A 57,671-nucleotide genomic window follows, 5' to 3' on the forward strand; every position below is an offset into this window, starting at 1 on the left:
CAAAACACCAGTTTATGCTCTGTTCGCCCCAGGATCCGCCACAGTCCGGTTGCGGCATGATAAGGATAGAGCAGTAGCGTCAGTGACCCGCGATGGTTCGCTAACCAGTTTAAAACGGTCAGGTCATCCTTAGCGTCTTTGACCATTACACTTTGTCCGGTCAGTTTAGGGTACAGCAGGTATTCAAGAACAAAAATGGCCGCACCGTAACCCGTTAGTAAATAAAGCAAGTAGGTTTGCCCATAGGCCACACAGTAGTTAACGAGCTCTACACAGATAAGTAAGGCAATACAATTTAAATAACGCTCTGCCTCACCTAAGAAAAGAAACAGCCGGGTTGAGGTCAGTAAAAAAATGAACGCTGCAGAGAGCACCACAAAAAAAGCACCGGTCGATAATAAGGCAGCTTCAGGAGTCATCAGTGTAGCAATGTAGAAACCTATCAGCACCATCAGTACCGGCAGTTTCAGCAGTACAATGGTGTAGGAATTGGAGACAAAAAGACTGTTCATTGCGCCGGCAATAAATCGTTTTGATTGATTCGCTTCATATACCGGAAAAGCACGCATGGCATTTCGCTGGCTGATCGCCCCTTCCCCCCTTCTTACCATATTGAAATACCAAATAAGGTGTTCAACCTGGTTACGAAACGCGTCGAAGAAATAGCCCCCGGATACCCAGTTTGCCAGGACTGCGGCAATCATAATAACCACCACCGGCGTGACATCGAAGGTCATCAATGCATACAACCCAGAAATAAAAACGATCGCCTGGAGACCAAATTTAAAAGACAAAATGGTCACAAAAGCAATCAGAGTAAGCAGTGATAAGGACACATAGAGCGGTATTGTATTTCCCAGCGTAACCAGAAGAAAAAACGTACTGAGTAAGATTTCACAGCTCAAGCGGGGTGTGAACCCGACAATTCGAGGCCCGATGGCTAAGGTGGAAAACCACAGCGGGGTCGTTAAATAGAGCATGACAACCCAGAATGCATAGTTGTCTGTCATCAAAGTAGACAGCAACAGATAGCCTGCCAGGCAAAATACAAGCTCAATCAGGGCATTGATATATTTACAGAAAGCGTACGTCAGCTCAAACGGAACAAGCGTCAGTAACCAGTGCCAGAGTAACGGCAACTTGGCCTCATTGGAGTGAACAACATTAGTTGGTACACCCGCAAACGGGCTTTGTCCGGTTGTTTTTAACTGGCGATAAAAATAAAAATGCGCATCACTGTCAAAACCGGGAGGCTTTAAACAGGCTGGTAACAACCGGAATACAGCCCAAACGACACAGAGTATTGCCAGTTCAACCCACATGCTGAGTTACTCTTGCAAAAATAGTCCAGTACAGCAGCAGGTAAACAAACAGAACGGATGCAAAAAACACCCACCATCCTGCCCTGAAACCCGCTTTTGGATCGATGAATTTTTCCTTCACCTGAATAAATTGCGTTTGGGAACCGGCAAACGCGTTTTCTAATTGTGTTTTAATCGCAGTATAACTTGAAGACGCAATGTAAATTTCCTCAGCGTCAAAGGCTTTGGCTGCATCAACTGAAATCACATCCACACCAAACAACCTGGTATTTTGTTTACCGGGATCATTGTCGATAAACGCAAGAATATTGCATTTATTTTTGTAATGTTGATAGACCCTGGCACCGGCAGCACCCGCACCAAATATGATCACGTTTTTCATTATCGATTACTTAACTCAACAGGCTTACTTACTGGCTGCGACACTTTAATCCTGCAACAGCGCACCAGAATCACTGCTTTGACACTGGTATTTATAAGTAAATATCGGCCTCGTCCCTGATAACTTAACCATTGGGGTTACAAATTTACTATTCGCTCACAAACCCTGGCAGGCTGCATCTCATCGCGGATGCGGCGTAATTGGCTCGCATTTGCCGTGGCGAGCAACGCGGATTGATTTAGTAATGATACCGCGATTTTCACTGCCTGTTCTGCATTTTGTGATTTAAACACATGATCTTTAAAGCCAAACTTTGACATGACCCGTTGGGTATCGCCCACATCCGTAGCCACGGCCTGACAGCCATACAATATCGCCTCGACCAGCGCATTAGGGTAACCTTCCACTACTGAGGTTTGAATAAATACATCAGCATGATGAAAATACTCATGCACATTGGTCACATTCCCCATCAGCATCACCTGGTCAGTCAGCCCTAACCGACGGATCTGTTGCTCAACCTCCGCCCGCATTTCACCATCGCCAAGCAGGATGGCTTTTGTCTCTGGAAGGACTTGTGTAATGCCTTTGATAATATCGACAAACAATAAAGGGTTTTTCACCTCGGTAAGGCGCATGGCTGCACAGATTAATGGCCCTTGTTTATAGTCGGCAATTAAACGGTTTACCCTTTCATCCTGACCTACCGGGTGAAGCTCGCAGGCATTATCGACCACCGGTAAAGGCGCGTTCAGCGATAGCCATTGCTGGTAATACTCGGCGGCCGCACTGGCATTGGCATACAGGGCAACATTCGGGTTTGTCAGTATTCTCTGGTACAACTGAGCAACATCAGAAAGCGTCAGGTAATCCGGCAGGGTATGATAAATATCCGGCTTAGCACTGCGAACAGACAACACAATTTTTGGCACATTCACAAAGCTGGCAGCCAATCCGGCAAAAATATTGGTCTGGTCCATAAAGGCGAGTAATTTGGCTGGCCGAATCTGGCCAAGCAAAAGGTAAAGTCGTTCCAGTAAGAAAAATTCTTTGGCCATAAACAGCCGGGCGACTTCGCCAGCCACCGGCTGTGGCGAAAACTCCGGCGTTGCATCCACCGTAGCGCGAATGGTATCAATGGCGTGATGGATTACGCCAAGGGCAGTCAACTCATTAAGCCAGTCAGCCGGTTGCGAGGACGTCCAGGTGATCAGATGGACCTCATAGCCCTGCGCCAAAAAGCCCTTGGCGACCAGATACATTTGCCGTTCAGCGCCTCCGAAAGACAAACTCGGGATACACAAACACACCCGTTCCGCTGCAAACTCCAGACCTTCGTGGGAACCGGCTGTAAAAGTAAAGTCGGGGATAGTAGCTGATAACGTTAACTGCTGAACAGGCTTATTCAGGTAACAGACCGTATAGTCTCCCAGGCCCTCAATTTGCCTGGTAATCGCCTCACCAAACTGATGGATATCGGCAACAACAATAATAATGACGTCATTATTGCTGTACTGTTTTAACACCCCAGGGGAATAGATATCCAGCCCAAAACGCTGGCCCTGACTTTGCGGGCTGCCTGTTTGTAGCTGGCCGTCGATAATACCGGCAAACCGAAATCCGTACTGATGGATAACATAGGGCAAGGTTGCGGCCACTCCCCAGGCAAAAACCTTTTTCTGTGCGCTGAGCGTGTGCTGGAATAGTTCGGGTGTCAGTGCTTTCATAGTCTGCCGGTGTTATGAATATCACCAGGGAAGTTATTTCCCTGATTAACGGGCTTTTCTGGCCAATGAGAAATACAGTTTTTCATAATCATCCACCATCCGCTGCAGAGAAAAAAACGAATCCACAGCCGTTTTAACCGGTTGCGCAGCATGTTGTTCTATTTGTGCCACCAGCGCTTCTGATTGTGAAGGTTTCACAAACCGGTGTCTGTCACTCTCTGGCACACATTCCCTGACCCCACCGACATCAAAACCAAACACAGGTAAACCGGTACTGGTTGCTTCTATCACACCTAAGGGCTGGTTTTCCGCTTCGGCACAGTACAACAATATGTCGGCGGCATTGAGGTATTCGTTCATACGACTGGCATCATCAACAAACCCGGTGCTGAGGTAAGTAAAGGCCTCAAGATGCTGCTGTGCGGTATCATCGATGCGACCAATAACCAACAAAGTGAACCGGACATTGCGTTTTCTAAGAGCTTTTAATACTGATAAATTATTATAGAACCCTTTGAAAACATTACGAGAACTATTCGCCGTGATGGCGATTACAAACGCCTGTTCCGGAATACCCAGGGAAGCTCTGACAACACTTTGCGAGATAGGATGAAACACGCTTTGATCAATACCATTGGAAATGACGCGCACTTCTATTGCCACTTTTTGGTTGATCATCTTCTTTAACCATTCAGAGGGGGAAACCAGTGTGAGGTGACTGGCATGGCGCAATACATACAACTTCACATGGTATAAAAACCGCGTGAAATCAAATTTACTCTGCAATGGCCAGGTACCAATTTGTGGGCACGGGCCGCACTGGCTGTTAAACCGTTCACAGCCCAGCGGATGAATGCATCCCGCCGTAATTACCGAGCAATCATGAGCAGTCCAGATAACCGGTTTAAAATAGCTGAGTATCAATAGCGTGAACGGTGAAATTGATCCGGAGATATCATGAAAATGAAATACATCGGTATCACGAAACTCTTTTTTGAGTAGCAACCGGGGCAACTCCATTGGCAGGAGCTCCGGAAAACCAAGGGTGCGTACATGCCAGTGGATCTTCTTGATCAGCTTTTCAAACCGGCCATACAACGGCCGGTTAATCTGGTTAAAGCCCTGGCGTGAGCTGCGGGATAAATGCACGACACAATGGCCTGCCGTCGTCAATTTGTGAGACAACTGTTCGGCAATCTTACTGGCACCACCACCATAGCGGTCGGCTTTGCTGAGCAGACAAATTCGCAGTTTGCCAGGACGATGGTCAGTCATCCGTTTGCTCGTTATAAGTTAAAAACATTTGTTGCCAGGCTTGCCATTTCGCTTCAGTCAGAAACCCTTTAACCAAAAACTCGGGATATTTATAATGTCGGGTCAATCGCGCGCGAACGCCTAAATTCAGGATACGTTCTGACGAATCCAATAGGCGGTTAGCCAGGCCTACGGTTCTCACGTTATCAAAAACAAAGCTGTCTGAGTTTATAAAACGCTTCACGAATGCCTCTTCTACCGGCAACGCCGTATTCTCTTTCAATTCGTATTTATGAAATACGTAGTCAAAGGCTTGCAGCTGGTGCAGGTAATCAAGAAATACCCATACCCTGGCATGATGCTGGCTTTGGATAAAGTTTGCACCGCCGAAAATATTGCCGGGAGAAAACAACACACAAGCTTTCCCTGCTGCTGCAGCGAGTAAGGCATCGTTATCCATATGTGGCGTTATCACTAATACGCCCTTTTCAAACTGATACTCCTGGAAAAATGCCTGCCAGTCAAAATCCGTTGAACGGATATAAACCAACACCGGGGCATCGAAAATGACACGCTTTACTGGCTCTTGTTCCGGATCCAAACACACATCCACATTCAGTGCCTCAAACTCTGATTCACAAATCCGCTGCATCACGCCGGCAAAGTCATTGCTGTCAGTGAGCAAATGGACCTTGGTGTGTTTGATCTGATGGCGCGCATAATCCTTGAATCCCCGATCGGCCAGTGAGTGGGTACAGTCAAAAGCACCTTTATCGGTAGTAATGGCAAAGAGCATATCGTCAAAGGTCGATAGCCAGTGCTGTCTGGCTTCTTCGCACACTTCAAGTACTTTTTCTTCACCGCCGGCAATATTCAGCAAACGGGTAAAGAGCGCGTTAATAAAGTTAACCGTGCCATAAAGGTAGTAGAACAACAGGCTCTTGCCATGCTTGTAAGAGGCAAACAACAACACCTTCTGCTGTTCAATGAGAAACTCAACCTCAGCCGGCGTGGTAAATGGCTTTTGAATATAAGAGCGAAACACCTCAAGTTCGTGCCTGAGGGTATCGTCACTGTATTTGCTATCCAGTTTGTGCTTGAAATCAGCATAGTCAATTGGCGAAAACGCTTGATTTTTGACCTCACCAAGGGCTTGCTGCTTTTCTTTAGCGGTAGTGGTAATCAGTATATTTTCTGCTTGTAAGCTGTTAGTTCCGCTTATTTTTGCGCCGTCAGCCGTGTTGTAGCAATCCACTTTGTGCTGCGCCAGTGACTGCTCGAGCATGACCTTGGCCACTTTAAACTCATACTTGGTAAACACCCGTGGCGAGAAGTTACCTTCCACCATAATCGAGGTGTTGTTTTTATCCGCGTAATCATAAAACTCTTCGCCGTCGCCATCGTAATAACCCGAGGATGAGGAATGATGCTTTTTCTGCTCTTTAAAGCCCAAATCAACCCCAAACAAATACACCTGACTAAATCCAAGGCTTAGGATCAGATTGAGCGAAAAGTTCGACACCGTGGGAAAGGCGAACTTCAACGACTCAAACTCGCTGCGATTCAACACTTCCAGGGTTGACGTGGTTGAAGACTCGCCGTCTTTGAACGCCAAATAACTGTTACGGTAAAGTGCTACCGTATCCGGGTGGATCCCGTTACAGGAGAGCAAATCAATTTGTTTAAGGTAGTCATAGTCGGCCACGGAGGCCGCCCAGTCAAAACTCGAACGGTTTTGCTCGATTTCAGAATGAAAATCCGGGGTAATGCCATAACGGTTCAGCGACTGCAATGACGTGCCGCAGGAGATCAGTATCGCTTTATCCTGCCACTCTTTTATAAACTCAATCGCATCGTCCAGCGACGGGCCATTGCCAATCAGAAATACCGGCACATCCCTGGATTGCTGAGACAAATAGTTGGCGGGCTTACCTTTAAGAAACGACTGCTGACTTTTAATAACACTGTGGGTTTGATTGATCCCGTAATAGGCGTGATCAAAGTACTCACCCATGGCAATAACGGTTTGTAACTGTTCACGCAGTTGGGCTACCGCCGAGTTCAGCACTGAATTGTAATAAGTCTGATAGAAAAAGGTGTTGGCCAGGATGTAAGGACCAATGGAATAAAATCGGTTCAACAGATCGCGGAACAGGTTGCTGCCATCATCACCAATATTCAGATACAGACGACCACCATCTTTATCAATCTTGGTTAAGATCGCGTGCCAGTCAATTGCAAACAACGAGCTGTAGAAAAAGTCACGGTTTGGCTCACAAATAAATAAATTGCCGATCGTGTGATTTTCACACAGGGTCTCAAGCTGATAACCGGCCCCCAGGCCAAACATGATCAGTGATTTAACTTCCTCTGGCAGACGCAGTTTCGACTCTTCAGCCTTGAGCAGCTCTTCGGTTTCCTGCACCAATTGGTAATGGTGATAGTGTTTTAACTTTGTCCCGTGATAACCCAGCACCACACCATCTTTAGCCGGCGCTTCACAAAACCCCTGAAAACTTGCGCGACATTCTTCTCTTGCGTGCTGACCATACCAGGTGGTCAGGTCGTCCCGTTTAGCAATATTAACGGCCTGCTCATTATTGGTCTCAGCCACCGGTAGCCAGGTGCCCGGTTGGTAAGCGTTAAATTCTTCATAAATATCAGGAAAGTATGCTTTAAAGGCCGCCATATTAGACTGGTACAGGGCGTTTTCCGGCGTCACCGACTGATAGCTGAATATATCGGCGGGTAAACTCCAGGCTGGCAAATACTCATTCGCTTTTTCTTCGGTATTGATGTGCAGACCGTTTTGCTTTAGCTGAGACCAGCAGCGATCGCGTATACTGGCTTCCACGGAACGAAAAACCGGATGATTGTAGTGCCGGTACAAGTAGAATCCGTCTACCGCTACCGCCTGCCGGAGCTCTTCCATATCCTCCACCAGATTGCGGCTGTCCATACCAAACTGAATGTAAATGCCGGTGCCTTTTTGACTGGCCAGGTTGAATATGTGTGACCAGTCGCAAAGGGTTACTGAGTTTTTAAAGTACGCTTCTTCAGGTTCGTAAATAACCAGGTGTTTTATGTCGTAATCATTCAGCAAGGATTCAATATGCCAGCCAATTCCGACGCCGAGCACCACCATCACATCGACGCTGGCAGGTAACGGCGTTGCCGAGGCTTTTTGTTGATAAACAGGCAGCGCTGATAAGGTTTGTGGCTGAGCGGTGGTTGCGGCGTCAGACGACCCCGTCTCCGGCTCTGCCGCAGAGAAATCCACGAACAATGGATGCTGACAAAACTGTTCAAGGTGCTGCGCCACTTCCTTCTTAGGCTCCAGCCCATACAGCGTGCGACCCGTACCCAAATCGACCAGGTTGATATCACCGTGTTTATTACTAAAGACCGACACATATCCTTTGTCTTCGGTCGTCACGATGTCCATCATCGACGGCATGCTTTGGGCGAAAGCATAAACATTTTTTCTATGTGTTTTGGAGATATGCCTCGCTAACTCACCGTCTAATAAAAGCTGCTTGTCTTCATCCGAATCCAAATGTAGCTTAATATTCTTTAACATGTTTATTTATTCCGGCAAACAAAGTAATTCAAAAATCAGACACTTATAATCTGAACTTGGTGCTCTATCCCTAACTCTTTGGCTACGGAAGTAATATTTCTCACAATCTCTTGCTTGAATGCATAAGAGGTAACAACAATGTTGCGGCTCCCCTTCTCAAGTGCCTGAGCCAGACTTTCAACCCCGACCCCTTTAAGTTGATAGGGGCCATTCACATCCGCTTTGCGATCAATCAGGCGCTCGATAACAAATCCGTTTGAGGCCGTCAGTTCATTGAACTGCTCAAAGAAAATCCCGGCTCCGTACAACGTGAACTGCTGCCAGCCCCGCTCTTCAATTAGCTCAATTAAATTGAGGATATTGAGATAATTATCATTTAACAGCAGGCCTTCCCGGCGATACAGAAAATGCTTATCAATAAGACTGCAAATGGCCTGCGGCCAGTGTAAGCGGCCAATCTGCCATTGCTCATGCTCATGCAAGCTGTCTATCACCTGCGCGGTGCCCAATCGTTCCACTTCGGCAATTTGCGAGTCAGAGATCACCGGATAGGTTTTATCTGCCCCAAAATTGTCCTGATGATAAAGCTGAGTATAGACAATACTCTCATTATAAGTGGGCAGGCGTACATAGCGAGCCAGTATGGCTACCGCCTCATCAGCACTGACAGATGCAAATTCATAGCGGTTGAAACAATCAAAAAAGGCCTCGATACCGGAGTAAAAACTGGCAACGACATGGGTATTTTCAGGCGTAGATTGACCCAGAACTGGCTGGCCTTGCTGGTCGTAACCAAGCGTGGTGCCTACGTCGCCAAGCAGAAAACTCTCGATGCATTCGGGCGACCGCCAGAGCATGCGTCTGAGGTTAAACTTATCGTTGTGGGCGCCAATAAAGCTCTCATAAAGAGTACCCAGTCGCTGATAAATACGGTTAGTGGAATAAAACAGCAAATTCCCTTTAGCGCGCTCACCAAGGGCCAGTTCCAGATGACTCTGGATAGTCCCGCCATTGCCCAAATCCACGGTTATGCACTGCGATAAAGGACCGTCAACCTGGCTTTCAAAGTAACCGGCAAAGCGCTGTTTTTCAGCTTCTATACGCTGCTTAACGGCCTGTTTGGATTTCTCAGCCTGCTGGTAAAGCAAGCTGAGAATATTACTGCCGTGATGATAAACGCTATCGGAATTCTTAAATTCCAGGGCCGAAAATTGCTGCAAAATATCATCCGGTTCCAACATGAAATCGGCATAAAAATTAGCAATGGTGTATCCCCGGCGTTTGATAAAGATTTCAATCAAACCACTAAACCAGTTTTGTTCCTCAATATCCACCGACGGCCAGAAAGTTGACTTGCGTGATACAAACAACTTTACCACCTGCAAATCCGACAGGCCGCGTTGACGCATGCGCTTTTCTATTAAGGGCGCAAAGACTTCACCTTCTCGCATCAAACACAAAACGTGCTGGGCCTCACTGGCAATGGCTTTGTTGATCACCCAATCGCAAAAACTCAGCAATGCCGGACCCCAGGTGAACGCCGATAGCTCAAAAGCATCCGGCATCAGGTTTGCCGGTTTGTGAGTGGTGGCGAGATGGCGAATGGCATTAAACGGGCAATGGGCTGAATAGAGCTTACTTTCCGCATTGAAGATACGTTTATCATCAAGCGCTGGCCCCACACGAACAGTCTGGATCCCGAACAGCCCGGCATTTTTTATATCAGCTACCGGATTATCCCCTACATGTAGCCAGGATTCGAAGGGCTGCTGTTCCAGCTCGGCGACCCGCTTGAATAACCCGCCTGAGGCTTTGTTTACGCCATGCTCTGAAGATACATAAAGCGGGATCTCAGCTAAAGCCGGCGCATTATGAAAGAAGCATTCACGGATTTGCCCGGCCGATAAATACATATCAGAGATAAATATCACTTTTATCCCGGGCGTATTTTGCAGTTTTAAAATCAGCGCTTTAAGTGTTTCGTCGAGAAAACCATAGCGCGCTTCAGTGGCGAGCTCCGCCTCCCGAAGCAAACTTGCGCTGTGCGTATCCACCGGCAGATGGCCAATGATTTGCTCCAGACTCACTTCCCGGTTTGCGGTTTTATTTTTTAGCTCACGTTCGGCATAGTGCCGCAATTCTTCATACTCAACCGGTGCCATTTTTGCGTTAAGCCGATTGGCCACCGAAGCATAAGCTTCAGCGAAAATTCTCGTTGGTCTGGCGACCTTGCGGAACACCAGCGTGTCGAACAGATCAAAAGACACCAGTTGCATGTCGTGGTTGCGTATAGCCTGTTCGATAGCTTGGATCAACTGACTCATTGGCAAATATCATCCCGGTGCTCAAAATAGGCCAGCAGCCGTGTCATGGTCTCGGCATTAGGCACTAACGTGGGATTATCCACCGCGCCATTCCAGCTTTTAACCGGTGTTCGCCAGTCACCATAATGTTCCTGCAGAAAAATTTCCGGCTGTACGGGAAAACGCAGAGGCCCGGCACTTGTGGGTCTGATTTCAGTTGGCAAAAAACCGGCAGTGCTGATGACGTTAGCGTTTGGCTCAAACCAGTAGGTTTTATCGTCCACCTGATAATGAATAATATAATCCACCATCACGCCGTCTTTGTAGGCCTGCAAAAAGGCCGGAAGTCGGCCCTGACTGAATTGTTTTGGGGCCGGGGATGCCCAGTGCTTGCCATACCGGGCTGTCAGGAAAGCTTCGGTTTGCGCCGGTATCCGAAACTGCAGCTGACCCACCTGCAGCACATCGGGTGCCGCCAACAGGTTTGCATCCAGCCAGTGTTCGCAATTCAGATCGCGCCACAGTCCCAGCCCTTCAGCGAAAGCAAAATTAAACAAATTCAGCCGCCAGCCGGATTTCTCAATGGTCAGGCCTTTCCCCTGCCCCGCTGTACTGCTGACATACCAGCTGTCCACCTCTCCCAACGCCGCGCCCAAGCTAACCAGTTCGGTCGCGCTCATCGGCGGGATCAACACCGATAAGGTATCAATTTCAGGATTCAACTGCCCGTCACGGTAAAGTGAAAGTAACGTGCCGGTGGTCAGCACATAGTCGATGTTCTGCTGTTCCAGGCTCTGCGTAATGCCATGTAAAACTGCCAGACCTTGTTGTAATGCCTGACTGTCACGGGCCCCAACATAGTGCTTGCGACACTCAAAACCTGCCGCCCTAAGCACCGGTTCAAGCTCCCAAACGGCTGCAATCTGATGCTGATAAACACCAAAGTCGATGTCTTTATCCCAGGGTAAAAAATCCTGATCGCGCACCATCCCCAGCAGCGAACCACCTATCAGGATGGCTTCAATACTGGCTTCGTCCGACACCATAAGCGCTTCCCGGCATATCTGGTGCACATTGGCGAATTCTGAATAAATTTTATTGAGTGAATAATGCATATTTATCTGTCGGTTGCCGCGCGTTTATGTACATTTTATCGGTTCAGCCAGTGAAATCATTAATTCAGGCCGGTTTACTGCTCTGTATTCATTAATCCTTTGCTGAGCAAGTTTTGCCCGAGCAGTGTGGCTATCCATTGTTTGTCTTTTACCGGTTGGGATAGCCAGCGTCCCTGTTCAAACCTGAACTGATAAATCTGATTAAACAGTCTGTCAAACCAGTACAAGTCGTCCCCGCTCAACAAACTAAAATTCGCCGGTGTATTGCCTTTAAGTGTCGCAGAATGGAAAAAGTAACACTTATCGCGCTCATCCAACGCCAAAGACTGCCCATGTCCAGTGATGTCGTGACTGATCCCCAGCAGATCCAGAAACGTGGGAAATAAGTCAAAGTGCGAAGAATGACTGATGGTTTTGCTCGTTAACTTCGGATGCGTAAGCATAAACGGCACCTGAGTTTGTTCAGGGATCACTGAGTTACTGTGGAAACTGTAACCATATTCGCCGAAGGATTCTCCGTGATCGCCGGTGAACACTACAAGGGTGTCCGACAAATCCACCTGTTGCGCTAAACGGTTCAGAAACTCATCAATGATATAATCCACTTCTTCTACCGCATTAAGATACAGGGCTTTTTGAGTCGACCCGCTATGACGGTTAAAACGCTGCTTATCTACCACTTCGTATGGCATGTGAGTCTGATCATTGATCAAATGCAAAAAGAATGGTTTGTCTTTTACCTGCTCCGCTACCTCATTCACCATATTCCACAAGCGGTAGTCTGCGGTGAGTCCACGGGCTGGAATATCATCAGTTCCCCAGATCTGGTCAAAGCCGATTCGTTCCAGCAGCTTCCAATAATCATACAACCCGGTATTGGCGCTATCGAGGAACAGAGTCTGGTAACCCGCTTGTTGCAGCGCTTTGATATACCGCGGTTCGCCGCCGTAATAGGCCGAGTCCGCTTTGTTGTAAGGGTTATTAGAATACTGCCCGGTGTACATCTGATTGGTTGAAACGGTGGTGTTGGGACATAAACTGAAATGTTGTGATGACAGCCAGCGGTTGGCGCCAAACCGCTTTACCAGTGACGATTGCACCGGCGCATTATCATAAGGCTGTACATAGCAGCCCAGGGATTCCATGGTAATTAGAATGACATTAGCGCCCTTACAGCGTCCGAACAATTCACTTTTTTGCACCGGCTTTACCGCAGGCACATAAGGCCGTAAGCGCTCCTGATCCGGAATGTCCGGCGCGGTAAAATTATCACTTAACAAAATATTGGGCAGCAGGCTGGGTGTAGTAAAAAATTCAGCGGTGGCTTTCACCAGCCTGGCATAACCATTCAGACCCGCCACCACAGCTAATAGTGCCAGCATTATCACTTCCGCCGCCCCTACAGGGACGCCTGACGTAATGGGTAAACTTATCAGCAAACATCCCAGCGCCGCCCCAATTCCCCGATTGTGAGCCCGGGTACTTACCGACATAGCACAAAGCAGCCATAAAGCCCCTGCCAGATAAGCGATGAGCGCCCATAGCTGCAGTGCGACTGCAGTACAGCTGGCCACCGCCATAAACGGAATAAGCACGGCCGGTTTAAATTTGCCCAGGACATCCAGCAAATGAGGGACGCCTTTCATCAAGCCTTTGGTGCCTTTAAAAAACCATCTAATGGTTTCCCGGTTTACCTCAATCCGGTATTGCACAAACAGCATGGCATCGAGCCAGATAAGTACCGCATACAAACTCAACAGCGCTGTACTGACCATTGCGGTAATGCCGCTTAGCTGACACAGTACCACGTGGCCAACTGACACCAGCAGCAACCAGTTAATATCAGCCAGTGAGGCGGTTTTACTCAGAGCGCCGCGTTTCGCTCTAAGCGCCTTGTTGAGCAGCAGCAGTGGCAGCAGCGCAGCAAACAGCAATACGCTTTGTGCCAGAGTATTGGTTATAGCCAGCATAGAGATAGCCCGTTAATACGGTTACGGTATGGGCTGAAGCGAACGTCAATCATCACCAGAAAACATCCGGTAAGTCCACGCCATCCCACACCGGCGCAAATTCCAACGCTTTACCCATTGGCACCACACGCCTGAACTCCCCTTTTGGCGTTGTTAGTTCGCCGGTGACCGCGTAGCTAATCGTCTGCAGCTTAGGCGAACAGGCGATTTCGTCGCTAACACCGATGTCTTTTTCAAGCACTAACCCATTGCCGTCATGCGCCTCGAGCATATCAGCAGTCAAAGTTTTGACCTTACAGCGGCCAATGGGTCCGACATTGTGTATTTGCGCAAAGGAAGCAATTATGCGGCCAGGATCCTGCGTTAGTGTCATACCCCACCCTGCGGCAAGCTTTTGCAACAGAATATGCTGATTGACCTTGTGACCCATTTCAAACTGATGAGCCACTTCGCCGATCTGCCGTTCAACCGCTGTCCAGAATGAGCGCTGATAATCAGGCACGGTATTGAGCCAGTAAATAGCTTTTGGTGACGAACAGGCCTGTTGCGTGAATGGCAGTAAATCAGTTAAAAACTGGCTGGCCAGCGCGTTAATGTCACTGTTTTCGTCCAGCTGTATAAGTGCGACTGAATAGCGATCTGGAAAGCAGACCTGGGCGGTTTGTGGCGCGATTGTTGACACTGCCTTAATGGCTTCGTCGCCGCCCCAGATAACCCTTAAATCACACCAGTTGCTCAGTTGCTCCGTCACCTGTTCGTGGCGGGCATCGTATTCAGCCACGGCAACCTGGTTAGCCAGAACTTGTCCTTCCGGGAGCTTCAGGTATTCCTTCAACAGAGAAATTAACAGCCAGGTCACCTCGCCGCTGCGCTGACTGACTCTCACGATGTTCTGATTAGCACAGAGTACGGAAAGCAGTACCGAATACATAAACACCGTATCAACGTTGGCCGGGGCAATATGAAACACCCTACTGACCTTTTTGTCATTAAGCTCAGTCGGCATGGCTGTGGTAATTTGCGTCAGGTGCGCCTGACGAAACCAAAATGCCAGGGCGACGATTTCAGGATGCTCCCGCGCCGTATTTTGTTTAAGCAAAAACGCTGCAAACCCAGCCACCGAAGCGCGGATTTCTGCAAGTGACTGCAACCTGTTCTGGTTGAGGCTTTGTGCCTCTATGTGCCACGTGAGTGGTGAGTTATCATTAAACAAAGGTATCACTGCAACCCTTCACTTGTGCTTTAGGCACCCGGCCGTGCACCTTAAAATATTTCCCCAACCGGCCACAGGCGCAGTCATCTTCGCCAATAATGGTGCCGAGGTCTTCGGTCAGCAGGCAATGGCCCGGGTAACTGGTTGGCAACACCGAGTTCACCTGAATTAATCCCGTTTTGCCAAACTCCACTTCACTTAAATCCACCGGGTGACGAATGAGTACGTCCGACCAAACCGGAGTGTGTAAATGGCCATGCTCACATTGCATATATATCGTACCGGTTTGCTCCACCATGCCGTAATAGTCGTGCACACTGACGTTGCCCAGGGTGTCTCGGATAGTCGCTTTAAACTGCTCGTCGGTCACCGCCTGCTCCTGCATTTTCTTCCAGCCACCGCCGTGAATGAGGATGGCATTAGATAAATTAACAGTAAGACCCTGGTTTATCATCGCCTGAATAAACTGCTGCCAAACGATAAAAGTAAAGCCAAATATCAGCACGGGCTGCTCACCGTGCTCGGTAAAAAATGCCTGAACTGTATCCACGTCCAGTTGCATTTCATCATCCAGGGCATAGCAATGGTGGCGACCAAAAAAGGATAGCCCTTGCAGACCTGCCGCTCTGGCGGTCATGGCCCCGGCTTTTTTCACCGTGGAGGGGGCATCGATTAACAGCATGGGGCGGCGCTGTTTACCCAACCAGCTTTGCAGAATTTTCACCAGCACCTGACTCTGGCGCTTGGCCGACGGCCCATCAAGAATAATTTTAGAGGCCAGACCGCTGGTACCGGAAGAACGCATTTGTCTGAAGACTTCGGACTCATCGATACTGGCCAATTCAAGATCCTTAAATAATCTTGCGGCTACCGGCAGCTGACCCAGACTTCCGGCAATACTAAGGTCAAACGGGTTACATTCCACCAACTGCCGATAAGCCTGACAATGCTCGTAATGATGGGCACTTAAACGCGGTAGCAGTTCATCCAGCATAGCTTGCTTCTGAACGCTTGGCAGGCCATAAACCGGTAAATCAAATAAGTCGGGTGGATAGCTGAACATGTCAGGCCGCCCCTTCTTGTTGCTGAGCAAGGCTGGCGTAATCAATTTTGCCGTTACCCAACAGCGGAATCGTGACATTAGCGATTACAGAGATATTTCGCTTTGGGATAGCCAGCATTTTTACGAGTTGATCAGTGAGTTGCACGTTTTGCTCAGCAGACAGTTCGCCGCTATACACAGCAATAAGCTTGTCATCCTGGCCAATAACGCAGGCCGCTAAAGGCAGGTTTTGCTCGGCAAGTATGCTCAGAAAAGTCTGCTCCACAACGTCGAGATTAACCCGTTCACCGGCAATTTTGATCATTCGCTTGGTGCGCCCGGTAATCGTGTAATCCCCCCCGGCATCACACACGGCAAGATCGCCCGTGGCCAGCCATTCTGGTGGTGTAAACGCAGCTAAATCGGCCGTCTTTTCAACGTAGCCCAACATGACATTATCACCACGATAGCAAAGCTCGCCTTCACCATCCGGCTCGGTTGCACCTGTCAGTTTAAATTCGCCGCCGGCAATCGCCTGCCCCATCGCGCCCGGCTTTTGCAATACCTTCTCCGGTGTCAGGTAGGCCATCCGGGCGGTGGCCTCGGTTTGGCCGTACATCACATAAAATGCTTTATTGGTTTGTTTGGCGTGCTCTGCCAGACTGGTCACATGGGCAGGAGCCAGTTTACCGCCGGCCTGAGTAAAGTAGCGAAGGGCCGGTAGTTCCATGCGGGTAAAACGCAACCGCAGCAGCATTTCGTAAAAAGAAGGCACGCCGGCCAGCGATGTCACCGGACGGTTTTTTATCAACGCCCAGAACGCTTTATCAAACACGCTGTGGCGGGTAAAACAGATGGTTGCACCCGCTTTAAGATGCGTGTGCAACACCGATAATCCGTAAGAATAACTAAGTGGCAAGGTAGCCAGCGTAATATCCTCTGCCACAATGGGCAGGTACGCTAAAATGGCGTCACAGTTCGCCGTCAGGTTACGTTGCGAGAGCGCCACGCACTTCCCGGCGCCGGTACTACCGGAAGTTGATAACAACAGGCTTAACCGGGCATCTGTTGGCAGTGGTTCGTTATGCAAAAGGGTAACAGTGCCATCACCAATTACCGCATTGGGCGTTAATACCTGTGCATACTGTTCACGGGTGGCTAGCGTACAGTCGGGATTAAGCAGCAGCACCACATAATCCAGACTCAGTGCGGTTAAGTAATCCACCACACTGGTGATACTGTTATCAATCAGCATCATCACCACCGGGCGATGAAGGGAAACAATTTGCTGCCAGTTTTGCGCTCGTCGCTCTATTGCTTCTCTTAGCTCGCGGTAAGTGAGGCCATCAGTGTCATCCATCAGTGCTATATGTTCTGAATGACGGTGGGCTTCAATAAACGGGATCACCAGCTCTGCATGACTCATGGGCAAAAATGTCCATCCACCGGTAATACATGACCCGTGGTATAACCGGCCTGCTCAGAAAGTAAATACAATACCGCCTCAGCCACTTCTTTGGCGGTTCCGGCGCGCTGAAGCACGGTTCGCTGCAGCACTTTTTGTCTGGCTTCGTCTTCGTAATGTTCGGTAAGTTGCGTGTCGATAAACCCCGGGGCTACCGCATTCACCCGAATTCCCACCGGTGCCAGTTCTTTCGCCAGGGATTTGGTAGCACCGGTCAGGGCTGCTTTACTGGCAGCGTAGGCACTCATGCCTTTACTGCCCTGCTCACTGACCTGGGACACAATATTCACGATACTGCCGCGGCGTAAGCGGCTCATTAGCCGACTAGCCAGTTGCATATGCTGATAAGGCGCGAGAAAATTGATATTGAGCTGTTGTTTCAGTTTATCCATGCCGGTTACCGATAACGGCGACTCCAGCATCACACCGGCATTGTTGACCAGCCCATAAAGCGGTGGCGCGAGCCCATCTGACACCTGGCGCTGCAGTTGGCGAAATATGTCTTTTACCGCGTGTTCATCGGTCACATCGTACACCAGTGGTCGCAGTGCCTTACCAAGCTGTTCCTGCATGGCGCTGAGTGCATCTTCATTACGACCGCCAGCAAACACGGTTGCTCCGCGCTCAACGCACGCAGCAACAATAGCCTGGCCAATACCGCCAGTTGCCCCGGTTATCAATACAGAAGCGTTTTGTAATAACGTATTATGCGAAGCTGACATCGTATTTTTGCAGAATTAACTTCGCCTGGGCCACCGAGCTCATATCGATAATGTCATCAGTATCGAGCATCACATCAAACACATTTTCCAGCTCAGCTATCAACACCATATGCGCCGTCGAGTCCCACTCCGGGATGGTATTATAAGTAAGGCTATCGGTGACCTTTTCCGGCGGGATCCCCAGTGCATCACTAAAGGCTTGTTGTAATTGTTGTTGCGTATCCACGTGTATCTCGTTCCTTATTTCGCGTTGCGAGTGCGTGATAAAAACTGTTTGATCGGGGCTGTAGCCTGACGATAATTTTCCACATCCAGCTCCAGTACGCTGAGCGCATTGTCTTCGACTATCTTATAGCCCAGCTTTTGATTGTAACTCAAAGCATTTTGATTACTGCGCTTAACTACCGCCCGGAACCGTTTGGTGCCAAGTTGTTCGAAACAAAAATCGTACATGGCCAGTGTTGGGGCAAAGGCGACGATATTGCCCTGATAGCGCTGCTCGCCAATATACAGCCCGGGTTCCAGTAAACTCGCCTGTTCTGCGGTTTTGCCGGTTTCCAGCGACTTCACATTCGTTGCGCCAATGAGCTGGTCACGAAACTTAATCACCCAGTGCAATTGTTTCGGGTCAAGGCGGGTCTTTTTAAACCACGCCTGCTGTTGTTCTTCGCTGATCATTTCGTCTGACACCATTTGTTGGCGAATTTCTTCCTGATTGCGCCAGCTGCGCATCTGCGACTGATGCGCTTGTGTCATTGGCAATAGTTCAACCTGATAACCACTGAGCGTAAACTGATTTACCGGCTCGTCACTCAACATATTATCCTGCCTGGTCGTTGCGCCACTGAGCAATAGCCGCCAATAACTGCCAGGCGCCATCGGTAACGGCTACTGCTGATGCCGCCTGAGACATTGCTGCCAGGCGGCTTTCGTCTTGCCAGAGCGCTTTTACGCTGGCGGCGAGTGTGGTCAAATCGAGGTTATGTTCAGCATTGATGACCTGACACCAGCCCTGACTGGCTGCCTGCCCGCTGGCCTGACGCTGATTGTCTGCCACAGTGAGCAGGACCGACGGCGTTAAACATGCAGCTAATTCAAACTGACTGCCCCCGGCCGCAACCACGGCTAAACGGGCATTCACCCAGAGGTCGGCCATATCCTGACAGTTGTGCACATGCTGAATAGCACAGTCCGTGTTGGCAATAAAGGTGGTTAAATCGCTCAGCGCCTGCGGTGCAAAGCCCGGACCAGTAACCACTCGAAAAGGCGCGTCGGGCAGTTCGCCGGTTATTGCCTTGAGCAACGGCAAGGTTAATCCCGCGGGATCGCTGCCGCCCATGCTGATTGTCAGACTAAAACGCTGATTTATGGGTAACGGGCGGGTAACCGAAAATTCCCTTCGTAACAAGCGGTAACCAGCCCCTAAACACAACATGGCCGCGGGGTTCGCGTTGACATAATCTTCGCGCCACTCGTCTCCGGCAGGATTACACAGAATATCCGCATACTGAAAACCAGGCTGGCGAATATCATCCAGCAACACCAGCGGTGCCTTAGCACCGCTAACCTGCCTGACCAACGCTTCGCTAAAATCATAACCGTCGAGCACAATAGCGGTGGCCGCATTTTCCTCAGCAAGCCGGATCAGCTGCCTGGCCAGTGCTAGTTCATTATCTGCGGCTAACACCAACCGGCCACTCCAGTCGTGTCGCTGCAGGATAAATTGTCGGGCGGCTTCATTCACAATGAACAGGCTTTCCAGTCCTTGTTCTTCGGCTGCCTGAGCAAGCGCCTGGCAGCGCATAATATGGCCAATACCACTTTTATGGCTGCCGCCGGTGCAAAAAACTACAGCACTCATTCGCCGATATGCTCCCAGCTAAGCGCCGTCCCTTTCTTAATAAACCGGGTGGCTTTTTTATGCAGCACTGAATCCCAGTGCTTCGGTGCCAGACCAAAGGCCGGACGGACTATTTTCAGGTTGTCTGGTCCCAGCGGTTCGCCGGGTTGAATATCCTGGCTAACATAAATAGAACGGCGATATTGTTTAGCCTTATCTTCGGCTACAGTACCGCCGTATTTTACCAGTCCTAATGCCTGCCAGGCCCGTTCGGTTTCGATTACCAGCGAGGCGAGTTCCTGAGGTTCCAGTGAAAATGCCGCATCAACCCCACCGCCGTTACGATCCAGCACAAAGTGTTTTTCTATTACGCTGGCACCCAATGCTACGCTAGCCACCGCTGCGCCAATTCCACCGGTGTGATCGCTCAGGCCCACTTCACAGCCAAAGGCATCGCGTAAATGGGGAATGGTAGTCAGGTTGGTATTGATGGGTTCGGCAGGATACGTACTCGTGCACTTAAGCAGGATAATCTCTTCGCAGCCCGCCTCTCTGGCGGTCTGGACCGCCAGCTCAATTTCACTCAGGCTGGCCATCCCGGTTGACATGATCAGCGGCTTGCCTATGCTGGCCGCTTTTTTGATGAGCGGAATATCCGTCAGTTCGAATGAGGCAATCTTAAAGCACGGCACATCCAGCTCGTCCAGGAAATCCACCGCCGATTCATCAAAGGGCGAGCTGAAAGCCAGCATGCCAAGGGATTTAGCATAATCGAACAGTTCACTGTGCCACTCATAAGGCGTAGCCGCTTTTTGATACAGGCTATACAGGCTGGCGCCATGCCATAAGCTATCGGTTTCTTCGATAACAAAACCCGCTTCCATCACATCCAGCGTCATACTGTCAGCCGTGTACGTTTGCAGTTTGATAGCGTGGGCACCACTTTCGGCGGCCGCTTTAACCATAGCCCTTGCTGTTTCAAGAGACTGACTGTGATTACCACTTAACTCAGCAATGATAAAAGGCGCGACATCACGACTAATTTCACGGTTGCCAATCATTATTTTACTGGCGCGCCCGTTGTTATGCATCACTGCCCCCTTTCACATAAGCCAGATACATCAGTTCGGCCCGAGTCCAGTCTTCCATGGTATCGATATCCTGTACCAGATAACGGGGAAGCACCACAGGGATACTGTGTGTAGCAAACATTGGCTCACGGGCTAACCAGGCGCTGCTTTGCCCCCAGTAAAACTGACCCGCATCATGATAGCATTCCTCAAGGTCCTGGGAACGCATGCCCATATTGGCAGCATCAACCGGTTCAACTCCCTCTCCGGCCAGGCGAATGGCGCGCTGTATTGGAAAATCAAAGGTCGTCACGGAAAAAGCGTAATGCATGGCTGGCGCAGCTTGCAGACGGGATAATCCGTCAGTCAGGAAATCGGCGCGTAAAAAGGGCGCGGTGGCATAGATGCAGCACACAAAATCCGGCTTATCGACGATTTCACTGTAGCTTTCTATCGCATGGCGAACCACCGGCGACGTACCGGTGTAATCATCTGACAGCGCCTCAGGGCGCTCAATAATTATCGTAGCACCCCAGGCTTTGGCGACCCGCGCAATCTCTGGCGAATCGGTTGACACTACAATGTCGTCGAACACATCGGCGTCTTTAGCGGCTTCAATAGAATAAGCAATCAGTGGTTTTCCGGCGAACGGCCGGACGTTTTTGTCTTTGATACGTTTACTGCCGCCCCGGGCCGGGATCACTGCAATATTCAAGATAATACCTCGCTTAACTGCTTTATAACCTCCATTTGGTTATCGGCAGACAGGGCTGGAAATAAAGGTAATGTCAGCGCACGGCTGTAATAGTGTTCTGCATTCGGGTACTGACCGGGCTTAAAACCCAGTTGCTGATAGTAAGGATGCAAATGGATAGGAATGTAGTGCACATTGACTCCTATGTCCCGCTCCCTCAGCGCATTGAATACCTGCTTGCGATCGTGGCTGGTAAGTTCAATCATATACAAATGCCAGGCACTGTGCGAATCGAGCACCGGCCTTATCACTGGCAGTCCGGCCAGTGCTTTGTCATACACCTGAGCCAGGGCATACCGCTGGGCCACAAACTCATCGAGATGTTTGAGCTGAGAACGCCCCAATGCCGCGTGCACATCACTTAAACGGTAATTAAAACCCAGTTCAAACTGGGCATAAAACCACGGCTCATCCAGATGCGCTTCCCCTGTCATCGCTGGATCACGGGTAATACCGTGACTGGCATACCGGCGTAACAGCGCGGCTTGCTCATCATCGTTAGTCAGCACTGCGCCACCCTCGGCGCTGGTGATAGACTTAACCGGATGAAAACTTAGCACCGTCATGGCTGAATACTTACCCGCACCCACAATATGGCCCTGCGCATCCCTCGCACCTAAAGCATGGGCTGCGTCTTCCACCAGAGTGATCCCGAAGGGCTCAGTGATGGCCGCGATCTCCGCCATATCACAGCTACTGCCGGCAAAATGAACGACGATAATGACTTTAGGAATTTTGTTTTCTGCGGCAGCAAGGTGTAATTTATCCACCAGCGAGGCCGTGCATAAATTACGGGTGACCGGGTCGATATCCACAAAATCGATTTCTGCGCCGCAGTAGCGGGCACAATTGGCCGATGCGGCAAAAGAATTGGGCACCGTCCACACTACATCGCCAGCTTTTACCCCCGCCGCCAGACAAACAATATGTAACCCGGATGTGCCGCTATTGCAGGCTATGGCGAAGCCAGCACCGGTATAATCACACAGGGCCTGTTCGAAAGCCGGCACCTGCTGTCCCTGGGTCAAAAACCCTTGTTCAAGCACCTGTGTGACGGCATCGATGTCATCGGAAAACAGTGTGTGCTTGCCATAAGGGATCATAACGTGCTCTTGTCCAGGATCTGTAATTCGTCAATCGACAGAAAATGTGGATTGGTACCCGAGTGATATTCAAACTTATCACTCACTGGCTGACCTTGCTCAGACAGGCGGTTAACCTTGTAATTAATATTCTTATCGAAAAATACGATAGCCGGGGCAATCACATAATGGTCTTCAAACTCGATAGTGTGATGGGCCATTTCTTCGGGCACCATGACTTCATGCAGTTTTTCGCCCGGCCTTATCCCCACGACTTTATAATCCGGTTTACCGCTCATAGCGGTCACTAAATCGGTGATGCGAATCGATGGGATTTTGGGTACAAAGATTTCTCCCCCCTGCATTCGCGAGAAATTTTTCACTACGAATTCCACCCCCTCATCGAGGGTGATCCAAAAACGGGTCATTTCCGGATGGGTAACCGGCAGTTCCTCACAGCCTTCAGCCAGTAACTTGCGGAAAAATGGCACCACAGAGCCTCTTGAGCCCACTACGTTACCGTAACGGACTACTGAAAAACGCGGGCCTTTAGCACCGGAGATATTATTCGCGGCAACAAATAATTTGTCTGACGCCAGTTTAGTGGCACCATACAAATTAACCGGGTTAGCGGCTTTGTCGGTCGATAACGCAATGACCCGTGACACATCGTTGGCAATCGCAGCGTCAATGACATTTTGCGCGCCATTGATGTTAGTTTTGATGCATTCGTTGGGGTTATATTCAGCAGCAGGTACCTGCTTTAGCGCCGCCGCATGGACAACATAGTCAACATCTTTCATGGCAATTTTTAAACGTTCGTTATCACGGACATCGCCAATGAAATACCGCATACAGGGGGCGTTGTACTGCTGCTGCATTTCAAACTGCTTGAGTTCGTCGCGGGAGTAGATAATCACTCTTTTCGGCGAAGCTGTGGTCAACAGGTAGCTTACAAAGCGCTTACCAAAAGACCCGGTGCCGCCTGTGATCAGTATCGTCTTACCATCAAATAGTGTCATCGTATCCACCGCTCTCTGTTCAGTTATTGTTGTTTGCGCGTCGGCACACTTGGTTGCAGGGAACTGTCATTATCATGGCTGGCTTATTACAAGTGTCAAATACTTGTCGTTACCCGCAGTGCATATCACGATAAACAAGACATTCCCAAATCCCGCAACATAAATGCCGCAAAGACATGCGATATTAGCCGGCTATTTGCTTACAAAACAAAAAACTTTGCATTACAAACGGTTATAACGACTATGTCAGCAAATATAGTCACTCGCGCCGGAAAAATCCATTAATAGTGCAAAAGCTAACGGCAAGCGTTGGTTATTTGTACTTTTTAATGGCGGCCTGACTACGTATAAAGTGACTCGCATCGTCTTTAGCTGACTTTAGCAAGGTTTGCGCCAGTTCCTTTAATTTGTCGTTCACAACCAGCTCTTTTTCGGCAAAAGCCCGGGCAAACGACGAGTCGGCATCGGCCAGGATCTGCTGAACTAGTTCATCTCGCTGAACGATAAGTTCGAAGAAGGTTTTGAAGCCTGACGAGGAGTCGTCAGGCTGAGGTAAGGCGTCAACAATTTGCGCGTTGAGCGTGCCGAGAGCGTTCGGCGTAAGGTCGTGGTTCAGTTCGTCTAGGTTCACACAGCTTGGCGTTTTTGACGCTGGGCTTCAAAAGCTTCCTGTTTGGCTTCTTCAGGGATTTGAACCCACGCATCGCGAATTGGTGCTAACAGGTTAGTCACTTCATCCAGCATCTTCAAGTCATTCTTAACGTGTGCCAGATTGAGTCGCTCAATCATGTAATCGTACAAAGCGAACAAGTTTTCTGCCGTTTCACCGCCGGTTTTCAGATCCAGGGTATCGCGCAAATTGATCAGAATAGCGGTTACCCGTGAAATGTACTGCGACTTGAGCTCGTACTCACGGCGCTCCATTGCCCCCTTAGCATAAGCAATACGGTCCAGCGCGCCCTGCATTAGCATCAGGGTTAATTTATGCGGATCGGCATTCGCAATATCCTGCTTCAGATTACCTTTGCGATAAGCGTTAATTCCGGTAAGAGCCATGAAAAGTCCTCGTATTATTATGTCAGTTACTAACCTAATGCTGCTAACAATGCAGAACCGGTTTGATTAAGTCTCGCCACCGTCTGGTCGAGGTTCAGATAGCGATCACGCAGGATTTGCTCGTAACTCACCATGCGTAATTCGAATTGCTCGCGATCGTCCGCAATCTGATCTTTATCATCTTTTGCAGCCCGTTCACGCAGGGTGATTAAACCGCTGTATGAGGTGTACTCATCGGCCATCTCATAGAGTCGAACAGCGATGCCCTGGTCTTCGTCGGTAAACAGTTTGGCAATTTCGTCGAAGTTATCCTCTAATGCGGCTTCAAGACGTTCGTCACCGGAACCTAAACCAAAATCCGTGGCTGGAATTTCCAGTTTGCCGTCGGAGTTCAGCTCAACCCCCAAAGCAAATAAACTGCCTAGTGAAGAACTCCCTACACTGGAACCTACAATACTGGCGAGGCCATTACTTATACCACGCAGCATTGAATCACCGGCTAAGGCACCATCTTCTTCCAGATCGGACTCACCATAGCGGGTGAGTGATTTGATATCAGTGATGATTTTGTTGTAGTTATCAACAAAATCCCGAATCTTTTTATCCAGTCCGTCACGGTCATAGCCGATTTCGAGGGTAGAAGTAACACGATTGAGCCCGTCAACGTCTAACGGTGAAACACTGGTTGCCTCAAACGACACGTTTTGAATGGTGTTCTCAAACTCGTTAGTGGCACTCTCTACCGGGATCCCATCGATAGTTGCTTTGGCATTACCGGCATTTTTAACCGGCACCAGATTGTCGGTTGTCTCATTAGCTTTCTTGGTGGTTAACGCATCCAACTCACCGCGGTCGCCGTCGTTAACGATCATCAGATCATTATTCAATCCAGTCACTGAGGAAGAAATAACTAATTTCGCACCTGATGCCGTGCCGGTATCAATAATATTGGCATTCACACCGAAATTATCAGCGTTATTGTTGATCGCCTCGCGCAACTGAGCCAGGGTCATGCCTTGCTTGACTGTTACGGCAAAACTGTCGCCAGTATTATTAATTTTAAATGTCATGGAGGCATCACCGAGCCCGTCGGTAAGCACCGCATCGTTTGAGCTGGAAAAGGCGGCATCTGCAGTTTCAATACGCGAACCTGAAGCCAGCTCAGATACGGCTATTTCGTAAGAACCACGAAGCGCTGAATTTGACGCTTCAGCGGTGAAGATCTCTTTGTCTTCGGACGGATGAGTAATAGTGGGTTCACGACCATTGATGTCACTGTCACGACGCATTTCATCGACAGTGTCTTTAAAGTCGCTTAGCTTTGACTTAATTTGGCCCAGGGCAGAAATTTCTGCCTCAATTTTTTCTTCCTTGTCATTCAGGCGCTTTTCTTTGGGTGCGCGCTCAGCACTGAGCAATTGCGTGACCAGGTCGTCAAGCGCAAGCCCGGAACCAACACCTAACGATTGAATAGTCATAGCTCACCTCTACACTTGTTTATTAAATAACACCCCCACACTACTTCCGATGTCTTGTTGGAGATCTTTAATTCTTTCCGCTAACCTCAACACCTCGTCTGACGGGATTTGTCTAATCACATCGCCCGACGTGGAATCTTTAACAGTCACTACCGACCGGTTGGTATTTTCATCCACAGAAAATGCCAGGTTTCGATTTTGCGATTGCAAAAACGACTGAATTTCCTGTACTGCACCGTCCAGTTCCGGAGCCTGTTCCTCTCGATAATAGTTATCGGCAGATTTTTGCTCAGCTTGAACATCTTCTGCTTTAGACTGCACATTTTTTTGTGCACCTTGCGACGAATTGTCCAGCGCGACCTGATCCGATTCTACCTCGGGTTTTGGCTGCTCTTTGGGTATATTTCCAGCAAAATTCTGGCCAATTTGTGTTGGTAAAATTTCCACAACTAACCCCCTGTTTTAGAACGCATTAAACGGGCCTGCTTACACAGATGCCCGTTTACTCGTTGACTTAACCGGCAACACGTTGCCGGTAAACTTTCCGGCTATTATCCTAACAGCGATAATGCTGTCTGTGGACGCTGGTTAGCCTGGCTCAGTACCGAAACAGACGCCTGTTGAATGATCTGGTTACGAGTCAGTTCAGCAGTTTCTGAGGCGAAATCTGTGTCACGAATACGAGAACGTGCGGCAGAAACGTTTTCAGAGATACTGCTTAAGTTACGAATAGTCGACTGGAAGCGGTTTTGCAAGGCACCCAAATCTGCTCGTGCTCCACCAATGGTAGAGATAGCTGAATCGATAGATGTCAAAGCAGCCGATGCACCAGAGACTGAAGACACTGACAAGTTCGCCAGAGACAGGCCTGATGTACCGTAACCACCACCGGCGCGTGACAGGTTTACAGAGATAGTCTGACCACCGTTTGCACCCACCAGGAACTTCGCAGAGTAAGTGCCGTTAAGCAGGTCTACACCACCGAATTGCGTATCGGTTGCGATACGCGACATTTCAGTTTTCAGGGCTGACACTTCTTTTTGCAGTGCAACACGGTCTGCTGAGCTGTTGATACCATTTTGAGACTGCACTGCCAGCTGACGAATACGTTGTAAGCTGGTAGTTACCTCAGATAAGGCACCTTCGGCGGTTTGTGTTAGTGAAATTGCATCGTTTGCATTTCGCACAGCCTGGTTAAGGCCCTGGATTTGCGACGTCATACGATCTGAAATTTGCAGACCTGCTGCATCATCCGCCGCACTGTTGATTCTAAAACCTGAAGACAGACGCTCAAATGATGTGCTTAGCTTGTTGCTCACATCGAAAAGCTGACGCTGTGCATTCAGGGCCGAGACGTTTGTATTTACATATAAAGACATTATCTAACCTCCTGGGATTATACCTGTAGCAGAATCCCCCCGGACTCTGCTAAGCTATAATCTTTCGTACCTGATTTAGCACTGAATCATTAGTTGCGATATTCATCACAACAACAATTGCTAAACCACCTCATTTTGTAGCGCTTCTCACAGCCACTACGCAATTCATCAAATGAATTACCCCTCAACTAAAGGTATCGGCCCAACCTTGAGAATCTTTAGTTTTTTTTCGAAAAAAATTTAAATAAATTCAAAAACAAAAATAAGCTATTGATTTTAAAGATATAAACAGACGACATTTTTTAATTTCAAGTACTAAAACAAGCGATTAAAGACACCATCCTGCTGTCAGGTTTGCTAAAAACAGTACTTTTAAGTCAATATAAACGTGTCAATTGAACGCGTGAACGCGCTAATAACAGTTTCGTTTCGCTAGTCGTGTGTTGTGGCAGGCATGTCAGGCGGCAATATTGCCAGCCTGTGCGGCAGTGACTGGCAAGGTTTCTCCGCCTTTTGACGTCAATAGTTTGTCAGGCCGAATGAACCAGATGGGTCTTTGACAAGTGAAACATAACTCGCAGCGCAGCAAATATAAGGGATGCGTATTTATTTAAGTGAAAATTTGGAAAGCTGGCACCACTGTTGCAAAACAACTCGGGTAAGTGACGGGAAACGATTCGGTAATAAAAATAAAAAAGGCCGAGTCAAATAGTGACCCGGCCAACTTGCTCACGTTAGGAGTTTGAGCAAATTCAGTTTCAGTCGGCTGGCAGAATAGTAGAAATATACTGGCCTCTCAACCTAAATTCTACACTCTCAATTCTGTTAGTCGGCGTTTTAATCCTTGTATCGGTGGCCTTACGGCCGCCATCCTTGGCAAGGGTTGGCCTCTCAATTCCTACCCTCTATGGTATTTCTTTCAATTATCCTAATAGCGACAGTGCTGCCTGCGGCCGTTGATTGGCCTGAGACAATATGGTTGTGCTTGCCTGCTGTATAATCTGGAAGCGGGTAAGTTGTGCCGTCTCCGTGGCAAAATCTGTATCCCGGATGCGCGATCTTGCCGCTGATACGTTCTCAGAGATATTACTCAAGTTTCTGATAGTGGATTGGAAGCGATTTTGAATAGCCCCCAAGTCGGCCCGTTTAGCATCAATGGCAGAAATAGCCGAGTCGATGGTGGTCAATGCCGCCGAAGCTGTTGCCGCTGAGGCAATTGATAAATCACTCTGACCATTAGTGAGTCCGGAGAATCCGTAGCCACCCGTGCGGGATATGTTCACACTGATAGTTTGTCCGGCGTTGGCTCCCACCAGGAATTTAGCAGAGTAGCCTCCGGTGAGAATGTCTACCCCACCAAACTGACTGGTTGTCGCAATCCGTGATATTTCGGTCTTTAACGCTGACACTTCTTTTTGCAGTGCCAGGCGGTCTGCAGAGGTATTAATCCCGTTCTGCGACTGGATAGCCAATACCCGTATACGCTGCAAAGCGGTAGTGATCTCCTGCATTGCCCCCTCAGCCGTCTGGGCCAGGGAAATGCCGTCATTGGCGTTTCTGACCGCCTGATCAAGGCCTTGAATTTGGCTGGTCATCCGGTCAGAGATTTGCAGACCCGCTGCGTCATCTGCCGCAGAGTTGATGCGAAAACCTGATGATAAGCGTTCAAAGGCAGTATCAAGTCCGTTGCTTGAACTAAACATCTGACGTTGCGCGTTCAGAGAGGATACATTGGTGTTAACGTAAAGACTCATGGATTGCTCCTAACAGTTAAAGTACGCGTTGTGCTTATTATTGTTTTCAACGCTCTAAAAAATCACTTCAACGTGTTGGCATAGCCTATGCATTATCTTTTGCGTCAGTGATAAAAAACTGACGCTTTGCTTGGCTTACGCCTGGTTAAGCAGTGCTAAATTGAGCACAAGCTCATGCTGACTGCAGGTATGATGTTCAGACCTCATACCTCTCACTACCTCCTGGCTTCATTCCTGTCAGTCGGCAGCTTAGCTCAACACTCAAAACCCCAGTGGTTTTGACACTTAGCTTGCTTAATCGTCACGTTGTCTTGCAAATACACTCTACTCACCGGTCGATTGCAGTCTGCCCCCACATATTGCAACTCGACCGTTTTTCTTACTTATCTACTCATCGTTATTCGATTACCGAATGCAGTCTGCCCCCGCTTTTTGCATTCGTAAGCTTATGCATAGGATTAACCTTGCAGCAGCTGTAGTGCAGCCTGTGGCCGCTGGTTAGCCTGGCTCAGTACCGTGGTACTGGCCTGCTGGATAATCTGCCAGCGAGTCAGTTCGGCAGTCTCAGTAGCGAAGTCAGTATCTCTGATACGTGACCGTGCCGCTGAAGCGTTCTCCGAAATATTGCTTAAATTTCTGATAGTTGACTGGAAGCGGTTTTGAATCGCACCCAGGTCTGCACGCTTGGCATCGATGGCTGAAATGGCCGAATCGATAATAGGTAACGTGGCTGACGCCTGTCCGGCCGTCAAAACACTGGCGTTATACCCGTTGGTTAAGCCTGAGAAGCCGTAACCGCCGGAGCGAGACAGATTAAAGTTAATAAATTGCCCTGCCTGCGCTCCTACCAGGAATGCAGTAGAGAACGTACCGGTAAGAATATCCCCACCCGCGAACTGAGAGGTCGACGCAATACGCGAAATCTCGGTTTTCAGAGCTGACACTTCTTTTTGCAGTGCCAGACGGTCGGCGGAGGTATTAATACCATTTTGTGCCTGGATAGCCAGAACACGGATACGCTGTAATGCGGTAGTGATTTCCTGCATGGCGCCTTCGGCAACCTGAGCGAGAGAAATCCCGTCATTGGCGTTACGAACGGCCTGATCCAGGCCCATAATTTGGGATGTGATACGGTCTGAAATTTGTAGTCCAGCGGCATCATCTTTGGCACTGTTAATCCGGAAACCGGAAGACAAGCGCTCAAAAGCGGTACTCAAATGGTTATTTGAGGTAAATAGTTGCCGCTGAGCATTCAGCGACGACACATTCGTGCTAACGTATAAGCTCATTTTTTAATCTCCTAACGATTTTGTATTACCCAGGTTTTTATTGTTTTTGTTAACCTGGTCTGGCCGATCATATTGTTATTATTGGGGCGATCAGCCTGGCACTTTTGCGTATTTATTTTTGTTATTCGCAGTGCCTTTGTAATAGTTATCGTGCGGGCAGGAGAAATCCTTTAGCCTTTTTTTACTAAATTTTATTGAGCTTAAAAATCAATAAGTTACAGACGTTAAAGCGCCGGACTTTCGTCCGGCTAATGCTCATTTTTAATTGAGAGTGAGCTAACTCCCGGTGTCAGGCGGATACCTGGTTCACTACCTCCTGGCCCCATTCCCTGACTTGGGTGTCATAACGGATTATCCTAATAGCTGTAGTGCAGCCTGCGGACGCTGATTTGCCTGAGACAAAACAGTGGTACTCGCCTGCTGGATAATCTGGTTACGCGTTAGTGCTGCAGTCTCTTCCGCGAAATCAGTGTCTTTGATTCGTGAACGGGCTGCAGATACGTTTTCTGAGATATTACTCAGGTTACGAATAGTCGATTGGAAACGGTTTTGCAGTGCACCAAGGTCGGCACGCACACCACCGATTGAGGATATTGCGGCATCTACTGAAGCCAGTGCTGCAGAGGCATTTGAAGCCGTAGCAACAGACAGTGAGCCAACGCTCAGGCCTGAGGCTCCGAAGCCACCAGCGCGAGACAGGTTGACTGAGATAGTCTGACCGCCATTGGCGCCCACCAGGAACTTAGCAGAGTAAGTACCGGTTAACAGATCAAGGCCGTTAAACTGTGAATCAGTAGAGATACGTGAAATTTCGGTTTTCAGTGCCGACACTTCTTTTTGCAGGGCAACACGGTCAGCAGAGCTGTTGATACCGTTTTGAGACTGCACTGCCAGTTGGCGAATACGTTGCAGAGCCGTAGTGGTCTCGTTCAGCGCGCCTTCTGCGGTTTGGGTGAGTGAAATTGCATCATTAGCATTACGTACAGCCTGGTTCAGACCTTGGATCTGAGAAGTCATACGATCGGTAATTTGCAAACCTGCAGCATCGTCAGCAGCTCCGTTGATACGGAAACCTGATGAAAGACGCTCAAATGAAGTGCTTAAAGCATTAGATACATCGAACAACTGGCGTTGCGCGTTTAATGCAGACACATTGGTATTGACGAACATAGACATAAAGTCTCTCCTACACTCTCAATCCAGCCAGAGCTGGCTACCGGGTGACCCGGTGTTTTTCAATTTAAATAGTAGTCACCAACACCTTGAGGGGTAATTGATGAACTGGCTCTCTCATCATCTTTATCGACCCATGCAAAATTCCCTTTAATAAAAATTCACTATTTTTTTCAGGGACGGCAAAAAGTTGCCAGGCAGAACGTGGTAACGTACTGCCAGGATAAAGAATTCACGGTGTAAACTTTATTATGAAAGTACAATTAAATCGCCTGACCCGGGTATGCCGGGGCGCTGCGCATAATGCCTTTGGGGATATCGTTTTATTTAACGACCGGCTACTGGTGTGTTATCGCCAGGGCACCCATCACATGAGTAATAACGGCATTATTGTGGTGGCCGAAATTAACGACCTTGGCCAACCGGTACGCTTTCAATGTCTGACAAGTCCGGAGGGCGATCTACGCGATCCACATTTTTGTATCGACAACGACCGCCTTTATCTTCTCGCCCATCAGCGCTGGCTGACCAGCCTGGGCGCGGCGAAAACTTACACCTGGTTTAGCGGTGACGGGCTCAGTTGGTCGTCACGTCACGATCCGGGGCCGGATAACTGGTGGTTGTGGCGCGCTACTACTTACCAGGGGCGCCACTGGGGGCTGGCTTATCACCGCCCGTCAGAACAACTGGATTTGTATGCTGGCAGTTTGCGCGGCAAGATGCACAAGGTGGTTAGCGCCTGTTTGTCAAAAACTCACCATCAATTGGGCTATCCCAACGAAACTGATTGTTATTTTACTCAGCAAGGTGAACTTATTGCAGTGGCCCGGCGCGATGCCGACAGCTTCACGGCACAGCTGGGCCGGAGCAAGCCGCCTTATACTCAGTGGCAATGGCAGGATCTCGGCGATTACATTGGCGCGCCGGTATTATTACCGGTTGATAATGATATGGCTTTAGTTTGCGGGCGTCATTTTAACGGACGAAACCTGGTGACACAGCTTTGGTCACTGAATATTCACAATGGCGAACTGGTTAAGCTACTGACATTGCCCAGTGGCGGCGATAACAGTTACCCCGGCATGATTCGCCAGGGTGACAAACTGTATATTGCCTACTACTCCAGCCATCTCGACAATCAAAGCAGAATGTATCTTGCCCGGCTTAACTATGAAATATAATTAAACAGCGACAAATTGGAAATTCGTGGAAAGGTGGTCAGCGCTGCGGTTAGTGCCGCCTCCTGCTTAGCAAATTCGGCTGAGGCTTCGGCATAATCTACGTCCTGAATAGCGCTACGAGCCTCTTTGGTCGACACTTCCAAATCCAGGTTGGTTTCATAAACCGATTGAGCCACATTCAACCGAGCACCAATGGACGAGGTTTCAAAGGCTATTTTTTCCAGGCCGTTGTCAATGCCCACCAAGGCATCACTTAACGCTTCACGGTAGGCGGCATCACTCAACTCATCGTTATTCAGCGCCTGCTGTAAGTCATGCAGCGTGGTGGCAATATTTTTCTTTTGCGGCGCATCTAACTGAAAATCCAGAGTATTACCGGTTCCGCCCTGCAGGTTAAAATCAATACCGGCGAAATTGAATGGCTCACCTGAGGTGAAATCTTTAGTTGCGACTACGTTACCAGTACCGAGATTCTGGATCTCTACCTGGTTAGGTGTAGTGATGGTAATGCGATAATTATTATTGGCAGCGGTGAGCGGATCGTAGTTATTCTTATAGAAAGTATCAAAATCGCCCTGCCCGGCCACCACCGCTTCATCCACAGTAATCCCGGAATTATTGGTGATGGTGAAGTTGCGCCGCGCCGGTACATCTTCGAATAGCGATTGCCCTGATGCGCTGCTTCTCACCTTGACACTATTAGAAAGCTGTACTTCGTTGCTACCGCTATCGCCCTGATAGGTATACGCGTTGCCAGGACCGCCCGCATTCAAAACGAAAGGTTGAGATTCAGACTGATAACCCGAAAAGTAGTAGTCACCCTCAGCATTTTGCGAGTTCATCAGATCGAATACTTCGTCTTTGATCTGGCCTATCTCTGACGCCAGCGCTTTACGATCGGCATCAGATAACAATCCGTCACCGGCCTGAATAGTGAGCACCCTTGCGCGGTTAACTGAATCGGTAATGTTACGCAGAATGGTTTCCTGTTGCTCCAACGAACCGGTTACCAGGTCATTATTACGTTGATATTGCTTTAAGCTGGCCAGTTCTTCGGTCATGCGCAGGACTTTGGCAGTGCCCACCGGATCATCCGACGGCCGGTTAATTTTCTTACCGGTACTCAACTGCTGCTGGGTGTCAGCCAGCCCTGACTGATTATCCATAATCGCGCGGATATTCTGATCATAAAGTTGATTGGTGGAAATACGCATGTCTGTTACCTAACCGACGATAAAATAGTATTAAACAATTCCTGAGCCGTGCTCAAAATTCTGGCTGCTGCGGCATAAGACTGCTGATAACGCACAAGGTTCGCCGCTTCTTCATCCAGACTCACTCCCGACACTGAGTCAAACCACTCGGTAGACTGCACTTTCATGCTTTCGGCGGCTTGCAGAGCAATACTGGCAGAGGATGACTCTTCGCCCACCCGGCTTACCAGGGTGGAGTAACTCTCGTGCAGCGTGCGCGGCTCACTGCTTGAGTTAGTGCTCAATTGAACCAGCGACGCTTGTTTCAAGGAGGCCAATTCCAGTGCATTCTGGTTATCAAAGCTACCATTGGTATTGTAGCTGATCGAAAAGGTGTCACCAGCAGCGGGGATCCCTTCAAGACTGATATCGTAACTGCCGTTTAAACCAGCGCCGGCCTGGGCCAGCAGGTTATTAAAATCAGTGGCCCCGGTAACGGTGGATAACACCGTGCCGCCGCTATCGAGCACTTCATAACTGTCGCCTGCAGTAAACCGAATCTGTGCAGGAGCGCCCGCATCCAGTCCACCCGCGCCATCAAAAAACGACGTAGTAACATCGGTATCGTACACCTGAGTATTCACTACCGTAGCATCACCAAGATTATTGTTACCGGCATCACCACGTACCGGGCTGGCAAAGGCTAAGTCTTCTGGCCGGGAAGTGGCCATAGTAATATCCGATGCACTGTATTTGACCGGTTGAACCAGAAACTGGTTGCCTACGCTGTAGCCACCGGCAGACTGAAATTCAATTTCAATGCCGCCCGGAATTTCGGTATAGCCGGCGTTTAGCGTAATGTTACTGAACAGCACCGGCTGGTTGTTTTCATCCAGCTTAGGTGTGCCATCGCCATTTAGCAGCTCCACCGATACCTCACTGGGCACACCGGCGCCGGTAACGTTGGTAACCGAAACGCGAATATCGGCATCGGTAAGCTCGTTGCCCTTACCAGGGGTAAATTGCCCGGATAATGCCAGCGTGGGTGGGGTATTGCTATACGGCAGGCCGCTCAATTCCGGCAACGTGAATATGTCACCGCCAAGCTGAAAATCCAGATCCATCCCCAGGCGATTTTGCGAGTTAACCGCATCGGCAAAAGCCACCGCCATCTGGCCTATATCCCGCTGCGACGGGCCTAATACCTCGTCCCGGTAGCGAAACAGGCCCCCCAGAGCGCCGCCAAGATCTTCTTCAGCAATGTTGATATCGGTATTGGGTTTGCTGCCAGAAAAGTTAGTCGCCAATTCCAGTTGCTTTTGCATGAAATCAGCATTATCGCTGAGCTCGAAAAGGTTAAAACTGCCGTCTTCCAGCACTAGCGACTCGCCACTCGACAGGTTGACCAGCAAAGAGCCGTTGGCATTTTTACTTTCCCGCACGGTGATATCCATGATCTCTGCCAGATCATTAATCGCTTTGTCACGCTCGTTAAGTAACGCCGAAGGTTCGCTGTCTTTGAAGTTGCCTTTGGCTACCAGAATGGCTTTGTTCAGCTCGCCTATGGATTCAATCAGGCTGTTGGCATGCTTAACCATGCTGGTAAATTCAAGGTTAAGTTCTTCTTCCTTGGCTTCCATAAAATCAGACAGTGACGACATGCGGCGTAGCAATGCTTCCCCCTCTGACAGCACCAGCTGGCGTGAGGACAAATTCGTTGGATCATCAGCTGCGGTCTGCACTGAGGCAAAAAAATCACTAAACCCGGTCGACAGCGAATTGGCTTCGTTGGCCAACAGATTATCTATTGCTGAGGTCTTTTCAGAAAACGTCTCCCACTCTCCCACCAACGTGGTATCACGGCGCAACTGATTTTGCGCAAACTGATTGATAACCCGTTCTGTGGTTGCGCGGCCGACACCGCCATAAAGCTCATTGGTTACCGATGTACGCTCGCGCACATAGCCTTCAGAGTTAACATTGGCAATGTTATTACTGGCAGTCGCCAGCAGCCGGCTGCTGGCATTGACGCCGCTGGTGGCAATTGAATATAAATCAACGTTGCCGCTCATAAGCAAGCCTTAGCCTGATAGGGCAACATTACCGGGCAACTCTTTTTCATGGCAGATAGCTCCGCAAAGAATCACTGTTATAAACGGCCATCACCTTATCCGCATACTGTGGATCCGTGGCGTAGCCTGCATCCTGTAAGGCTTTAAAATAGGTCTTGGGATCGCCGGCATTTTCTACTGCCGGGCGGTACCGTTCCTGGCCACGAATAAACTGCACATAATCTTCAAAGCCTTGCTGTAAATTATCGTAAGAGCGAAACGCGGCGCGCTGCTGACGCGCTACCGTTCCGTCAAACTCCATGGTATTGACCGTCGCCGACTCACCCTGCCAATTGCTATTGGCCTTAATACCAAACAGATTATTGGCACTGTTGCCACTGCCATGATGAATAACATGTTGACCCCAGCCGGTTTCCACTGCCGCCTGCGCCAGTAATGCCCTGGGTTCAATCCCCAGCTCTTCCGCCGCTTTGCTGGCAGCTGGCCAGAGTTGTTCGACGAACTCCTGAGGGTTACTAAACGCGGCAGTTTTAAAGGCCTGTTGTGATTGCGGATCGCTGAGTAGTTCGGCGGTTTGTTGTGCCTTCTCAATGCGGAATTCACGTTGTCGGTTCAGCGACGCCAGATTACCGTCGTTACGGGCCACACTGGCCGGAATATAATCGTTGATATCATGCTGCCCCAACTGCTGAACAATAATTTCAGCCAGGCCAACACCACCACCGCTGGACAGATCCTGGGCGAGCTGTTTATCGTGCATGTCACGATAGAACTTTACTTCTTCGGTATTAAACGGGCTGTCTTTGTCGGCCATGGCATCCTGGGCTTTACGCATGGATTTGAGCATCATCTGAACAAAAATCGCTTCGAACTGCTGCGCTGCTTCTTTGAGCGCTTTGTCATCTTTCGAATAGGCAGCTTCACGCAAACGGTTCAGACTGGATAAGTCATGAACGTTGCGGGCCGACTCTAACTGCGATTTTGTATTCAGTACGTCCATCAGATCACCACCAGTTCGCCCTGTAACGCGCCAGCCTGTCTAAGCGCTTCAAGGATAGCCATCAGATCGCCCGGCGCGGCACCAACTTCATTCACCGCACGAACCAGTTGATCAAGGGTTACCCCGGGTTCAAATTTAAACATGCGACTGTCGGCCAGATTAACGTCAATAATCGACTGAGTGGTGACTGCGGTTTCACCATCGGCCAGCGCATTAGGCTGAGTTACCTGCTGATTTTCGCTGATCGTCACCGTTAGCCCGCCGTGAGTGATTGCGGCCGGTAATAAACGCACATCGCGACCAATAACAATGGTGCCGGTACGGCTATTAACTACTACACGCGCCGGTGCATCTGCAGGAGTAAATTCAAAGTTTTCCAGGGTGGCCAAAAAGCCTACCCGCTGACCCGGATCCCTAGGTGCAGTAACCCTTACTGACGCCGCATCGAGCGGTTCAGCAATGGCATAGCCTTTTTCAGGCTGAGCACCCAGGCGCTGATTAATCACATCGGCCAGCGCTTGGGCGGTAGAAAAATCCGGATAATGCAAGTTAAGGGTCAGGCTGTCGCCGCTGGCAAAACCGCTCGGTACTGCCCGCTCAACCAACGCACCGTTAGCGATGCGGCCGACGGTTGGCGTATTCACCACCACTCGCGAGCCATCGCCACCTTCCGCACCGAAACCACTGACAACCAGACTGCCCTGAGCCACGGCATAGATATTGCCGTCCACACCTTTAAGAAAGGTTTGTAGCAAGGTGCCGCCTTGCAGACTGCTGGCTTCACCGACCGAAGACACTGTTACATCGATGGTTTGACCGGGTTTAATAAAGGGTGGCAATTCGGCATGCACGGCCACAGCGGCGACGTTCTTAATTTTGGGTTTAATATTCGGGTCCAGGCTGATGCCAAAATTGGTCAGCATGGTTCTGAAACTTTGTTCGGTAAACGGGCTTTGCTCGCCGGTGCCGGGCAAGCCCACCACCAGACCATAACCAATTAACTGGTTACTACGCACGCCCTGAATACTGGCAACGTCTTTGATGCGCTGCCCATGAGCGCTGGTAACCAGACACAGGCAACACAGTACGACACTTAATAATTTACCCATGTTACCCCCTAGAAAGGCCACCATTGCGATGAAAAGAATTTAGTCAGCCAGCCTTTCTCCTGAGAGCGGGCAAAGCTACCGGTACCACTGTACTGAATGCGGGCATTGGCAATACGGGTCGACAGGATTTCATTTTCCGGTGAAATGTCTGATGCGCGAATAATGCCGGTTAAACGGATGTATTCATCACCGTGGTTTAATGTCAGCCATTTCTCACCGCGTATTACCAGGTTCTGGTTGGCCAGTACGTCAGTGACGGTAACCGAAATACTGCCGTTCAGACTGTTACTCTGATTCGCCTGGGCATCTCCGGCAAATTCGCTGGAAGAATTTACCCCAAGCTGAATGGACTGATTACCTATGTTCAACGCGTTGCCGCCTAAGCCGGTAATGGGCTGCACGTCAACACCGGTTTCTTTAGACGTAGTGGTGCCGGCAGATTTGGTAGCATTGGTATTTTCACTGAGAGTCACCGTGATAATGTCACCCACCCGCCGGGCCGTTACATCTGAATACAGACTATTAGCCATACGCGGGCGAAACAGGCCGCCGTCCTCAACAATTTGCTCGCGCGGCAGTTCAGGAATGACCGGCGCGAAGGACGGATCATTCGCCTCAACGCGTTCGGGCGAAGTACTGGCACAACCGCTAAACAGGGCAACACAAGTAAATACCAGTAATACACGCATCATGAGATCACCTTAGATTAAAGCTGCTGTATAACCTGACCAAGCATCTGATCAACCGATGAAATCACTTTGGAGTTCATTTCATATAGCCGTTGGCTTTCGATCAGATTTACCAGTTCTTCGGTCACATTCACGTTGGACGTTTCCAGCGTGCCCTGCACGATAGTCCCCAGGCCCTGCAGACCTGGTACACCCTGCAATGGCGCGCCGGATACTGCCGTTTCAACATAAAGGTTCTGACCCACAGGCTGTAAGCCGGTCGGGTTAACAAAATCAGAAATATTGAGCTGACCAAGCACCTGAGGCTCAGCCTGACCACGCACCGATGCAGACACCTCTCCATCCTGAGAAATGGTGATTTGCTGGGCATCTTCAGGAATAGCGATTTCTGGCTGCAACAGGAAGCCGGCACCCGGGGTAACAATTTGCCCCTGATCGTTTAACGTAAACTGACCATTTCGGGTATAAGCAATGGTGCCGTCCGGCTGTAGAATCTCAAAAAAGCCGCGCCCCTGAATAGACATATCCAGTGCATTGTCGGTGGTTAACAGGTTGCCCTGAGTGTGGGCTTTTTGGGTGGCGACCACTTTAGAGCCGGCCCCCACCATTAACCCTGACGGTAATTCGGTATCCGCAGAGGAACGACCACCAGGCTGATTGATGTTTTGATAGAGCAAGTCTTCAAAGATCGCCCGATCCTTTTTAAACCCAACGGTAGACGCGTTAGCCAGGTTGTTCGATACCACGGCCACATCGGTTTGTGCGGCATCAAGTCCGGTTTTACTGATCCAAAGTGCTGGATGCATAATTGTCTCTCCTCTGCCTTGTTAGTTGTTGGCGGCAAATTATTAAATAATGCGTAATAGCATGTTGCCGCGCATATCTAGCGTGTCGGCTTTCTTCATCATCTTGACCTGCAGCTCATAATGACGCTGCAGGTGAATCATACTGACCATCTCTTCAATGGCGTTCACGTTTGAGCCTTCGAGCATGCCGGTCATGACGGTCACGGTTTCATCGGCCAGGGCATCGGTGCCATCTTTCTGGCGGAATAGCCCATCGTTACCTCTTTCAAGATTGCTGTATTCCGGGTTAACCAACTTGAGCCGGCCCACTTCTTCACTAACCGCCTCAGGTGCGCCCTGAGGACGAATGGAAATGGTGCCATCGGCGGCAATGTTGAGGTTATCCAGCGGCACCGGCAAAAACAGCGGGCCGGCATCGCCCATCACGATATTACCGTGGACGTCTTCCAGCACACCGTCCTGGCCGAGCTGGAAATTACCATCGCGGGTGTAGGCTTCGTTACCCTGCCGATCCTGTACGGCAAACCAGCCATCACCCTGAATGGCCACATCAAGATCCCGGTGAGTCTGAATCAACGGGCCGGATTCATAGTTATTGGTGGGGCTTTCGGTCATGGCGAACACCCGGGTCGGCAAACCTTCGCCGTATACCGGCATCGACCTTGCCTGTTCCAGCTGCGCTTTAAAGCCGTTGGTTTGTGCGTTAGCCAGGTTATTGGCCCGTAAAGACGTACCAACCAGGTCCTGATTGGCGCCACTACTGGCGATATAGAGTAATTTATCCATGACTGCCTTTTGACGCTTTAATAGTAATTATTAATTACTGTGCAAAGGCAGTGCCAAAACGGCGAATACGCAGGCTATGAGAGGATAAAAGAAGGGCCGCATGCTGCGGCCCGGGGGATTAATGAATAACCTAGCGGATATTCAGGATAGTCTGATTTAGCTGGTTGTTAACTTCGAGTGCTCGGGAGTTTGCCTGGAAGTTCCGCTGCGCGATGATCATGTCAATAAGCTCAGTGGTCAGGTTCACGTTAGCCTGCTCCAGGGCTGAAGAGTTAATTTCACCAAAGGTCCCTGTAGTCCCTTCACCCGCCAGCGCTTCACCAGATTCAATGGACTCTTTCCACTGGGTATTGCTCTGCTGGGTCAGGCCCTGCTCATTGGCAAACCGCACTAACGCAACGCGTACCACCGGTTCTGAAGTACCGTTAGAGAACGTCGCTCTGACCAGGCCATCTTCACCAATGTCGACGCCGGTTAATCGCCCTACCGGTAAACCATCCTGCTCCAGCGAGGTGACTTCAAACGCAGAAGCGTATTGAGTAGGCTCGTTAATAGTTTGTCCGCCCAGCGGATCCAGGTTGAAATCGATGCCAATCGTTTGCGTCTGATCGGCACCACCGGTTAACGCTATAGCGGCGTTAGCGGTACCGTCATCACCCAATGGCACAGTAACGATGCCACCAGCTGGAATTTGTGACGTAAAGTCACCGCTCTGGTTAAATGACAATCTGGCGGGCAACCAGGGCTCAGGAGTACCCGGGTTTTGTGGGTCATCTCTGGTTGGCAGCGGTACACTGTTATCACCGTTAGCAATATCTACCGGCGTATCATCAAGGGTGGCAAACATTAACCAGCTATTGAGCTGATCCGGGCCAGTCGGTGCCGCCTGATCGGTCCCATCTTTCACAAAGTAGTAAGTCATAATGTGACTTTCACCCAGTGAATCATAAACGGTTACCGAGGTGGCCGCGTTATACGTCAGCGTATCATCCGGATTAAACGAGGCAGGATCGAGATAATCATCATTGGCCGGCAGGTTCATACGCATGGTCACTTCCTGCGTTGCCTGCGGTGAGCCTGAAGAATCCGGAATACGCACAGGTTCGGTCGTACTTAACGCGACTGACGAACTGGTGCCGTCGGGGTTAACCGGAAAGCCCAGCAGGTTATCGCCGCTGCTGTTAACCACAAAGTTATTTTCGTCCAGCTTAAACTGACCAGCACGGGTAAAGGAGAAGTCCCGCGAGGTGATCTCTGGCACCGTGGCAAAGAAGCCGTTGCCGGTAATCGCCAAATCCAATGCCGTATTGGTAAATTGCAGGCTACCCTGGCTGAACTGCTGGGCGACTTCCTGAGTGAGCACACCATCGCCCACTTTGGTTTTACCACTGGCTAACAGTGAGGCGGCATACACATCACCGAACTCGGCCCGCGACTCTTTAAAGCCTACCGTGTTTACATTGGCAATGTTGTTTGCGGTAGTGTCTAAATCTTTCTGTGCGGCAGAGACGCCACTTAATGCAATGTTAAAAGACATGTGCTTTTCTCCTACTAACTGCCGATCTGAATGACGTCGTCAAGATTGATACTGACATCACCTTCTAAATTCAAAATAATGCCCTGGTTGCTGCCAGCCAGGCTCACACTGCTAACATGGCGATGGATAGCGGTAGAAATTGCCACCCCTTCCCCGTTAACCTGGCCGTTGGCACTGACCAGGTATTCGCCGGGCGGCATTAAATTGCCGCTGCGGTCGGTACCATCCCAGCTAAACTCAATGTTGCCGGCGCCCTGGGTACCCGCATCAATGGTTCTAATCACTTCACCATTACCGTTGGTAATAGTGATTTCCATATTCTGAACGGTCTGCTCGTTCACCACAAAGCCGCTTATGCCAGCACCTTCGCTGCCCATATAGCCTACGTTGGCTTCAACCAACACGTCCTGACCAATCAGACCAGAAGCTTGCAACGCCTGATTAGACGTCATCGATGTGGCAAAGTTTTCAAACTTTTCGTTAAGTTTGCTTATGCCATCGGCGGTGGTGAACTGGGTCATTTGCGAAACCATCTGATCGTTATCCACCGGCTTGGTGGGATCCTGATTGGATAGCTGCTCCGTTAACAGGGCAAAAAAGTCTTCCTGAGACAGGTTCTGTTCCGAGCCATCAGAGACTTTGACCTTCTCTTCCTGCCAGTAGAGGTCATTATTGAGACCCTGCGTGTTGGTTATTATACTCACGTTTATATCCTCTTACTGGCCGCTATTACTGGCCACGGCCAAGGGTTAATACCCGACGGAAAATGCGCTTGGTGGTATCGGCCAGTTGCACGTTGGTTTCGTAAGCTTTGGAGGCAGACATCATATCGGCCATTTCTTCAACGATGTTGACGTTAGGCTTATAGATGTAACCATTTTCATCAGCCAGGGGGTTGTGCGGGGCGTACTCAGTTTGTAATGGGCGGTCGCTCTCGACAACGCCCAGCACTTTTACTTCCGACCCCTTGCTGTAATCATTGGTTGCACGGTTCAGTTCCGCAGCAAATACGGCGTGGCGGGCACGGTATGTATCCTGTTCACTGCTGCTAACTGAGTTGGCATTGGCAATGTTACTTGCCGTGGTGTTCAGGCGCACGCTCTCGGCATGCATACCTGACGCAGATATTGACATAACATCAAACAGACTCATTGACCTTGTCCTCCACTTATCGCTTTCTTCATGCCTTTGACTTTTCCGTTGAGAAACTCAATGGTGGCCTGATAGCGCATACCTGTATCTAAGAATTCATTACGTTCACGCTGGACTTCGACGGTATTGCCGTCGCCGGTGTCCGGCTGCGAGGGTATCCGAAAACCAATCTCTGTTGAGGAGACCATACCTCCGCTCATGTGTTTGTCGTGAGTGCGCGTCATTGACTGACCGCTGGAGTGCTGGGCGCGTGCCATTGCTTGCTGAAAATCGATGCCACGGGATTTGTAACCCGGGGTATTGGCATTTGCCAGATTACCGGCGATGACTTCCATTTTATCGTTGCGGACCTTCAACGCGTTCTGATGAAAACCGACGAGCTTATCTAAATTAATGGCCATAGCACTTCTCCTCTATCGCAGAGATAAAAGCAAACTAAGTGCCAATCAGGCATTAAGGTAGAGGATATATTGAATAGAAAGACTAACTAACTATTTTAATTAGTCTTTTTTGCTGTAGTACAACCCGGGATTGCACTTCACCATGCGGTAACATTCGGCCGCTGCGGCCACAGATTCCGAGGCACCGAGAAACAGGATGCCGCTTGGACTTAACTGGGCGGCAATTTGTTGCAGTATTTTTTGTTTCAGCTCTGTAGAAAAGTAAATCAACACATTGCGGCAAAATACAATGTCGAACTTACCCAGCGAGGAGTAGCTGTGAAGCAGGTTCAGGCTGCGAAAACTCACCATCCGGCGCACTTCCGGTTTAACCTGCAACATACCGCTGGCGTGTTGCTGAAAATACCGCTGGCGACGATCGGCAGATAGCCCCCGGGCCAGGGAGAGTTCATCGTAAACCCCTTCTTCACATTTTCTAAGCATGTTACTGGACAGATCCGTGGCGAGAATCTCAGCCGAGATCGAACCTGCACCAGGGTTGTTACGCTGATACTCCAGAATTGACATGGCGATAGAATAAGGTTCTTGTCCGGAGGAGCATGCTGCACTCCAAATTCGAATGCGCCGCTGCCGGGTGGCAAGCTCAGGCAGTATTTGCCGGATCAATAATTCAAATGGATAGCTATCACGAAACCACAGTGTTTCGTTGGTGGTCATGGCATCGATAACCTGCTGTAGTAATCCCCGATCACGACCGGATATGGATTGCCTTAACAGTTCATCAATGCTGGTTAATTGCCGCTCGTGCAACAGCCCGCCGAGGCGACTGCGCACTAAATACTGCTTATTATCACCCAGCACAATACCACATTGCTGCTCCAAAAACTGCCGGAACTGACGGTAGGCGTCAGGCGATACATCCTTATTAATCAATCAGTTAGTACTCCGCTTGATTATTCTTCAGGGCCCAGCCATTTCTGAACCGCAGAAGCCAGTTCATCAGGATGAAATTTAGCAATAAAGTCGTCAGCACCCACCTTTTTAACCATCGCCTGGTTAAACACACCGCTTAAAGAGGTATGCAGTACTACATGGAGTTTTTGTAACTCGGGCGTGTTTTTAATTTCCGCTGTCAGCGTATACCCGTCCATTTCAGGCATTTCAATATCAGATACCAACACCCCGACCTTGTCGGTCACATCGCCGGTTTCGGCGGCAATTTCTTTCAATCGCTTGAGCGCTTCCAGGCCATTTTTGGCCATTTCTATTTCAAGTCCCAGCGTGGTTAACGCTCGCTTCACCTGATTTCGTGCTACTGAGGAATCATCTGCAATAAAAATAATTTTATCTTTAAAAGCATCGGTATTTAAGGTCGATGCCACTGCCTGGCTCACTTCTGTATTGAGTGGCGATATTTCGTTAAGGATCTTCTCAACGTCGAGAATTTCTACCAGCTCACCTTCAACTTCGGTCACAGCGGTCAGGTAACTGGCGCGGCCGGTGCCCTGTGGCGGCGGCATAATGGCATCCCAGTTGGTATTGATAATTCGCTCTACTGCGCCTACCAAAAAGCCCTGCACAGAACGGTTATACTCGGCGATCACGATGAAAGCGGTTTTAAGATCTTCAATTCTACGCCCGCCGGTAGCCATACTCAGGTCGATGACCGAAATTGTTTGACCGCGAATGTGCGCAACTCCCCGCACCAAAGGATTAAGTTTGGGCATCGACGTGAGCGCCGGGCACTGTAGAACTTCACGGACCTTAAATACGTTAATTCCGAATCGCTGCCGACCATTCAAGCGGAACAGCAATAACTCCAGCCGGTTCTGGCCGACCAGTTGCGTGCGCTGATTAACCGAATCTAAAATTCCAGACATACTTCACCTCGATATTTCAATGTGGGCATAGAGTTTGCGTATTTCCTGTTTAACAGAGGTGGCGTCAATAAACTGTCGCGGCTTTTCTGATTAGCAAAACTCGCTGATTTGTATTTAATAATAGTCAAAATGAAAACATCTGAACATGAAAATATTGAAAACATTACTTTTGCCTGCGCACCTGGCTTTCATATTGACTACAGGTATCACCTTAGCTCACTTTAGCGCAATTGCCCAACAAAACGCCACGACGGAGCATGAGCGTCTGACCAATGCCGTTAAAGCGTTTTTGAAAACCCGGCTGGCGCCCACCCAAGCCAACGACTTAGCCGATAATCTGAGCGTTGAAGTAACCCCCATAGACAGCCGCATTAAAATACCGCAGTGCACTGTGCCGTTTAGCTTTGATGTGGATCCTGCCACGCTGCAGCAGTCTTATTTAAATGTACGGGTAAGTTGCAACAGCAACAGCTGGTATCTGTTTTCCAGTGCCAAAGTCACCCGCACCCGAACTATCGTTGTTACCGCCAGTATGATAAGTCCGGATACGGTGCTTTCGGCCAGTCACTTGTCGTTGGCAGAGGTCGACATCAAACAACTCAGGCACACCCCTTTTACCTCATTACAGGACGTTGTTGGAGCACGGCTAAAGTACCGCGTCAGAGAAGGTCAACCGGTACAAAGTAATATGCTATGCTTTATCTGCAAAGGTGATAGAATCACTATCAGTGCCAGAGCAGGTACTATGAAGGTAAAAACCTCAGGCATTGCCCGTCAGGATGGCGTAATAGGTGACACTATTGAGGTGGTGAACAGTAGCTCTAACAAGTCAGTTATTGCTGAAGTTGCCAGCACTCAGGAAGTCGTGGTGAATCTGTGATAGAGTTGCTGTAAATAACGCAGTTTTTATGTGAAAAAGACGCGATTGAGCCTAAAGAAATTCTGCCTGCAGCCGATACATATATTGAGGTTTAGAAGGTAGTGGAAATTAATTATGGCAATTAACAATGTAAACAATGGCTTACCCAAAGCACCTGTTGACAATAACAAGGTCAACAGTCAGCAACAGCCACAACAAAATAAAACGGCTGCGCAGCAGGCCGCCGCATCAACAGCTCAGGCTGCTAATGTGCCGCGTCAGGATTCAGTATCTCTGACTCAGTCTGCTCAACAATTAAATCAGGTACAAAAGAAAAGTGCCGAAGCGCCGGTTAACCAGGAGAAAGTGGATAAGCTGAAGAAAGCCATTCAAAGTGGTGAGTATAAGGTTGATCCTCAGTCTTTGGCGAAGAAAATTGCGCGCCTGGAATCGGAAATTTTTGGATTTAAGTCCTGAAGCGATAAATAATGACGGCAACACTCACTGAACAGTTAACGCAACAAACAGACAATCTGGCATCTTTGAAGACGATGCTGGACAAAGAGTTGCACCTGATTAGTTCCAGAGATGCCGAAGCGTTAATGACGCTGCTCAAAGACAAAGAACAACTGCTCGGTACTATCCAAGACCTCGACGAAGCCATAAACCCGCAGTTGTTGGCGCTTCAGCAAGAAGCGCCTTTGCCAGAAGCCATTCAAACACAAATCGATGAAGCGAAAAGCTTACTAAGCGAATGTCAGTACTGCACGCAGGTAAACCAGCTTGCTGTGGAACAGGGTCAGTTACGCCTGGTGCATTTACGCAATCTGATGATGGATGTGCGGGCCAAAGAATCACTGACTTACGATAAAGCCGGCAAAAAGAAAGGCGGCTTTTCAGGTAAAGGCGTCAGCGCTTAAGTTCACACTGCTCTACTGACTTTCTTCAACAAGCTTCACCAGATTATCCAGCCCCATCTGCCAGGCATTTTCCTGCCATTGGTACGCAGACAACCAGTTTTCAGAACTTCGCCAACCGCTATGAACCAGATGAATCTGGCAACCGCTAGCGTGCTCAACAAAACTGACGACCACATGCGTAAGCGGATCAGCCTGGTTAGCAAATGCTTTAAATTGCACCGGACTTTTCCATTCAAACGCGAGTAACTGATTTTCACTAATGGCGGTCACTTTACAACCGATGGTGGAATTATTCTGCCGATCATCCGGTTGCCAGAATAACTCGTAGGGCCCGCCGGTTTCGGCACTGACATTGGCATCAGCCGTTAACCAACGGGTAAGCAGCGCATTTTGCGTAAAGCAGGCAAAGGCCTGAGCGACTGAGCAGGATAATCTCCGTGACTGGTGTATAACGCGGTCCATGTTGTCTCTCCCTGAGTGTGCCGGCGCCTGATAAAATGGAACCAGCACCGTTGTGAGCTCGTCAACCACCGGGCACCAATAGCTTAATCCTTTTAGTAGTACTTCACTGTTTTTAAGCGTTGTGGCCGGGCCGTCGATACATAGATGTTATACACCTGCTGCATATCAAGTTCCAGTTCGGTGGCGTAGGTATCCTCTCCTACCGGATAAGCTTTTACGACCCTCGCGCCGCGTATCACCCCTTCAACGGATGCCTGCAACTGAGCATTATTAATCACCATGTTGGCCAGTGATTGTTGGCCATTGATTCGTTGCCCGTAGACCTGTTCAGCCAGCTCCCGGTATGCGTCAAGCTTAGAGGCTTTCATCGCCATAATATTTTTCTCTGAATCGGAGCCACCATGCTGAGAGGCAATCGGTGCATACCCCACCGCGGTTAGCACCGGGTACTCCTCCGGCTCGACAGTCTCCCACTCCACATGTTTATCAAACATGGAAGTACAACCACTTACGAGTAACAGGCAGCTAAAAACTGCAAACGCCTGCTGAATGTGTTTTAAAACCGTCATAAAACCACCGTATTTTTGTGCCTTGTGGCCTGTTTCGCTGCCCACTGCTAAGGGGAAGCCACACAGCCACTTTTTGATAACCGTAAGATAGCAATATTTGTGCCCAACGATTGATTGAATTTTGGGAACGATATATGCACAGACAACCACAGGAACGAATTCGCAAGTCAGATGATTGACGCAGGGCACGCAGCCCCACCAGTCGGGAAGCAGCATAACCAGTGCCAGCCCTTAACCGGCTCATTGCAAACCAAAAGAAGTGGTAAGAGTGACACCCATGAAAACAATGTTTACCCTTATTACCCGGCTTACGGGATTTCTGTCGGCGACAACCTGCCTGTTGTTCGCTCTCACAGGGCAAAGTTATGCCGTCTGGTATGAGACACAGGGACAGTCTGTGGTGCTGAACGGCAATAAGATCCAGGCAAAACATCAGGCAACCGAAGAAGCTCTTCGTCAAGCCATGCTCTTTGCCGGCGCGTCGGTTCGCAGCGTGCAACAACTCACTGATGGCCTGCTCAATGATGAACGCCTTGAAGTCAGCGCGTCGGGCGAAGTACGCCAGTTAGAGCTAATCTCTGAAACCTGGCACGACAACGCCGTGACGGTGCGGATCCGCGCAGATATCTTTCCCGGTCAGCAGCAATGTTCTGCGGCCCCTTTCAGCAAAACCATTGCGACCAGCTATTTTCCGTTACTGGAACGCCAACACGCTCAGGATGGTCAGGTCCAGGAACTGGGGCGCCTGGTCACCGCCCGCTTAAAGCGGGAATTCGATCAATCCGCGCAACATGCTGTGATCAGCAGCATTGAGCCTTATGTAGTGCACTGGCAGTCCAGACAAATTCGTGACCAGGCTACCGCCCTGGCCACTCAAACCAAAAGTCAGTTCGTCCTGACCGGCGTTATTGAAGATCTCAGCGTTTACCGGCCGGAAGGTAACACCCTGGCTTTCTGGCAGGACGATACAGCAACCCGAAGCTTTCGGTTAAAAGTCGAACTTATCGACGGTATTAATGGCGCACCGCTATTAAATAAAACCTATGAGACCGAATCAGAATGGGAATTCGATCGCTTCGCCCAACTGGATGCGTCTTCCAACCAGTTCTGGCAAAGCGCCTATGGCCTGGCCCTGCAAAATCAGCTACGCCAATTACAAAGTGATGTGGACTCTGCACTGGCCTGCGTACCGGCAACCGGACGAGTGATCAGCATCAACGGTGGCAACGAGCTGAGCATTTCTCTCGGTCGCCAGCACGGCCTGAAACCCGGCGATACGCTCTCGATCTATCAAATACAGGAAGTAACCGACTATCGCGGTGTTAAGTTCACCCAATACCATTTGTATCCGGAAGAAGTCACCGTTATTGAAGCTTATGCCGATAACGCACGGGTAAAAGCCGCCGAAGACGGCTTACTGGCTAATATTCAGCCAAACGACTTCGTTGCCAAACGTTAAGGCTTTAGATTTTCGCCGGCCTATCTATAATGGGGGTTCGTGTCCCCATAGTTTAACTGGATAAAACAAGAACCTCCTAAGTTTTAGATCTGCGTTCGAGTCGCGGTGGGGACGCCAAGCAACTTCTACAGCTTCGATAAGTACTGAACTTTAACGCCAGTCGCGCGTAATACTATTCAGAGACTTAGTGATCGGGGGATTTATGCGGCACGACGATCAGGATTTTGAACAACTGGATAGCTTTCAGGATTTCCTGCAGGAACTCGGCGATGTTAAACCGATAAAGTCTGACGACAAGGTTCACCTTCAGCAAACCCAGCAAGCTATTGAAAAACAAATGCGCCGGGAAGCTCTACTCGTTCAGAAACCCAAAGAAAGTCCGCTTACTTTCGAAGGCGTAAAGCCAGTGAAGCCAGATGATTTTCTGGAGTTTAAACAAGCTGGGATCCAGGATGGGGTGTATAAAAATCTGCGTCAGGGTAAGTATCCAATTGAACAGAAAATCTCGCTGGCGGGTCTTTCTTTGCGGGATTCGAGCATCACACTGTATCAAAAAATCAATGCCGCCCACGAACGGGGGGTAAGAACAATACTAATCCAACACGGTAAAGGCGAACAAAGTCAGCCCTTTCCTGCTTTGAAAAAATCTTACGTAAATCATTGGTTGCCACAGTTCAAAAACGTAATTGCGTTTCACACCGCCCAACCTTTACATGGTGGCCTTGGAGCAACCTACGTGCTGCTTAAAAAGCACCCGAATCAAAAGATGATAAATCGTGAAAAGCAGGCAAAACGATAACCTGCCACGAATGACATAATTATCGTTAACTAATTAATTTTATTAATTATTCTGAAGTGATTTGTTGAACTTCGGTAGATAATTCAGCTGACTGGGCGGAGGTTCCAAACGCTGCTGTAACGATCATAAGCAGCACTGCAATAGCCACGCCGGTTAAGCCGAAACCTTTTGAAGAACGATTCATATTCGTCTCTTATTATTTCTAGACCACTGTAAAATTGAGCACAGCGATGTTAACCCATCCCCTACAAGTCCTTGTAACCACACAGCATTCCATACTGCTTGCACTACTTTAATGCAGTAGAAGGGCGCTGGCAAGGTGTCTGGACAATTATTTGACACCTTGCCGTCATTTTTTTGAAATTAATCAACAAAACGTCGTGCATTGCGGAAAATACGCATCCACGGCGAATCTTCCTGCCATTCATCGGCGCGCCATGAATTGGCAACGGCTCTGAATACCCGCTCAGGGTGTGGCATCATGATAGTACAGCGGCCGTCATCAGTAGTCAGGCCGGTAATCCCAAGGGGTGAGCCATTCGGGTTAGCCGGGTACTGAGACGCCACTTCACCGTAGTTATTCACATAACGCAGTGCCACTTTGTCCTGCACAGACTGTAAGTCAGCCTCCACAGCGAACTCCGCCCGCCCCTCACCGTGGGAAACCGCGATGGGCATTCTTGAGCCAGCCATATCAGCAAACAAAACAGATTTGGACTGCTGTACTTCTACCATGGCAACACGTGCTTCAAAACGCTCCGACTGATTGGTCACAAAATGCGGCCAGTGAGCCGTGCCGGGGATCAGGGATTTCAGGTTAGATAACATCTGACAGCCATTACAAACCCCGAGGCTGAAGGTATCGTCGCGGTGGAAGAAACCTTCAAACTGCTCACGGGCGCGTTGATTAAACAAAATCGACTTCGCCCAGCCTTCTCCAGCGCCAAGCACGTCACCATAAGAGAAGCCACCACAGGCCGCCAGGCCTTTGAAGTCTTCCAGAGAAACGGCTCCGGACAGTACGTCACTCATGTGCACATCGATAGCGGTAAATCCGGCCCGGCTAAAGGCTGCCGCCATCTCCAGATGAGAGTTAACGCCCTGCTCACGCAGGATAGCAATGCGTGGCTTAATGCCTTTGGCAATATAAGGTGCAGCCACATCATCGTTGATGTCGTAACTCAGCTTGGCGTGCAGGCCAGGATCTTTAGCGTCTTGTTTCGCCTCATGTTCCTCGTCTGCGCATTCTGGGTTATCCCGTAAGCGCTGCATAGCGTGAGTGGTCTCTGCCCACATTGCACGATAGGTAGTTCGGGCTTCGCTGAGCACAACCTCGCCGCCACGGGTAAATTCGATGGTATCAGTGGTATTTAATGTCCCTACTTTATGCACCATCTCACTCAGGCCATTTGCTGCGAAGATCCCAAGAACACTCTCCACATCGTCAGCAGAGACCTGCAATACCGCACCAAGCTCTTCGCTGTAAAGCGCCGCCAGGTCGTCATCGCCCAGCGTATCAAGCGCCACACTCACCCCGGTTTTACCGGCAAAAGCCATTTCCGCTACGCTTACAAATAAACCACCGTCAGAACGATCGTGATAGGCCAGCAGTTTGTTGTCGGCCAGTAATGCCTGCACGGCGTTAAAGAAATTAAGCAGTAACTCCGGCGCATCCAGATCAACCGGCGTTTTACCTAACTGGTTATAAACCTGCGCCAGACAGCTGGCGCCTAAGCGGTTTTTACCGGCCCCCAAGTCCACCAGCAATAAGGCTGACTCGCCTTTGTCGGTTCGCAGTTGAGGGGTTACCGTTTTGCGAATATCCGTCGCCGCGCCAAAGGCGGTGATCACCAGTGATAGCGGTGCAGTGACAGATTTATCCTGACCATTATCCTGCCAGGCGGTTTTCATCGACATAGAGTCTTTGCCCACCGGAATGGTCAGGCCCAGTGCCGGACATAATTCTTCACCTACCGCTTTTACCGCTTCGTATAAACCAGCGTCTTCACCAGGGTGACCGGCAGCCGCCATCCAGTTAGCCGACAGCTTAATACGTTTCATGTCGCCAATGTGGGCGGCAGCGATATTGGTAATTGACTCACCTACCGCCAGTCGCGCAGAAGCGGCGTAATCGAGCAAGGCTACCGGCGTACGCTCGCCCATCGCCATTGCTTCACCATGATAGGTATCAAATGCTGATGCCGTTACGGCAACGTCGGCAACCGGTACCTGCCAGGGGCCAACCATCTGATCACGGCTCACCAATCCTGTTACGCTGCGATCGCCAATCGTGATAAGGAATGTTTTCTCAGCAATGGCCGGTAAACGCAGTAAACGTTCAGCAGCATCAGCCACATTGATTTCAGTGCAATCCAACTCAGCTGAGCTCTGACTGGCGCTCGCCACATCGCGATGCATTTTCGGCGGCTTACCTAATAAAACTTCCAGCGGTAAATCGATAGGCTGATTATCAAAATGCTCGTCGTTCAATAACAGGTGCTGCTCTTCAGTGGCTTCACCAATGACAGCAAATGGCGCACGTTCACGCAGACAAATGGCTTCGAACACGGCCAGCTTATCCGGCGCGACCGACATTACGTAACGTTCCTGGGATTCGTTACACCAGATTTCCAGTGGTGACATGCCCGGCTCGTCTGATAATACTTTACGTAATTCAAAACGCCCGCCTCGACCACCGTCGTTCACCAGTTCAGGCATCGCATTCGATAAACCACCGGCACCCACATCGTGAATAAACTGAATGGGGTTGTCGTCACCGAGTTGCCAGCAGGCATCGATAACTTCCTGACAACGACGCTCCATTTCCGGGTTGTCACGCTGAACCGAGGCAAAGTCGAGATCTTCGCTGGACTGACCCGAGGTCATGGAAGACGCCGCGCCGCCGCCCAGGCCAATGTTCATGGCCGGACCGCCAAGAACGATCAGTTTAGCGCCAACCGTAATTTCACCTTTTTCGACGTGATCCTGGCGAATATTCCCTAAACCACCGGCCAGCATAATGGGTTTGTGATAGCCACGCACTTCGGTGCCGTTAAAGCTGTTTACTTCCTGCTCGTAAGTACGGAAATACCCTAACAGATTAGGACGGCCAAACTCGTTGTTGAACGCGGCACCACCAAGTGGTCCATCGATCATAATGTCCAGCGCGCTGACAATGCGGGTAGGCTTCCCATAATCGACTTCCCACGGACGCACTGCATCAGGCAGTTTCAGGTTCGACACGGTAAAACCAACCAGACCGGCTTTCGGTTTAGAACCACGACCAGTAGCACCTTCGTCACGAATTTCACCACCAGAGCCCGTTGCAGCACCAGGGAATGGTGAAATTGCTGTAGGATGGTTATGGGTTTCTACCTTCATCAGGATAGCAATATCTTCGTGATGATAAGTGTACTCATGAGACTGTGGCTCTGGGAAGAATCGGCCAGCCTGCCAGCCTTCCATTACCGCGGCGTTATCTTTATAGGCTGAAAACACATATTCCGGACACAGTTCAAACGTGTTCTTGATCATCTTGAACAGTGACTTAGGCTGCACTTCACCATCAATGGTCCAGTCAGCATTAAAGATCTTGTGTCGGCAATGCTCAGAGTTCGCCTGAGCAAACATATATAATTCGATGTCGTTGGGATTACGCCCCAGCTTCACAAAGTTTTCGAACAAGTAGTCTATTTCATCGTCAGCCAGCGCCAGACCCAGGGTTTGGTTAGCCGACACCAGCGCGTCTTTACCTGCGCCTAAAATATCAACCGAGTTAAACTCACGGGGCTGATGCTTATCAAACAACACCGCGGCCTCTTCCGGCGCCGCAAAGACGCTCTCAGTCATGCGATCGTGCAGCGCTGAGGCAACCAATTTGTGCTGTTCAGCAGAGAGAGGCTGAGCTGTTACCACATAAAACGCGCAGCCACGTTCAACACGGGCAACGGCTGAAAGTCCGCAGTTATGGGCAATATCGGTGGCTTTACTCGACCACGGCGAGATTGTTCCCGGCCGGGGAGTAACGAAGAAACATTCGCCGTCGGCAGCTTCCTGTGCCTGCTTAGGTCCATAGGTTAACAACTTATCCAGCACAGTTAACTGTTCTTCTGTCAGCGCTTGCAAAGTATCAATTAAATGAACGTATTCGCTGTACAGGTGAGTAACTTCGACGCCAGATTGCTGTAGTCGCTGGATTAATTTAGCTGTGCGGAAGTCAGATAACGCCGGAGCGCCACGTAGGACCAACATAGTTTGCTACCTAATTTGTGAGAACCGCCGGGGAGAAAACGCCAATCTTCCGCCAGTCCTGGTTGTGAACTTGTTTGGCGCGGATTATAGTGGAAAAGCGGCGGCTTGATAACCTGCAAGGGTTATTCAGGCGTAATTTTTTTGCCAGATAACCCAATCCTGTGGTTTTAGCACTGACAGCAGTAATTAAAGAATAATAATGAATCCCCTACTTCACCGGCTAACCAGCAAAATACTTTTCATCACCTGTGCAATTGGCTGGTTGTTAATGGCCAGCGCGCAAGCGCAAACCACGCTTAATGCAATCCTGCAGGAACAGGTTTTGAAGGTCGGCCTGATAAATGACAGGCACCATTACCATCTGACCGGAAACGGCCCGACGGGCTTCGATTACGGCTATGCCCGTGGCTATGCTGACTACCTGGGAGTAAGTTTGCAGATCGTGCCGTTTTACAGCGAGGCAAAGCTTTACCAGGCACTTAGCAATAACACTATCGATGTTGCAGCGCCTCGTTTTCGCCATACCGATCCCGAACCAGACCTGAGCTATGGGCCGGTTTTGTTTACGACAACGTTAATCGAGATAGGGCCAGAAAACGCAGCCAGCCCCTGCTCGGCGCCCGGGCCACGGCAACGATTGGTACTCCCTTACTTACAGGATGTGGTAACGGCCATTACCGGTATCGACTGGCAAAAATCTGACAGTGCCGATAGCGTAACGCTCTTGGCTGAGATGATCAGTCAGGCCGACTATTGCACCATTCTTCCCACCACCTGGCGTGCTGCGCTGAAAGGTTATTTCCCATCCTTAGCCGAACAAGTAGTGCCTGATGCGACCCTAACCAAGCAGTGGTTGGTACGTGCTGAGGATACAGCGTTGCTCAGTACGTTATATGAATTCACTCACTTTAGCCGCACCAATGGCTCGCTTGCCGTACTGACAAAGAAAATGCTTAAACCGGAAAAAGTGTTAGTCAAACCCAATCCCAGAGAGCTGGTTGAGGATATCAATGCCCGCTACCCGGCCATACAACAGGCTGTTGAAGAGACCCAAAGTACACTGGACGGTGCTTACATCGCAGCTATCGATTACCTCGTTAATGACTGGCGTTCAGCGCAGCATGAACAGGCAAAAGACATAGACAAGCCAGCCATAAGATTGGCTCAGATAGGCCGTAAACTGGACTTATTGCAAGCGCAATTACCCGCCAGGATCCAGGGTATAGATCGCACCTGGTTTATTCTGGCTGCCTATTATCTTGGCGCCAGCCACGTCGAAGATGCCCGGCAACTGACTTCACTGGCAGGTGCTAACCCCGATTTATGGGTCGACGTAAAACAACAGTTACCCCGCTTGCAAACAGACTATGTGTCTACCCGTGCCGGCTTTGCCGACGGCGCACAGGCGGTGACTTTCGTTGATCAGGTACGTTACGTAGCAGAAACGTTAACACTGTTAATGAAAGCCTCTTGATCTTTTGTCACATCACCTTCATATAAGTCTATTAGAGTAAACAAAGTAAATACCGGGTTGGTAGAAGACAAAAAATGCAACCCATTCATAATCAAGGAGATTAATATGAAAAACACAAACAGAAGACGACATCAGGTGCGTAAAACCAGCCAGAAAATTTTTCAGAGACGCCGTCAGTTTTTGAATTTTGACCTGGTTCAAATGGCTAAAGCTAATTAATTTTTCGTTTTTGCCGCTTTCTTTTCAGCCCTTCGTCGTTTAAAAAACTCAGAAATAATTCCCCCGCACTCATCCGCTAGCACACCACCGCTTATTTCAAGCTGATGGTTTAGCTGCGGATGCTGACACAGTTGCATCACACTGCCAGCCGCACCGGTCTTATGATCAAAAGCGCCGAACACCAACCGATTGATACGGCTATGGACCAGTAGACCCGCGCACATTGGGCAGGGCTCAAGCGTGACATATAAGGTGGCGTTAACCACGCGGTAATTCTCAATGGTGCGGGCGGCCTTACGGATAGCTTTCATCTCTGCGTGAGCGGAAGGATCGTGATCCACAATCGGCGTATTGTACCCTTCACCGATTATCTGATCATCGGCAACCACCACCGCACCTACCGGAATTTCGTTCATCGCTTCGGCCTTTGCCGCCAACGATAATGCATACCGTATCCAGTGCTCGTCTTGACTAACTTGCTCACTCATTAGTGAAAAAACCCAATTCAATGGTCAAAATAGCGATAGTAATTATAGTTCTTCACCACAAAAAAACATAACCACATGTTTTTAAAGCACTTTAAGTTTCTGGCGAAGTACTTGCTATACTATTTCCAAACGATGCTAGTCGTCACATCACCAACACCGATATACTGGCTCGGTAAATGCGACGTTAAGTGTCTGATTATACGAAACTGATTAACGAAGGGAAAATATTATGAGCTTTTGGACTGCAGTAGTTGTGATCGTTGCCATTTTAGCCGGCACCATCATTTCCACCTCTAAACATAAGGCAAAAAATAATAACGCTGATAATGACAAAACCAATGAGCTGGAAAAAGAAGTAGAAGCGCTCAAAGCA

General features: G+C 49.5%; 53 protein-coding genes and 1 tRNA gene (2 of these 54 cut by a window edge). 9 read left to right on the forward strand and 45 right to left on the reverse strand.

All coding sequences use genetic code 11. The annotated features are described in order from the left end of the window. The 27 genes from AC27IB_RS00270 to AC27IB_RS00400 form a co-directional block, all read right to left on the reverse strand. Window positions 1-1,322, reverse strand: the 5' portion of a protein-coding gene (locus AC27IB_RS00270) for a hypothetical protein (RefSeq protein WP_487118078.1). It extends 226 nt beyond the left edge of the window; only the first 1,322 of its 1,548 coding nucleotides appear in the window; its start codon is at window positions 1,320-1,322; the stop codon falls past the left edge of the window. Next, on the reverse strand, window positions 1,312-1,704 hold the full coding sequence (locus AC27IB_RS00275; protein ID WP_487118080.1) for a nucleoside-diphosphate sugar epimerase/dehydratase: 393 nt from the start codon (window positions 1,702-1,704) through the stop codon (window positions 1,312-1,314). The genes AC27IB_RS00270 and AC27IB_RS00275 overlap by 11 nt, the downstream gene beginning before the upstream one ends. A 137-nt stretch (window positions 1,705-1,841) precedes the next feature. Continuing rightward, complete coding sequence (locus AC27IB_RS00280; protein WP_487118082.1) at window positions 1,842-3,431, reverse strand: glycosyltransferase; 1,590 nt, start codon at window positions 3,429-3,431, stop codon at window positions 1,842-1,844. 45 nt (window positions 3,432-3,476) lie between these two features. Beyond that, entirely contained in the window at window positions 3,477-4,706 is a 1,230-nt protein-coding gene (locus AC27IB_RS00285; protein WP_487118084.1) for a glycosyltransferase, read from the reverse strand. Next, window positions 4,699-8,265 carry a 6-hydroxymethylpterin diphosphokinase MptE-like protein gene (locus AC27IB_RS00290; protein WP_487118086.1) on the reverse strand — a complete coding sequence of 1,189 codons (3,567 nt, stop codon included), beginning with the start codon at window positions 8,263-8,265 and terminating at the stop codon, window positions 4,699-4,701. Before AC27IB_RS00290 ends, AC27IB_RS00285 begins: the two co-directional genes overlap by 8 nt. Before the next feature lie 35 nt (window positions 8,266-8,300). Next, window positions 8,301-10,589: an HAD family hydrolase gene (locus tag AC27IB_RS00295; RefSeq protein ID WP_487118088.1), complete on the reverse strand. Its 2,289-nt coding sequence runs from the start codon at window positions 10,587-10,589 to the stop codon at window positions 8,301-8,303. Continuing rightward, on the reverse strand, window positions 10,586-11,683 hold the full coding sequence (locus tag AC27IB_RS00300) for a LicD family protein (protein ID WP_487118090.1): 1,098 nt from the start codon (window positions 11,681-11,683) through the stop codon (window positions 10,586-10,588). The genes AC27IB_RS00295 and AC27IB_RS00300 overlap by 4 nt, the downstream gene beginning before the upstream one ends. A gap of 74 nt (window positions 11,684-11,757) precedes the next feature. After that, window positions 11,758-13,653, reverse strand: coding sequence for a sulfatase-like hydrolase/transferase (locus AC27IB_RS00305; RefSeq protein ID WP_487118092.1), 1,896 nt, complete (start codon window positions 13,651-13,653; stop codon window positions 11,758-11,760). A gap of 52 nt (window positions 13,654-13,705) precedes the next feature. Continuing rightward, the gene (locus tag AC27IB_RS00310) at window positions 13,706-14,803 is read right to left on the reverse strand and encodes an acyl-CoA reductase (protein ID WP_487118094.1); all 1,098 of its coding nucleotides are present in this window, start codon (window positions 14,801-14,803) and stop codon (window positions 13,706-13,708) included. A gap of 55 nt (window positions 14,804-14,858) precedes the next feature. Next, on the reverse strand, window positions 14,859-15,929 hold the full coding sequence (locus AC27IB_RS00315; RefSeq protein WP_487118096.1) for a LuxE/PaaK family acyltransferase: 1,071 nt from the start codon (window positions 15,927-15,929) through the stop codon (window positions 14,859-14,861). Window position 15,930: 1 nt separating this feature from the next. After that, on the reverse strand, window positions 15,931-17,334 hold the full coding sequence (locus AC27IB_RS00320; protein WP_487118098.1) for an AMP-binding protein: 1,404 nt from the start codon (window positions 17,332-17,334) through the stop codon (window positions 15,931-15,933). After that, a complete protein-coding gene (locus tag AC27IB_RS00325) occupies window positions 17,331-18,095 on the reverse strand; it encodes an SDR family NAD(P)-dependent oxidoreductase (RefSeq protein ID WP_487118100.1) in 765 nt (254 codons plus the stop codon). The genes AC27IB_RS00320 and AC27IB_RS00325 overlap by 4 nt, the downstream gene beginning before the upstream one ends. Then, window positions 18,079-18,321, reverse strand: a complete 243-nt coding sequence (locus AC27IB_RS00330) for an acyl carrier protein (RefSeq protein ID WP_487118102.1) — start codon at window positions 18,319-18,321, stop codon at window positions 18,079-18,081. The genes AC27IB_RS00325 and AC27IB_RS00330 overlap by 17 nt, the downstream gene beginning before the upstream one ends. Before the next feature lie 14 nt (window positions 18,322-18,335). Continuing rightward, on the reverse strand, window positions 18,336-18,914 hold the full coding sequence (locus AC27IB_RS00335; protein ID WP_487118104.1) for a GNAT family N-acetyltransferase: 579 nt from the start codon (window positions 18,912-18,914) through the stop codon (window positions 18,336-18,338). Between the two features lies 1 nt (window position 18,915). Continuing rightward, window positions 18,916-19,956: a UDP-2,4-diacetamido-2,4,6-trideoxy-beta-L-altropyranose hydrolase gene (gene pseG, locus AC27IB_RS00340; protein ID WP_487118106.1), complete on the reverse strand. Its 1,041-nt coding sequence runs from the start codon at window positions 19,954-19,956 to the stop codon at window positions 18,916-18,918. Then, on the reverse strand, window positions 19,953-21,026 hold the full coding sequence (gene pseI / locus AC27IB_RS00345; RefSeq protein ID WP_487118108.1) for a pseudaminic acid synthase: 1,074 nt from the start codon (window positions 21,024-21,026) through the stop codon (window positions 19,953-19,955). Before pseI ends, pseG begins: the two co-directional genes overlap by 4 nt. After that, complete coding sequence (gene pseF / locus AC27IB_RS00350; protein ID WP_487118110.1) at window positions 21,019-21,720, reverse strand: pseudaminic acid cytidylyltransferase; 702 nt, start codon at window positions 21,718-21,720, stop codon at window positions 21,019-21,021. The genes pseI and pseF overlap by 8 nt, the downstream gene beginning before the upstream one ends. Beyond that, a complete protein-coding gene (gene pseC / locus AC27IB_RS00355) occupies window positions 21,717-22,862 on the reverse strand; it encodes a UDP-4-amino-4,6-dideoxy-N-acetyl-beta-L-altrosamine transaminase (protein ID WP_487118112.1) in 1,146 nt (381 codons plus the stop codon). Before pseC ends, pseF begins: the two co-directional genes overlap by 4 nt. Continuing rightward, window positions 22,859-23,863 (reverse strand): UDP-N-acetylglucosamine 4,6-dehydratase (inverting), encoded by a 1,005-nt coding sequence (gene pseB, locus AC27IB_RS00360; protein ID WP_487118114.1) that lies wholly within the window; start codon window positions 23,861-23,863, stop codon window positions 22,859-22,861. The genes pseC and pseB overlap by 4 nt, the downstream gene beginning before the upstream one ends. A 313-nt stretch (window positions 23,864-24,176) precedes the next feature. After that, complete coding sequence (locus AC27IB_RS00365; RefSeq protein ID WP_487118116.1) at window positions 24,177-24,494, reverse strand: hypothetical protein; 318 nt, start codon at window positions 24,492-24,494, stop codon at window positions 24,177-24,179. Next, window positions 24,491-24,919, reverse strand: a complete 429-nt coding sequence (fliS, locus tag AC27IB_RS00370) for a flagellar export chaperone FliS (protein WP_279318207.1) — start codon at window positions 24,917-24,919, stop codon at window positions 24,491-24,493. Before fliS ends, AC27IB_RS00365 begins: the two co-directional genes overlap by 4 nt. Before the next feature lie 29 nt (window positions 24,920-24,948). Beyond that, on the reverse strand, window positions 24,949-26,397 hold the full coding sequence (fliD, locus tag AC27IB_RS00375; RefSeq protein ID WP_487118118.1) for a flagellar filament capping protein FliD: 1,449 nt from the start codon (window positions 26,395-26,397) through the stop codon (window positions 24,949-24,951). A gap of 9 nt (window positions 26,398-26,406) precedes the next feature. Continuing rightward, entirely contained in the window at window positions 26,407-26,844 is a 438-nt protein-coding gene (locus AC27IB_RS00380) for a flagellar protein FlaG (RefSeq protein WP_487118120.1), read from the reverse strand. 104 nt (window positions 26,845-26,948) lie between these two features. Continuing rightward, window positions 26,949-27,776 carry a flagellin N-terminal helical domain-containing protein gene (locus AC27IB_RS00385; RefSeq protein WP_487118122.1) on the reverse strand — a complete coding sequence of 276 codons (828 nt, stop codon included), beginning with the start codon at window positions 27,774-27,776 and terminating at the stop codon, window positions 26,949-26,951. Between the two features lie 923 nt (window positions 27,777-28,699). Beyond that, window positions 28,700-29,530, reverse strand: coding sequence for a flagellin N-terminal helical domain-containing protein (locus tag AC27IB_RS00390; RefSeq protein WP_487118124.1), 831 nt, complete (start codon window positions 29,528-29,530; stop codon window positions 28,700-28,702). Between the two features lie 458 nt (window positions 29,531-29,988). After that, window positions 29,989-30,819, reverse strand: a complete 831-nt coding sequence (locus AC27IB_RS00395; protein WP_296044873.1) for a flagellin N-terminal helical domain-containing protein — start codon at window positions 30,817-30,819, stop codon at window positions 29,989-29,991. A gap of 351 nt (window positions 30,820-31,170) precedes the next feature. Next, a complete protein-coding gene (locus tag AC27IB_RS00400) occupies window positions 31,171-31,995 on the reverse strand; it encodes a flagellin N-terminal helical domain-containing protein (protein WP_296044872.1) in 825 nt (274 codons plus the stop codon). Between the two features lie 248 nt (window positions 31,996-32,243). Between AC27IB_RS00400 and AC27IB_RS00405 the strand changes: the two genes are divergently transcribed. Then, window positions 32,244-33,173, forward strand: coding sequence for a hypothetical protein (locus AC27IB_RS00405; protein ID WP_296044870.1), 930 nt, complete (start codon window positions 32,244-32,246; stop codon window positions 33,171-33,173). Here AC27IB_RS00405 and flgL read toward each other — a convergent pair. The 13 genes from flgL to AC27IB_RS00470 all read right to left on the reverse strand — a co-directional run bounded on the left by flgL (window position 33,161) and on the right by AC27IB_RS00470 (window position 45,798). Then, on the reverse strand, window positions 33,161-34,387 hold the full coding sequence (flgL, locus tag AC27IB_RS00410) for a flagellar hook-associated protein FlgL (RefSeq protein ID WP_487118127.1): 1,227 nt from the start codon (window positions 34,385-34,387) through the stop codon (window positions 33,161-33,163). The two genes, AC27IB_RS00405 and flgL, sit on opposite strands and share 13 nt — an antisense overlap. Before the next feature lie 5 nt (window positions 34,388-34,392). After that, window positions 34,393-36,438 (reverse strand): flagellar hook-associated protein FlgK, encoded by a 2,046-nt coding sequence (gene flgK, locus AC27IB_RS00415; RefSeq protein WP_487118129.1) that lies wholly within the window; start codon window positions 36,436-36,438, stop codon window positions 34,393-34,395. A 46-nt stretch (window positions 36,439-36,484) separates the two neighbouring features. Then, window positions 36,485-37,438: a flagellar assembly peptidoglycan hydrolase FlgJ gene (gene flgJ / locus AC27IB_RS00420; protein ID WP_296044865.1), complete on the reverse strand. Its 954-nt coding sequence runs from the start codon at window positions 37,436-37,438 to the stop codon at window positions 36,485-36,487. Further along, window positions 37,438-38,547 (reverse strand): flagellar basal body P-ring protein FlgI, encoded by a 1,110-nt coding sequence (locus AC27IB_RS00425; RefSeq protein ID WP_296044863.1) that lies wholly within the window; start codon window positions 38,545-38,547, stop codon window positions 37,438-37,440. Before AC27IB_RS00425 ends, flgJ begins: the two co-directional genes overlap by 1 nt. 8 nt (window positions 38,548-38,555) lie before the next feature. Next, entirely contained in the window at window positions 38,556-39,236 is a 681-nt protein-coding gene (gene flgH / locus AC27IB_RS00430) for a flagellar basal body L-ring protein FlgH (protein ID WP_296044948.1), read from the reverse strand. Between the two features lie 17 nt (window positions 39,237-39,253). After that, window positions 39,254-40,042, reverse strand: coding sequence for a flagellar basal-body rod protein FlgG (flgG, locus tag AC27IB_RS00435; protein WP_123326633.1), 789 nt, complete (start codon window positions 40,040-40,042; stop codon window positions 39,254-39,256). Window positions 40,043-40,084: 42 nt separating this feature from the next. After that, on the reverse strand, window positions 40,085-40,828 hold the full coding sequence (gene flgF, locus AC27IB_RS00440; protein ID WP_487118132.1) for a flagellar basal-body rod protein FlgF: 744 nt from the start codon (window positions 40,826-40,828) through the stop codon (window positions 40,085-40,087). 130 nt (window positions 40,829-40,958) lie between these two features. After that, window positions 40,959-42,365 carry a flagellar hook protein FlgE gene (flgE, locus tag AC27IB_RS00445; protein ID WP_487118134.1) on the reverse strand — a complete coding sequence of 469 codons (1,407 nt, stop codon included), beginning with the start codon at window positions 42,363-42,365 and terminating at the stop codon, window positions 40,959-40,961. A 14-nt stretch (window positions 42,366-42,379) separates the two neighbouring features. Next, entirely contained in the window at window positions 42,380-43,069 is a 690-nt protein-coding gene (gene flgD, locus AC27IB_RS00450) for a flagellar hook assembly protein FlgD (protein WP_296044854.1), read from the reverse strand. 25 nt (window positions 43,070-43,094) lie between these two features. Beyond that, a complete protein-coding gene (gene flgC / locus AC27IB_RS00455) occupies window positions 43,095-43,517 on the reverse strand; it encodes a flagellar basal body rod protein FlgC (protein WP_105935075.1) in 423 nt (140 codons plus the stop codon). After that, window positions 43,514-43,918: a flagellar basal body rod protein FlgB gene (flgB, locus tag AC27IB_RS00460; protein WP_296044847.1), complete on the reverse strand. Its 405-nt coding sequence runs from the start codon at window positions 43,916-43,918 to the stop codon at window positions 43,514-43,516. The genes flgC and flgB overlap by 4 nt, the downstream gene beginning before the upstream one ends. 99 nt (window positions 43,919-44,017) lie before the next feature. Beyond that, the gene (locus AC27IB_RS00465) at window positions 44,018-44,851 is read right to left on the reverse strand and encodes a CheR family methyltransferase (RefSeq protein ID WP_296044842.1); all 834 of its coding nucleotides are present in this window, start codon (window positions 44,849-44,851) and stop codon (window positions 44,018-44,020) included. A 20-nt stretch (window positions 44,852-44,871) separates the two neighbouring features. Further along, window positions 44,872-45,798 carry a chemotaxis protein CheV gene (locus tag AC27IB_RS00470; protein WP_296044841.1) on the reverse strand — a complete coding sequence of 309 codons (927 nt, stop codon included), beginning with the start codon at window positions 45,796-45,798 and terminating at the stop codon, window positions 44,872-44,874. 193 nt (window positions 45,799-45,991) lie between these two features. Between AC27IB_RS00470 and flgA the strand changes: the two genes are divergently transcribed. From flgA to flgN, 3 genes are all read left to right on the forward strand, one after another. After that, on the forward strand, window positions 45,992-46,678 hold the full coding sequence (gene flgA / locus AC27IB_RS00475) for a flagellar basal body P-ring formation chaperone FlgA (protein ID WP_487118138.1): 687 nt from the start codon (window positions 45,992-45,994) through the stop codon (window positions 46,676-46,678). A 114-nt stretch (window positions 46,679-46,792) separates the two neighbouring features. After that, window positions 46,793-47,134 carry a flagellar biosynthesis anti-sigma factor FlgM gene (gene flgM / locus AC27IB_RS00480; RefSeq protein ID WP_279318224.1) on the forward strand — a complete coding sequence of 114 codons (342 nt, stop codon included), beginning with the start codon at window positions 46,793-46,795 and terminating at the stop codon, window positions 47,132-47,134. An 11-nt stretch (window positions 47,135-47,145) separates the two neighbouring features. Further along, window positions 47,146-47,577 carry a flagellar export chaperone FlgN gene (flgN, locus tag AC27IB_RS00485; RefSeq protein ID WP_487118140.1) on the forward strand — a complete coding sequence of 144 codons (432 nt, stop codon included), beginning with the start codon at window positions 47,146-47,148 and terminating at the stop codon, window positions 47,575-47,577. 12 nt (window positions 47,578-47,589) lie between these two features. On the opposite strand, the gene AC27IB_RS00490 is transcribed toward flgN, so the two are convergent. Together AC27IB_RS00490 and AC27IB_RS00495 are read right to left on the reverse strand one after the other, a co-directional pair. Beyond that, the gene (locus tag AC27IB_RS00490; RefSeq protein ID WP_487118142.1) at window positions 47,590-48,039 is read right to left on the reverse strand and encodes an SRPBCC family protein; all 450 of its coding nucleotides are present in this window, start codon (window positions 48,037-48,039) and stop codon (window positions 47,590-47,592) included. A 92-nt stretch (window positions 48,040-48,131) separates the two neighbouring features. Then, window positions 48,132-48,533 (reverse strand): LPP20 family lipoprotein, encoded by a 402-nt coding sequence (locus tag AC27IB_RS00495; RefSeq protein WP_296044945.1) that lies wholly within the window; start codon window positions 48,531-48,533, stop codon window positions 48,132-48,134. Window positions 48,534-48,885: 352 nt separating this feature from the next. Between AC27IB_RS00495 and AC27IB_RS00500 the strand changes: the two genes are divergently transcribed. From AC27IB_RS00500 to smrA, 3 genes are all read left to right on the forward strand, one after another. After that, a complete protein-coding gene (locus tag AC27IB_RS00500; RefSeq protein ID WP_487118144.1) occupies window positions 48,886-50,067 on the forward strand; it encodes a flagellar assembly protein T N-terminal domain-containing protein in 1,182 nt (393 codons plus the stop codon). A 41-nt stretch (window positions 50,068-50,108) separates the two neighbouring features. After that, window positions 50,109-50,184, forward strand: a tRNA-Arg gene (locus tag AC27IB_RS00505). Window positions 50,185-50,269: 85 nt separating this feature from the next. Then, complete coding sequence (smrA, locus tag AC27IB_RS00510; protein WP_487118146.1) at window positions 50,270-50,866, forward strand: DNA endonuclease SmrA; 597 nt, start codon at window positions 50,270-50,272, stop codon at window positions 50,864-50,866. Window positions 50,867-50,912: 46 nt separating this feature from the next. Here the strand turns inward: smrA and AC27IB_RS00515 are convergent, their stop codons facing one another. Together AC27IB_RS00515 and purL are read right to left on the reverse strand one after the other, a co-directional pair. Next, window positions 50,913-51,050, reverse strand: a complete 138-nt coding sequence (locus AC27IB_RS00515; protein WP_487118148.1) for a hypothetical protein — start codon at window positions 51,048-51,050, stop codon at window positions 50,913-50,915. A gap of 179 nt (window positions 51,051-51,229) precedes the next feature. Further along, window positions 51,230-55,117: a phosphoribosylformylglycinamidine synthase gene (purL, locus tag AC27IB_RS00520; protein ID WP_487118150.1), complete on the reverse strand. Its 3,888-nt coding sequence runs from the start codon at window positions 55,115-55,117 to the stop codon at window positions 51,230-51,232. 199 nt (window positions 55,118-55,316) lie between these two features. Here purL and AC27IB_RS00525 point away from each other — a divergent pair, with 199 nt between their 5' ends. Then, window positions 55,317-56,591, forward strand: a complete 1,275-nt coding sequence (locus tag AC27IB_RS00525; RefSeq protein ID WP_487118152.1) for a membrane-bound lytic murein transglycosylase MltF — start codon at window positions 55,317-55,319, stop codon at window positions 56,589-56,591. Window positions 56,592-56,806: 215 nt separating this feature from the next. Here AC27IB_RS00525 and tadA read toward each other — a convergent pair whose 3' ends face one another. Next, window positions 56,807-57,298 (reverse strand): tRNA adenosine(34) deaminase TadA, encoded by a 492-nt coding sequence (tadA, locus tag AC27IB_RS00530; RefSeq protein ID WP_487118154.1) that lies wholly within the window; start codon window positions 57,296-57,298, stop codon window positions 56,807-56,809. 229 nt (window positions 57,299-57,527) lie between these two features. Between tadA and AC27IB_RS00535 the strand changes: the two genes are divergently transcribed. Then, window positions 57,528-57,671 carry the 5' portion of a hypothetical protein gene (locus AC27IB_RS00535; protein WP_123324291.1) on the forward strand. The gene runs 90 nt beyond the window's last position, so only the first 144 of its 234 coding nucleotides appear in the window; it begins with the start codon at window positions 57,528-57,530; its stop codon lies beyond the right edge, outside the window.

This window comes from Alteromonas sp. 4NH20-0104 (assembly GCF_057547795.1).

Coding starts and splice junctions, on each gene's coding strand:
- AC27IB_RS00515 (WP_487118148.1), bottom strand. CDS start 51,050: ATGAATCGTTCTTCAAAAGGTTTCGGCTTAACCGGCGTGGCTATTGCA.
- AC27IB_RS00275 (WP_487118080.1), bottom strand. CDS start 1,704: ATGAAAAACGTGATCATATTTGGTGCGGGTGCTGCCGGTGCCAGGGTC.
- pseG (WP_487118106.1), bottom strand. CDS start 19,956: ATGAGTGCTGTAGTTTTTTGCACCGGCGGCAGCCATAAAAGTGGTATT.
- AC27IB_RS00315 (WP_487118096.1), bottom strand. CDS start 15,929: ATGTTCAGCTATCCACCCGACTTATTTGATTTACCGGTTTATGGCCTG.
- AC27IB_RS00490 (WP_487118142.1), bottom strand. CDS start 48,039: ATGGACCGCGTTATACACCAGTCACGGAGATTATCCTGCTCAGTCGCT.
- flgL (WP_487118127.1), bottom strand. CDS start 34,387: ATGCGTATTTCCACCAATCAACTTTATGATCAGAATATCCGCGCGATT.
- flgN (WP_487118140.1), top strand. CDS start 47,146: ATGACGGCAACACTCACTGAACAGTTAACGCAACAAACAGACAATCTG.
- AC27IB_RS00500 (WP_487118144.1), top strand. CDS start 48,886: ATGAAAACAATGTTTACCCTTATTACCCGGCTTACGGGATTTCTGTCG.
- AC27IB_RS00290 (WP_487118086.1), bottom strand. CDS start 8,265: ATGTTAAAGAATATTAAGCTACATTTGGATTCGGATGAAGACAAGCAG.
- purL (WP_487118150.1), bottom strand. CDS start 55,117: ATGTTGGTCCTACGTGGCGCTCCGGCGTTATCTGACTTCCGCACAGCT.
- AC27IB_RS00305 (WP_487118092.1), bottom strand. CDS start 13,653: ATGCTGGCTATAACCAATACTCTGGCACAAAGCGTATTGCTGTTTGCT.
- AC27IB_RS00400 (WP_296044872.1), bottom strand. CDS start 31,995: ATGTCTATGTTCGTCAATACCAATGTGTCTGCATTAAACGCGCAACGC.
- flgG (WP_123326633.1), bottom strand. CDS start 40,042: ATGCATCCAGCACTTTGGATCAGTAAAACCGGACTTGATGCCGCACAA.
- AC27IB_RS00285 (WP_487118084.1), bottom strand. CDS start 4,706: ATGACTGACCATCGTCCTGGCAAACTGCGAATTTGTCTGCTCAGCAAA.
- AC27IB_RS00470 (WP_296044841.1), bottom strand. CDS start 45,798: ATGTCTGGAATTTTAGATTCGGTTAATCAGCGCACGCAACTGGTCGGC.
- AC27IB_RS00390 (WP_487118124.1), bottom strand. CDS start 29,530: ATGAGTCTTTACGTTAACACCAATGTATCCTCTCTGAACGCGCAACGT.
- AC27IB_RS00395 (WP_296044873.1), bottom strand. CDS start 30,819: ATGAGCTTATACGTTAGCACGAATGTGTCGTCGCTGAATGCTCAGCGG.
- fliS (WP_279318207.1), bottom strand. CDS start 24,919: ATGGCTCTTACCGGAATTAACGCTTATCGCAAAGGTAATCTGAAGCAG.
- AC27IB_RS00280 (WP_487118082.1), bottom strand. CDS start 3,431: ATGAAAGCACTGACACCCGAACTATTCCAGCACACGCTCAGCGCACAG.
- AC27IB_RS00385 (WP_487118122.1), bottom strand. CDS start 27,776: ATGTCTTTATATGTAAATACAAACGTCTCGGCCCTGAATGCACAGCGT.
- flgB (WP_296044847.1), bottom strand. CDS start 43,918: ATGGCCATTAATTTAGATAAGCTCGTCGGTTTTCATCAGAACGCGTTG.
- AC27IB_RS00295 (WP_487118088.1), bottom strand. CDS start 10,589: ATGAGTCAGTTGATCCAAGCTATCGAACAGGCTATACGCAACCACGAC.
- flgH (WP_296044948.1), bottom strand. CDS start 39,236: ATGCGTGTATTACTGGTATTTACTTGTGTTGCCCTGTTTAGCGGTTGT.
- smrA (WP_487118146.1), top strand. CDS start 50,270: ATGCGGCACGACGATCAGGATTTTGAACAACTGGATAGCTTTCAGGAT.
- pseC (WP_487118112.1), bottom strand. CDS start 22,862: ATGATCCCTTATGGCAAGCACACACTGTTTTCCGATGACATCGATGCC.
- AC27IB_RS00495 (WP_296044945.1), bottom strand. CDS start 48,533: ATGTTTGATAAACATGTGGAGTGGGAGACTGTCGAGCCGGAGGAGTAC.
- flgC (WP_105935075.1), bottom strand. CDS start 43,517: ATGAGTCTGTTTGATGTTATGTCAATATCTGCGTCAGGTATGCATGCC.
- AC27IB_RS00325 (WP_487118100.1), bottom strand. CDS start 18,095: ATGTCAGCTTCGCATAATACGTTATTACAAAACGCTTCTGTATTGATA.
- AC27IB_RS00320 (WP_487118098.1), bottom strand. CDS start 17,334: ATGAGTCATGCAGAGCTGGTGATCCCGTTTATTGAAGCCCACCGTCAT.
- tadA (WP_487118154.1), bottom strand. CDS start 57,298: ATGAGTGAGCAAGTTAGTCAAGACGAGCACTGGATACGGTATGCATTA.
- pseI (WP_487118108.1), bottom strand. CDS start 21,026: ATGCATAACAACGGGCGCGCCAGTAAAATAATGATTGGCAACCGTGAA.
- flgF (WP_487118132.1), bottom strand. CDS start 40,828: ATGGATAAATTACTCTATATCGCCAGTAGTGGCGCCAATCAGGACCTG.
- AC27IB_RS00525 (WP_487118152.1), top strand. CDS start 55,317: ATGAATCCCCTACTTCACCGGCTAACCAGCAAAATACTTTTCATCACC.
- flgJ (WP_296044865.1), bottom strand. CDS start 37,438: ATGGACGTACTGAATACAAAATCGCAGTTAGAGTCGGCCCGCAACGTT.
- flgM (WP_279318224.1), top strand. CDS start 46,793: ATGGCAATTAACAATGTAAACAATGGCTTACCCAAAGCACCTGTTGAC.
- AC27IB_RS00300 (WP_487118090.1), bottom strand. CDS start 11,683: ATGCATTATTCACTCAATAAAATTTATTCAGAATTCGCCAATGTGCAC.
- flgK (WP_487118129.1), bottom strand. CDS start 36,438: ATGAGCGGCAACGTTGATTTATATTCAATTGCCACCAGCGGCGTCAAT.
- flgE (WP_487118134.1), bottom strand. CDS start 42,365: ATGTCTTTTAACATTGCATTAAGTGGCGTCTCTGCCGCACAGAAAGAT.
- pseB (WP_487118114.1), bottom strand. CDS start 23,863: ATGACACTATTTGATGGTAAGACGATACTGATCACAGGCGGCACCGGG.
- AC27IB_RS00335 (WP_487118104.1), bottom strand. CDS start 18,914: ATGTTGAGTGACGAGCCGGTAAATCAGTTTACGCTCAGTGGTTATCAG.
- AC27IB_RS00405 (WP_296044870.1), top strand. CDS start 32,244: ATGAAAGTACAATTAAATCGCCTGACCCGGGTATGCCGGGGCGCTGCG.
- fliD (WP_487118118.1), bottom strand. CDS start 26,397: ATGACTATTCAATCGTTAGGTGTTGGTTCCGGGCTTGCGCTTGACGAC.
- AC27IB_RS00425 (WP_296044863.1), bottom strand. CDS start 38,547: ATGGGTAAATTATTAAGTGTCGTACTGTGTTGCCTGTGTCTGGTTACC.